At 65.4% G+C, this 57,671-nt stretch carries 48 protein-coding genes, 2 tRNA genes and 1 pseudogene (1 of these 51 running past the window's edge); 22 read left to right on the top strand and 29 right to left on the bottom strand.

Annotated features, from left to right (window positions below):
- The 3 genes from VGQ44_15930 to VGQ44_15920 all read left to right on the top strand — a co-directional run.
- On the top strand, positions 1-941 hold the end of the coding sequence (locus VGQ44_15930; protein ID HEV8448318.1) for an Ig-like domain-containing protein. It extends 2,839 nt beyond the left edge of the window; the window shows 941 of its 3,780 coding nt (coding positions 2,840-3,780); its start codon lies off the left edge, out of view; its stop codon occupies positions 939-941.
- Positions 942-1,348: 407 nt separating this feature from the next.
- On the top strand, positions 1,349-1,603 hold the full coding sequence (locus VGQ44_15925; protein ID HEV8448317.1) for a hypothetical protein: 255 nt from the start codon (positions 1,349-1,351) through the stop codon (positions 1,601-1,603).
- A gap of 32 nt (positions 1,604-1,635) precedes the next feature.
- Positions 1,636-7,149, top strand: coding sequence for an Ig-like domain-containing protein (locus VGQ44_15920; GenBank protein HEV8448316.1), 5,514 nt, complete (start codon positions 1,636-1,638; stop codon positions 7,147-7,149).
- Positions 7,150-7,273: 124 nt separating this feature from the next.
- Here the strand turns inward: VGQ44_15920 and VGQ44_15915 are convergent, their stop codons facing one another.
- Positions 7,274-7,837, bottom strand: a complete 564-nt coding sequence (locus VGQ44_15915; GenBank protein HEV8448315.1) for a hypothetical protein — start codon at positions 7,835-7,837, stop codon at positions 7,274-7,276.
- Positions 7,838-8,078: 241 nt separating this feature from the next.
- Here VGQ44_15915 and VGQ44_15910 point away from each other — a divergent pair, with 241 nt between their 5' ends.
- On the top strand, positions 8,079-10,706 hold the full coding sequence (locus tag VGQ44_15910; GenBank protein ID HEV8448314.1) for a protein kinase: 2,628 nt from the start codon (positions 8,079-8,081) through the stop codon (positions 10,704-10,706).
- Between the two features lie 174 nt (positions 10,707-10,880).
- Here the strand turns inward: VGQ44_15910 and cysK are convergent, their stop codons facing one another.
- Positions 10,881-11,948, bottom strand: coding sequence for a cysteine synthase A (gene cysK / locus VGQ44_15905; protein ID HEV8448313.1), 1,068 nt, complete (start codon positions 11,946-11,948; stop codon positions 10,881-10,883).
- 142 nt (positions 11,949-12,090) lie between these two features.
- Here cysK and VGQ44_15900 point away from each other — a divergent pair, with 142 nt between their 5' ends.
- Together VGQ44_15900 and VGQ44_15895 are read left to right on the top strand one after the other, a co-directional pair.
- Positions 12,091-12,807: an SGNH/GDSL hydrolase family protein gene (locus tag VGQ44_15900; GenBank protein HEV8448312.1), complete on the top strand. Its 717-nt coding sequence runs from the start codon at positions 12,091-12,093 to the stop codon at positions 12,805-12,807.
- A gap of 250 nt (positions 12,808-13,057) precedes the next feature.
- Positions 13,058-13,846 carry a class I SAM-dependent methyltransferase gene (locus VGQ44_15895; GenBank protein ID HEV8448311.1) on the top strand — a complete coding sequence of 263 codons (789 nt, stop codon included), beginning with the start codon at positions 13,058-13,060 and terminating at the stop codon, positions 13,844-13,846.
- A 1-nt stretch (position 13,847) separates the two neighbouring features.
- On the opposite strand, the gene VGQ44_15890 is transcribed toward VGQ44_15895, so the two are convergent.
- From VGQ44_15890 to VGQ44_15875, 4 genes are all read right to left on the bottom strand, one after another.
- Positions 13,848-14,060, bottom strand: a complete 213-nt coding sequence (locus VGQ44_15890; protein ID HEV8448310.1) for a cation transporter — start codon at positions 14,058-14,060, stop codon at positions 13,848-13,850.
- A 128-nt stretch (positions 14,061-14,188) separates the two neighbouring features.
- Positions 14,189-14,608: a DUF4383 domain-containing protein gene (locus VGQ44_15885; protein ID HEV8448309.1), complete on the bottom strand. Its 420-nt coding sequence runs from the start codon at positions 14,606-14,608 to the stop codon at positions 14,189-14,191.
- 136 nt (positions 14,609-14,744) lie between these two features.
- A complete protein-coding gene (gene mgtE / locus VGQ44_15880; GenBank protein HEV8448308.1) occupies positions 14,745-16,241 on the bottom strand; it encodes a magnesium transporter in 1,497 nt (498 codons plus the stop codon).
- Positions 16,242-16,485: 244 nt separating this feature from the next.
- A complete protein-coding gene (locus tag VGQ44_15875; GenBank protein HEV8448307.1) occupies positions 16,486-16,716 on the bottom strand; it encodes a heavy-metal-associated domain-containing protein in 231 nt (76 codons plus the stop codon).
- A gap of 34 nt (positions 16,717-16,750) precedes the next feature.
- Here VGQ44_15875 and VGQ44_15870 point away from each other — a divergent pair, with 34 nt between their 5' ends.
- Genes VGQ44_15870 through VGQ44_15860 form a run of 3 tightly spaced genes read left to right on the top strand, consistent with a single transcriptional unit; the run spans position 16,751 to position 20,602 of the window.
- Positions 16,751-17,638 carry an NAD(P)-dependent oxidoreductase gene (locus VGQ44_15870; GenBank protein HEV8448306.1) on the top strand — a complete coding sequence of 296 codons (888 nt, stop codon included), beginning with the start codon at positions 16,751-16,753 and terminating at the stop codon, positions 17,636-17,638.
- Positions 17,635-18,906, top strand: a complete 1,272-nt coding sequence (locus VGQ44_15865; protein ID HEV8448305.1) for a cysteine desulfurase-like protein — start codon at positions 17,635-17,637, stop codon at positions 18,904-18,906. Before VGQ44_15870 ends, VGQ44_15865 begins: the two co-directional genes overlap by 4 nt.
- Positions 18,899-20,602: a carboxypeptidase-like regulatory domain-containing protein gene (locus VGQ44_15860; GenBank protein ID HEV8448304.1), complete on the top strand. Its 1,704-nt coding sequence runs from the start codon at positions 18,899-18,901 to the stop codon at positions 20,600-20,602. Before VGQ44_15865 ends, VGQ44_15860 begins: the two co-directional genes overlap by 8 nt.
- 3 nt (positions 20,603-20,605) lie before the next feature.
- Here the strand turns inward: VGQ44_15860 and VGQ44_15855 are convergent, their stop codons facing one another.
- Together VGQ44_15855 and VGQ44_15850 are read right to left on the bottom strand one after the other, a co-directional pair.
- Positions 20,606-21,694 carry a putative glycoside hydrolase gene (locus VGQ44_15855; GenBank protein ID HEV8448303.1) on the bottom strand — a complete coding sequence of 363 codons (1,089 nt, stop codon included), beginning with the start codon at positions 21,692-21,694 and terminating at the stop codon, positions 20,606-20,608.
- A gap of 790 nt (positions 21,695-22,484) precedes the next feature.
- The gene (locus tag VGQ44_15850) at positions 22,485-22,712 is read right to left on the bottom strand and encodes a hypothetical protein (GenBank protein HEV8448302.1); all 228 of its coding nucleotides are present in this window, start codon (positions 22,710-22,712) and stop codon (positions 22,485-22,487) included.
- 16 nt (positions 22,713-22,728) lie between these two features.
- Between VGQ44_15850 and VGQ44_15845 the strand changes: the two are divergent.
- From VGQ44_15845 to VGQ44_15830, 4 genes and pseudogenes are all read left to right on the top strand, one after another.
- A pseudogene (locus VGQ44_15845) lies at positions 22,729-23,346 on the top strand (acyl-CoA thioesterase).
- A 24-nt stretch (positions 23,347-23,370) separates the two neighbouring features.
- Positions 23,371-23,616: a hypothetical protein gene (locus VGQ44_15840; GenBank protein ID HEV8448301.1), complete on the top strand. Its 246-nt coding sequence runs from the start codon at positions 23,371-23,373 to the stop codon at positions 23,614-23,616.
- 16 nt (positions 23,617-23,632) lie between these two features.
- On the top strand, positions 23,633-24,034 hold the full coding sequence (locus tag VGQ44_15835; GenBank protein ID HEV8448300.1) for a DUF2203 domain-containing protein: 402 nt from the start codon (positions 23,633-23,635) through the stop codon (positions 24,032-24,034).
- Between the two features lie 52 nt (positions 24,035-24,086).
- Complete coding sequence (locus VGQ44_15830; GenBank protein HEV8448299.1) at positions 24,087-24,383, top strand: hypothetical protein; 297 nt, start codon at positions 24,087-24,089, stop codon at positions 24,381-24,383.
- 233 nt (positions 24,384-24,616) lie between these two features.
- On the opposite strand, the gene rnz is transcribed toward VGQ44_15830, so the two are convergent.
- A complete protein-coding gene (gene rnz / locus VGQ44_15825; GenBank protein ID HEV8448298.1) occupies positions 24,617-25,537 on the bottom strand; it encodes a ribonuclease Z in 921 nt (306 codons plus the stop codon).
- 171 nt (positions 25,538-25,708) lie between these two features.
- Between rnz and VGQ44_15820 the strand changes: the two genes are divergently transcribed.
- Positions 25,709-26,215: a KGG domain-containing protein gene (locus VGQ44_15820; GenBank protein HEV8448297.1), complete on the top strand. Its 507-nt coding sequence runs from the start codon at positions 25,709-25,711 to the stop codon at positions 26,213-26,215.
- A 32-nt stretch (positions 26,216-26,247) separates the two neighbouring features.
- Here the strand turns inward: VGQ44_15820 and VGQ44_15815 are convergent, their stop codons facing one another.
- Positions 26,248-27,210 carry a pyridoxal-phosphate dependent enzyme gene (locus tag VGQ44_15815; protein HEV8448296.1) on the bottom strand — a complete coding sequence of 321 codons (963 nt, stop codon included), beginning with the start codon at positions 27,208-27,210 and terminating at the stop codon, positions 26,248-26,250.
- A 129-nt stretch (positions 27,211-27,339) separates the two neighbouring features.
- Between VGQ44_15815 and VGQ44_15810 the strand changes: the two genes are divergently transcribed.
- Positions 27,340-27,412: transfer RNA gene (locus tag VGQ44_15810), tRNA-Ala, on the top strand.
- A 453-nt stretch (positions 27,413-27,865) separates the two neighbouring features.
- Here VGQ44_15810 and VGQ44_15805 read toward each other — a convergent pair.
- On the bottom strand, positions 27,866-29,209 hold the full coding sequence (locus VGQ44_15805) for a hypothetical protein (protein HEV8448295.1): 1,344 nt from the start codon (positions 29,207-29,209) through the stop codon (positions 27,866-27,868).
- 155 nt (positions 29,210-29,364) lie between these two features.
- On the opposite strand from VGQ44_15805, the gene VGQ44_15800 reads away from it, so the two are divergent.
- A tRNA-Gln gene (locus VGQ44_15800) sits at positions 29,365-29,437 on the top strand.
- 107 nt (positions 29,438-29,544) lie between these two features.
- On the opposite strand, the gene VGQ44_15795 is transcribed toward VGQ44_15800, so the two are convergent.
- The 3 genes from VGQ44_15795 to VGQ44_15785 all read right to left on the bottom strand — a co-directional run bounded on the left by VGQ44_15795 (position 29,545) and on the right by VGQ44_15785 (position 30,876).
- Positions 29,545-29,856 carry a hypothetical protein gene (locus VGQ44_15795; protein HEV8448294.1) on the bottom strand — a complete coding sequence of 104 codons (312 nt, stop codon included), beginning with the start codon at positions 29,854-29,856 and terminating at the stop codon, positions 29,545-29,547.
- An 82-nt stretch (positions 29,857-29,938) separates the two neighbouring features.
- A complete protein-coding gene (locus VGQ44_15790; protein HEV8448293.1) occupies positions 29,939-30,442 on the bottom strand; it encodes a DinB family protein in 504 nt (167 codons plus the stop codon).
- Positions 30,443-30,681: 239 nt separating this feature from the next.
- Positions 30,682-30,876, bottom strand: a complete 195-nt coding sequence (locus tag VGQ44_15785; GenBank protein ID HEV8448292.1) for a hypothetical protein — start codon at positions 30,874-30,876, stop codon at positions 30,682-30,684.
- On the opposite strand from VGQ44_15785, the gene VGQ44_15780 reads away from it, so the two are divergent.
- Entirely contained in the window at positions 30,875-33,346 is a 2,472-nt protein-coding gene (locus VGQ44_15780; GenBank protein HEV8448291.1) for an ABC transporter permease, read from the top strand. The genes VGQ44_15785 and VGQ44_15780 overlap by 2 nt on opposite strands.
- A gap of 31 nt (positions 33,347-33,377) precedes the next feature.
- Here VGQ44_15780 and VGQ44_15775 read toward each other — a convergent pair whose 3' ends face one another.
- From VGQ44_15775 to VGQ44_15765, 3 genes are all read right to left on the bottom strand, one after another.
- Entirely contained in the window at positions 33,378-33,947 is a 570-nt protein-coding gene (locus VGQ44_15775) for a DUF2239 family protein (GenBank protein HEV8448290.1), read from the bottom strand.
- 118 nt (positions 33,948-34,065) lie between these two features.
- Entirely contained in the window at positions 34,066-34,731 is a 666-nt protein-coding gene (locus VGQ44_15770) for a hypothetical protein (GenBank protein HEV8448289.1), read from the bottom strand.
- A gap of 326 nt (positions 34,732-35,057) precedes the next feature.
- Entirely contained in the window at positions 35,058-37,511 is a 2,454-nt protein-coding gene (locus VGQ44_15765) for an ABC transporter permease (protein HEV8448288.1), read from the bottom strand.
- 258 nt (positions 37,512-37,769) lie between these two features.
- Between VGQ44_15765 and VGQ44_15760 the strand changes: the two genes are divergently transcribed.
- Positions 37,770-39,242, top strand: a complete 1,473-nt coding sequence (locus VGQ44_15760; protein HEV8448287.1) for an MATE family efflux transporter — start codon at positions 37,770-37,772, stop codon at positions 39,240-39,242.
- Between the two features lie 33 nt (positions 39,243-39,275).
- Here the strand turns inward: VGQ44_15760 and VGQ44_15755 are convergent, their stop codons facing one another.
- Positions 39,276-41,996 carry a protein kinase gene (locus VGQ44_15755; GenBank protein HEV8448286.1) on the bottom strand — a complete coding sequence of 907 codons (2,721 nt, stop codon included), beginning with the start codon at positions 41,994-41,996 and terminating at the stop codon, positions 39,276-39,278.
- A 141-nt stretch (positions 41,997-42,137) separates the two neighbouring features.
- Between VGQ44_15755 and VGQ44_15750 the strand changes: the two genes are divergently transcribed.
- From VGQ44_15750 to VGQ44_15740, 3 genes are all read left to right on the top strand, one after another.
- On the top strand, positions 42,138-45,386 hold the full coding sequence (locus VGQ44_15750) for a hypothetical protein (protein HEV8448285.1): 3,249 nt from the start codon (positions 42,138-42,140) through the stop codon (positions 45,384-45,386).
- A 228-nt stretch (positions 45,387-45,614) separates the two neighbouring features.
- Positions 45,615-46,127, top strand: a complete 513-nt coding sequence (locus VGQ44_15745; protein HEV8448284.1) for a hypothetical protein — start codon at positions 45,615-45,617, stop codon at positions 46,125-46,127.
- A gap of 284 nt (positions 46,128-46,411) precedes the next feature.
- Positions 46,412-46,849 (top strand): cupin domain-containing protein, encoded by a 438-nt coding sequence (locus VGQ44_15740; protein ID HEV8448283.1) that lies wholly within the window; start codon positions 46,412-46,414, stop codon positions 46,847-46,849.
- Here VGQ44_15740 and VGQ44_15735 read toward each other — a convergent pair.
- Together VGQ44_15735 and VGQ44_15730 are read right to left on the bottom strand one after the other, a co-directional pair.
- Entirely contained in the window at positions 46,846-46,968 is a 123-nt protein-coding gene (locus VGQ44_15735) for a hypothetical protein (GenBank protein HEV8448282.1), read from the bottom strand. The two genes, VGQ44_15740 and VGQ44_15735, sit on opposite strands and share 4 nt — an antisense overlap.
- Positions 46,965-47,810: a hypothetical protein gene (locus VGQ44_15730; GenBank protein ID HEV8448281.1), complete on the bottom strand. Its 846-nt coding sequence runs from the start codon at positions 47,808-47,810 to the stop codon at positions 46,965-46,967. Before VGQ44_15730 ends, VGQ44_15735 begins: the two co-directional genes overlap by 4 nt.
- A 219-nt stretch (positions 47,811-48,029) precedes the next feature.
- Here VGQ44_15730 and VGQ44_15725 point away from each other — a divergent pair, with 219 nt between their 5' ends.
- The gene (locus tag VGQ44_15725) at positions 48,030-48,350 is read left to right on the top strand and encodes a hypothetical protein (protein HEV8448280.1); all 321 of its coding nucleotides are present in this window, start codon (positions 48,030-48,032) and stop codon (positions 48,348-48,350) included.
- 79 nt (positions 48,351-48,429) lie between these two features.
- Here the strand turns inward: VGQ44_15725 and VGQ44_15720 are convergent, their stop codons facing one another.
- The 9 genes from VGQ44_15720 to VGQ44_15680 form a co-directional block, all read right to left on the bottom strand.
- Positions 48,430-49,548, bottom strand: a complete 1,119-nt coding sequence (locus VGQ44_15720) for an acyltransferase (GenBank protein ID HEV8448279.1) — start codon at positions 49,546-49,548, stop codon at positions 48,430-48,432.
- A 15-nt stretch (positions 49,549-49,563) separates the two neighbouring features.
- A complete protein-coding gene (locus VGQ44_15715) occupies positions 49,564-51,855 on the bottom strand; it encodes an MMPL family transporter (GenBank protein HEV8448278.1) in 2,292 nt (763 codons plus the stop codon).
- Complete coding sequence (locus VGQ44_15710; GenBank protein ID HEV8448277.1) at positions 51,842-52,858, bottom strand: radical SAM/SPASM domain-containing protein; 1,017 nt, start codon at positions 52,856-52,858, stop codon at positions 51,842-51,844. Before VGQ44_15710 ends, VGQ44_15715 begins: the two co-directional genes overlap by 14 nt.
- On the bottom strand, positions 52,855-53,994 hold the full coding sequence (locus tag VGQ44_15705) for a hypothetical protein (GenBank protein ID HEV8448276.1): 1,140 nt from the start codon (positions 53,992-53,994) through the stop codon (positions 52,855-52,857). Before VGQ44_15705 ends, VGQ44_15710 begins: the two co-directional genes overlap by 4 nt.
- Positions 53,991-55,187, bottom strand: coding sequence for a DUF3419 family protein (locus tag VGQ44_15700; protein HEV8448275.1), 1,197 nt, complete (start codon positions 55,185-55,187; stop codon positions 53,991-53,993). The genes VGQ44_15705 and VGQ44_15700 overlap by 4 nt, the downstream gene beginning before the upstream one ends.
- On the bottom strand, positions 55,175-55,723 hold the full coding sequence (locus tag VGQ44_15695; GenBank protein ID HEV8448274.1) for a ferritin-like domain-containing protein: 549 nt from the start codon (positions 55,721-55,723) through the stop codon (positions 55,175-55,177). The genes VGQ44_15700 and VGQ44_15695 overlap by 13 nt, the downstream gene beginning before the upstream one ends.
- 2 nt (positions 55,724-55,725) lie before the next feature.
- Entirely contained in the window at positions 55,726-56,484 is a 759-nt protein-coding gene (locus VGQ44_15690; GenBank protein ID HEV8448273.1) for a ferritin-like domain-containing protein, read from the bottom strand.
- A complete protein-coding gene (locus VGQ44_15685) occupies positions 56,477-57,400 on the bottom strand; it encodes a hypothetical protein (protein ID HEV8448272.1) in 924 nt (307 codons plus the stop codon). Before VGQ44_15685 ends, VGQ44_15690 begins: the two co-directional genes overlap by 8 nt.
- The coding region (locus tag VGQ44_15680; protein ID HEV8448271.1) for an acyl carrier protein at positions 57,387-57,671 on the bottom strand (285 nt) is incomplete at its 5' end. The genes VGQ44_15680 and VGQ44_15685, both read right to left, overlap by 14 nt.

The raw sequence follows: 57,671 nt of genomic DNA, 5'->3' as shown, positions 1-57,671 counted from the left end.
AAAAGCTCACGCTCACGGTCACGAACAACAACAACTCGCTGTTCACCGTTCAGCCGTCGATCGATCTGGCGACGGGACGACTGACGTACACGTCGGCTCCGAATGCGAATGGCACCGCGACCGTGACGGTCAAGCTGCAAGACGATGGCGGCACGGCCAACGGCGGCGTCGATCAGACCACGAAGACGTTCGTCATCACCGTGACGCCAGTGGACGACGCGCCGGTCATCACGAGCTTCTACGGCCCCGTTCAACCGATCGCGCTCGGCGCCTCGATTTCGGTGACCGGTGCGTTCAGCGACGTCGACCTCGGCGACACTCCGCCGGACTCTCACGTCGGCACGATCGACTGGGGTGACGGCACGACGAGCTCACTGTCGATCGCCGCGGGCTCGGGTGTGTCCCGCAGCTTCAGCGGATCGCACACGTACGCGGTAGCGGGCGTCTACACGATCACCGCGCACATCAGAGACGCCGGCGGGCTGGCCGGCGACGCCACCTGCAAGTACCCCGTCGTGGTTTTCGATTCGAATGGGGGATTCGTGACCGGCGGCGGCTGGATCAACACACCCACCGGCAAGGCGGCCTTCGGCCTCGTGTCGAAGTACACCAAGGGGCAGGCGACGCCGGGAGGCGACACCGAGTTCCAGGGCCCGGGCTTCAACTTCAAATCGACCTCCTGCGACTGGCTCGTGACCTCCGGGGGGGGCGCGAAGGCGATGTACCAGGGCTCGGGCACGATCAACGGGACGGGCAATTACGGCTTCATGGTCACCGTCATCGACGGCTCGCTCGCCGCGAAGCACTCGGACATGCTCCGCATCAGGATCTGGGACAAGTCGAGTGGAGCGGTCGTTTACGACAACCAACCAGGGGCCGCCGACGCCGCGGATCCCACGAATGCGACGGGGGGCGGAAGCATTCGGATCCACAACAATTAACGCCGGAATTTGGCGTCACGCCCGAGCGGAAGGCCCGGTTGATCGAGATGCGTTGAACGCGGATGACGCGGATCTGAACGACAATGCCGCGGTGAAGACTTCAGTTTTCACCTGCGGCATCGTCGTTTCTGCTTGTGTCATCTGCGTTTGAGCGGTGCCGGGACCAATTCGAAGCTGGCGCTCCGCGAAGAACCGGCAATGCCGGTTAGCCGTGTTGCGTCGCCGCGACGAGGTGGTAGAGAAATCTCTACATCCGCGCTGGATCTATCGTCTCCGATTGGAATTAAATGCTCAGAAAGGCTACCTGAGCATTATCTGATCGTGATTTCGGGCGGTATCCCGTTTGCCGGGGGCGTTTATGCTCGCTCCCTCCGTCGAACCGGATCCCAAACCCACCCGGAGTCGTAATGCGTGTCGCGATCGCCGGTCTAGCCACGATGCTGTGTCTCGCCGCCTGCCGAGATGACCATCGGCAGAACCCAATTCTCGCCACGGCGCCGCCGCAACCGGCGCTCACGATGCGGACGCTTCCCAAGACGGCGTCCACCATCTGCGTGGCGAACGTGCGGCAGCGCGACCAGCTGCTCACCAAGCCGCAGACCGCTGTGACGTCGCGAAAGATCATCGCGCTCGGCGCGGTGATCGACGACGTCTGCAACTAGCAGCGCCCCTCTCACCCCTACCCTCGAGAGCGATGCGCACCAACTTCGCGGCCGCCGCGTTTGCGGCGGCGCTGGCGCTGTCCATTGCAGCGCCGGCAGCCCAGGCCCAGAAAGCCCTCGTCTACTGCCCGGTCGGGATCGACGCGACCGGATGCGACCGAATCGTCACCGCGCTTGCGTCGAAGTTTCCCGACGGCGTGGATCGCGCCTACGACGGGTCGAACGGAACGCTCGACCTCAAGGCGATCGACTTGAACCACTATGCGGTCTTCATCGTGCCGTCGTTGGCCGACGACGACGACAAGCAGCCGTACGCGCTGCTGAGAGCCGCGGCGTCGCGCCTCCATCTGGCCATCAACGGCCGCGTCGCGGTGTACTCGGGCGCACCGGACCAGGGGAACGCGAATCGGGCGGACAAGGACGCGATCATCCAGAACCTCGCGACGTGGGCAGCGGCGGGACACACCCGCGCGACGAGCCTCGTCGGCATGGTGGCGCTGCTCGACCTGTCGACTGCGTCCTCCAGTCGCTACTCGTGGGTTCGTTCGGTCTCTCTGGCCGATGTGTCCGCCGATGCGGATCTGACGACGTTCGGCGACGTGACGCCCATCTCGAGCAAGAACGGGGGAGGCGATGCGCTGCTCGCGGGCGGCGCGGCGCGCCGATTCACGAACATGGCGTCGTACGGGCTTCACATCGGCGCTCGCGCCGCGGCGCGGACGGAGGTTGGCGCGATTGGTGGGGCGACGGCCGCGGAGTCCAATGGGCAGAGTGTGCTCGTGCTGTACTCGAATTCCGACGGTCGGTCGAGTGGAGGGAGGTCAGGTCCGGCGGCGTTGAACAAGGCGCCATCTTCGGGCGCCTCGCTCGACGCCACCAGCGATGGAGGAGCGTCGGGTCCGACGTTGACGACGGACAAGCCGGACTATCTCCCGGGTGATACGGTGCTGTTCTCCGGAACGGGATGGACGGCCGGCGACACCGTGACGATCACGGTGCATGAGGATCCCCAGTGGTCGAATCCGGATCGAACCGTGAGCGCGGTAGCGGACGCGAATGGCAATCTCGCGAGCCACGAGTTTGTCGTACAGCAGCGCGACTTCGGCGTCACGTTCACTGCGACCGCGGTAGGGAATCCGTCCGGGCTCGTAGCGCAAACGACCTTCACGGATGGAAACCTTCAGCTCGTTACGATCGCGGCGCCCACGAGTGTTACGGTCGTTGCGGGGGTAAACGCACAGTACACGGTGAACGTGACGATCAACGGGAACACCAACCAGTGCACGGTGACGCTGTCGGTGACCAGCAGCTTGCCAGCAGGATCGAGCGCCTCGTTTACGAATTCGCCGCACACCGGCAATTCGAGTTATAGCAGCACGCTGACGATCTCCACGACGGTGGCGACACCGGCTGGTACCTATCCCTTCACCGTCCAGGGGGCGCGCGGTAACGATTGTCAGGGCAACGGCGATCTGACGACGTCAGGGACGCTCGTCGTTACCGCCGCGAATACTCCACCGACGGCGCAGGGCGACACCTACAGCACCAACGAAGACAACGCGCTGAACGTCACGGCTCCTGGTGTCCTCTCGAACGACACCGACGCCGAAACGCCGAACGGTTTGACGACTGTTCTGGTGACCGGCTCCGGTCCGACGCATGGGACGTTGACGCTGAACGCAGACGGCTCGTTCACCTACACGCCGAACGCGAACTACAACGGTCCCGACAGCTTCAAGTACCACGCGAAAGATCCGTCGAACGCAGTAAGCAGCGACGTGACGGTCAACCTCACAGTCAACGCTGTCAACGACGCGCCGAGCTTCACCAAAGGCGCCGATCAAACGGTGCTCGAAGATGCGGGCGCACAGTCTGTGACTAACTGGGCCACGGCAATCAGCGCAGGGCCACCGGACGAGTCCGGCCAAACCCTGACGTTCTCGATTACCGACAATTCGAATCCGGGGCTCTTCTCAACCCCCCCGTCGGTCGCCGCGAATGGCACGCTGACCTACACGCCCGCGGCCGACGCCAACGGATCAGCGACGATCAAGCTCAAGCTCACGGACAACGGTGGCACCGCGAATGGCGGCGTCGACGCAAGCTTGGAACAGACGTTCGTCATCAACGTCACCGCCGTAAACGACGCCCCGAGCTTCACGAAAGGCGCCGATCAAACGGTGCTCGAGGATGCCGGAGCACAGACCGTCTCCGGATGGGCGACGGCGCTCAGCGCGGGGCCGCCGGACGAATCGGCACAGACGCTGACCTTCTCCATCACGAACAACTCGAACCCCGGTCTCTTCTCGGCCGGACCGACGGTGAGTGCCACCGGCGTTCTCACCTATACGCCCGCCGCCAACGCGAACGGATCCGCGACGATCAAGATTCAGCTCAGCGACAATGGCGGCACCGCGAACAACGGCGTTGACAAGAGCGCGGAGCAGACGTTCGTCATCAACGTCACGGCGGTAAACGACGCGCCGAGCTTCACCAAGGGCACCGATCCGACGGTGAACGAGGACGCGGGTGCGCAGACGGTAACTGGCTGGGCGACGGCGATCAGCGCCGGCCCGCCGGACGAATCGGGTCAGACGCTGACGTTCAACATCACGAACAACACCAACTCGGCGCTCTTCTCGGTGCAGCCGAGCGTCGCGGCGAACGGCACGCTGACCTACACGCCCGCCGCCAATGCGAACGGAACGGCGACGATCACGCTCACCCTCTCCGACAACGGCGGCACCGCGAACACCGGCGTCGATACGAGCGCGCCGCAGATGTTTACGATCACCATTAACCCGGTGAACGATCCGCCGAGCTTCACGAAGGGCGCCGATCAGACGGCTCTCGAGGACGCTGGGCCGCAATCCGTCTCCGGCTGGGCGACGGCGATCAACGCGGGGCCCGCGAACGAGAGCTCGCAGACCGTGTCGTTCCAGATCACCGGAAACACCAACCCCGGACTGTTCTCGTCGGCGCCGTCGATCGCATCGAACGGGACGCTCACGTTCACGAGCGCGCCGGACGCGAATGGCAGTGCGACGATCACAGTGGTGGCCAAGGACGACGGCGGAACGGCGAACGGCGGCGTCGACGCGAGCCCGTCGCAGACGTTCGTCATCAACGTCACGCCGGTCAACGACGCCCCGACCTTCGCCCTGATCGCCTCGACCACGGTTCTCGAAGACGCCGGGGCGCAGTCGGTACCGAACGCTCTCACGAATCCGAGCCCGGGTCCGGCGAACGAGAGCAGTCAGACGCTTTCGAGTAACGTAACGAACGACAACAACGCGCTGTTCCTCGTTCAGCCGTCGATCGATTTGGTCACTGGCGCTCTCACGTTCACGACCAACCCCAATGCGAACGGCAAGGCGACAGTCACGGTGACCGTGATGGACAACGGCGGCACTGCGAACAATGGCATCGATCACACGACGAAGAAGCTCTACATCAACGTCACGCCGGTGAACGACGCCCCGAGCTTCACGAAGGGCGCGAATCAGACGGCGTTGGAGGACGCGGGCGCTCAGAGTGTGAGCGGCTGGGCGACGTTGATCAGCGCCGGTCCGCCCGATGAATCCGGCCAGGCACTCAACTTCATCGTCACCAACGACAACAACGCGCTCTTCTCGTCGCAGCCGACTATCGACGCGAGCGGAAAGCTGAGCTACACGTCGGCGCCGAACGCTAACGGATCGGCGACGGTGACGGTGCAGCTCCACGACGACGGCGGCACGGCCAACGGCGGCGTGGACACAAGCCCGTCGCAGATGTTCACGATCACGATCACTGCCGTGAACGATGCGCCGACGTTCGATCTGATCGGCAACCAGAGCATACTCGAGGATGCGGGGCAGCAGTCGGTTCCGAACGCGGTCACGAACAAGAGCGCTGGCCCGCCGGACGAGCAGCTGTCGCAGACTCTCACGCTCACGATGACCAACGACAACAACGCACTCTTCAGCAGCCAGCCAGCGGTGGATGCCAGCGGTACGTTGACATATACGCCCGCGGCGAATGCGAACGGCACGACGACGGTGACCGTCAAGGTTCAGGACAACGGCGGCACGGCCAACGGCGGCGTCGATCAGACGACGAAGACGTTCCTCATTACCGTGACGGCCGTGAATGACGCGCCGAGCTTCACGAAGGGACCAAATCAGACGGTTCTCGAAGACGCCGGGGCCCAGAATGTCAGTTGGGCTACCGCGATCAGCGCCGGCCCGCCCGATGAATCCTCTCAGAAACTCAACTTCATCGTCACCAACGACAACAACGGGCTCTTCTCCTCGCAGCCGGCGATCGACCCGAGCGGCAAGCTGACCTACACGTCGGCCGCGAACGCGAACGGGTCGGCGACGGTGACGGTACAACTTCACGACGACGGCGGAACGGCCAACCTCGGGGTGGATACGAGTCCTTCGCAGACGTTCACCATCACCATCACTCCGGTGAACGATGCGCCGACATTCAATCTCATTGGAAATCAGACCGTGCTCGAGGATGCCGGTGCGCAGTCCGTGCCGAACGCGCTGACGAATCCGAGCCCGGGCCCGTCGAACGAGAGCAGTCAGGCAGTCACGGTCACAGTGACGAGCACAAATAGCGCACTGTTCAGCGTTCAGCCGTCGATCGACGCGAGCGGCACGCTCACGTTCACCTCCGCCCCGAACGCCAACGGCAACTCCACCGTGACGGTGAAGTTGCAGGACAACGGCGGCACGGCAAACGGCGGCGTCGACGCAACCACAAAGACGTTCACGATCTATGTGACGCCGGTGAACGATCCGCCGACGATCACGGCGTTCGCCGGACCGTTGCTGCCGACGGCGCTCGGTTCCCCGGTGACGGCCAACGGTACGTTCACCGACGTCGACCTCGGCGACAGTCCGGTGATCGACTCGCACACCGGCACGATCGACTGGGGCGACGGCAGCTCGAGCGCCATCAGCGTCGCGCCAGGATCGGGCACGTCACGCAACTTCAGCGGGTCGCACACGTACACGGCGACGGGCGTCTACACGATCGTCGCGCACGTCAAGGACTCGGGCAACCTCACGAGCGACGCGATGTACCAGTACGTCGTCGTCTATGATCCGACCGCAGGGTTCGTGACCGGCGGCGGCTGGATCAACTCGCCAAGTGGGGCGTACCCGGCCGATCCGACCCTGACCGGGAAGGCTACGTTCGGATTCGTGTCCAAGTACAAGAAGGGACAGACGACACCGGACGGCGACACCGAGTTCGACTTCCACGCCGCCGGACTCAACTTTCAGTCGACGTCCTACGAATGGCTGGTCATCTCCGGCACGAAGGCGCAGTACAAAGGCTCGGGCACGATCAACGGCAGTGGCGACTACTTCTTCATGCTCACCGCGATCGACGGAGACCTGAAATCGAAAGGCAGCCCCGACACCTTCCGCATCAGGATTTGGAACAAGACCACGTTGGCGGTCATCTACGACAACCAAATCACCTCGACTGACCTCACCGCTGACCCGACCACGACGCTTGGCGGAGGCAGCATCCAGATCCACAACTGACGACCTGAACCTCAAACCAGCGATGCCGCAGATGAAACTCTTTTCGTCTGCGGCATTGTTGTTCCCATCTGCGTCAGTCTGCGTTGAGTTGGTTTGCCCTACCGAGTTCGTGGCCAGATCGCGGCTAGTCGCCGTACTGCGTCGTCGCGAGCAACGCCCGCCGATCCTTGAACGTGATGACGTACACGCCGTCGTAGTTCTTGTCCTTCCACTTCGGCGGCATGGGGGTCACGCCGAGTGCGGCGGCGAGCTGCGGAAGCCACTCGTGGTTCCAGCAGATGATCACGGTCTTGCCCCCGAGCGCCGGGTCGGACATCACGCGCCTCGCGAGCTTGGCGTAGTCCTTGGCGTGGTACGGCGCCTGGACCTGCAGGCGGAGCACGTTCGCCAGCGGCGCGACGGTCTCCTGCGTGCGCTGACCGTTGCCGTCGTTCGTCGTCTCCGTCGCGAAGATCGCGGCGGGCGGCCCGAGCCGGATCATCGCCGGGTCGTGTGTCATGAACTCGACGAGCCTCTGCGCGCGAGCGACGCCGTCCTTGGACAGGTGGGGATTCGTCGCGTCGTGCGGCTCCTCGGCGTGGCGAATCAGGACGATCGTCGCCGGGCCGCTCGGCAGCAGCTGCGCCGAAACGGGCCAGGCGCTCGCGATAAGCAGGGCAAGGGCCCCACCCCCGAGGCGGATTTTCACGCGTCTCTCCACGCCATTCGAGAAAGCAAGCCAGGTGCCGCGCCGAGCCGGAGAGGGCGGCCGTCCGGGGTTTTGAATCCCAAACCGTGGGACCACGGGCTCCGCCCCTCGCGTCTCACATTGGAACGGTTTGGCCTTGAAACTGAGCGGTTTAACCCTAACTTCGCCCCAGGACCCCCAACCGCCCTCCAGGCCCGACCCCCTTAGCCCCGCCGAAGCCGGTGGGGGAATACCGAGACGAATGAGCGACTCGCTCGAACGGCTTCGTGAGGGACTCGCCGGCAAATACCGCATCGACCGAGAGCTCGGCCGCGGTGGAATGGCGACCGTCTATCTCGCCATCGACGAACAGCGCGATCGGTCGGTCGCTCTCAAGGTCCTCCATCCCGACCTCGCCGCGACGCTCGGCTCGGAGCGATTCCAGCGTGAGGTGAAGCTCGCGTCCAAGCTGCAGCATCCGCATATCCTGAGCGTCTACGACTCCGGCGACGCGGGCGGGCAGCTCTGGTATACGATGCCCTTCGTGCAGGGCGAGTCCCTCCGCGACCGCATGGACCGGGAGGGACAACTGCCGATCCGCGACGCGATGCGTATCGCGCGGGAGTCGGCGCTCGCGCTCGACTACGCGCATCGCAACGGCGTCGTCCACCGCGACATCAAGCCCGAGAACATCCTGCTGAGCGACGGACAAGCGATCGTCGCCGACTTCGGGATCGCGCGCGCCGTGGCCGACGAGCACGGGCTGACGCAGACGGGCATGGCTATCGGCACGCCGGGGTACATGAGCCCCGAGCAGGCGACCGGTGAGCGGACGCTCGACGCGCGCACGGACATCTACGCGCTCGGCTGCGTGCTCTACGAGATGATTGCCGGCGAGCAGCCGATCACCGGTCCGAACGCGCAAGCGATCATCGCCCGCAAGATGACGGAGACGCCGCGGTCGCTCACGACGGTCCGCAACACCGTCCCTCCGGCGCTCTCGCACCTCGTCGACACGATGGTCGCTCGCTCGGCGGCCGATCGCCCCGAATCGGCAAAGGCCGTCGCGACGACGCTCGAGGAGATCACGGCGAGCGGGGCGACGGGCGCCACCGGTGCGGTGACCGCGGCGCGACCGGCTGCCGGATCTCGCGCGCTCTGGATCGGGATCGCAGCAGTTCTCGTCCTCGCCGCGGGCGCGCTCGCTTGGCGACGCATGCACACGGCGCCGGACGGCGGCTATCGCATCGCCGTTCTGCCGTTCGAGAACGAGGGATCGGCCGATCAGGATTATTTCGCCGAGGGAATGACCGACGAGGTTCGCAGCCGGCTGTCGTCGGTGCCGGGGCTGCAGGTCACCGCCCGCGCGAGCACTCGGCAGTACAAGAAGACGACGAAGGATCCGCGCGACATCGGGCGTGAATTGTCGGTGGATTACTTGCTCACGGGCACGGTGCGGTGGAGCAAGGGGACCGGTCCCGATCGGGTGCGTGTCACGCCCGAGTTGGTGCAAGTGTCGAACCGTTCGACGAAATGGTCGGCACCGTTCGACACGGTGATGTCCGACGTCTTCGCGGTGCAGTCGGCGATTGCGTCGACCGTCGCCAGGAACTTGGACGTCGCGCTCGCGGCGCCGACGCAGCAGCGGCTGGCTTCGCGGCCCACCGAGAACCTCGAGGCGTACGACGAGTTCCTGAAAGGCGAGCAGATCACCGCCAGCATCGGCAGCGGTGACTCGAGGGTGCTCAACGCCGGCATTCCGCACTACCAGCGGGCCATCCAGCTCGATTCGAGTTTCTTGCAGGCGTGGGCGCAGTTGTCGCGCGCGTTGTCGTACATCAACAACGCGGGGCCGACGGTCGAGACGATGGAGCAAAATCGCGTCGCCACCGAGCGAGCGACGGTGCTCGGTCCGAACCGGGCCGAGGCGCACCTCGCGCAGGCGCAGTACCTACGCGATGTGAAGCTCGACTACGAAGGAGCGCGGACGCAATACGAGGCCGGGCTCAAGATCGATCCGAACAACACGGACTTGATCATCGGAGAGGCCGGCGTCGACGCGATCCTCGGCCGGTTCGACGACGCGTACGCGCGCGCACAACAGGCCGCAAAGCTCGACCCGCGGTCGATCGCGACGATGCGCCGGGTGCCCGCATTGCTGCACATGATGCGTCGCTTCCCCGAGGAGTTGCCGGCGTGGGACCGCGCGCTCGCGCTCGCGCCGGACAATCTCTCGATGATTCAGGGAAAGGCCTTCGGCTATCTCGCGCTCGGTGAGCTGGACAGCGTCCGCGCGCTCGTCGCGCAGAAGCTGAAGGCGGGCGTCGACACGACGGCGCTCCTCGTCCGCTTCTCGCTCTACCAGGAAACGATGTGGACGCTGCCGCCGGAGCTTCTGCCCAAGATCGTCAAGCTCACGCCAAAGGACTTCGACAACGACCGCGGGCACTGGGGGCTCAAGCTCGGGCACACCTATCGCTTGATGGGCGACACGATGCACGCGCGCATGTTCGGCGACACCGCGGTCATCGCGTTCGCGAAGCAGTTGCACGACTTCCCCGATCGCGCGCAGCTGCGCGAGCTGCTGGCTCGGGCGCTGGCGCTCGCGGGCCGCAAACAGGAGGCGGCAATCCAGGCCGACAGCGCGCTCAAGCTCCGCGAGACGACGAACGACGCGACCCTCAAAGGGTACGTGCTCTTTCAGGCGGCGCGCGTGTTCATTCAGTCCGGCGAGAACGAGCGAGCGCTCGACTTGTTGGAACGACTCATCACGATGCCCGCGAGCGACATCACGCCCGGCTACCTGAAGATCGATCCGAGCTTTGCCCCGCTCAAAGGCAACCCGCGGTTCGAGAAGCTCATCGCGGGCAAGCCGACGATCGCGCACTGACCGGGCCACTGACCAGGGCAAGAAAACTTGAACGCAGACGACGCAGACTTTGCAAACCGATCCCGCAGATAAAAACCAAAGCTCTAGGGTTTGATCTGCGGGATTGTTGTTTGTGTCTGCGTCATCTGCGTTGAATTTTTTTCGCCTTCGACCGTAGCCCGCGGGCCGGGAGCTCTACACTCCGACCGGCGTCGCTGCCGGTGGCTGTGCGAACGTTGGCGTCGACTGCAATATTGCCCGCTCTTCTTCAGTCATGTCCGCGGGGACGTCCGCGAAGAGCGGCGTGCTGAGATAGCGCTCGCCCGTGTCCGGCAGCATGCACAGCACCGTCGAACCTTTCTCGGCGTCGCGGCACACTTGCAGCGCGGCCGCGAACGTCGCGCCCGACGACGTCCCCACGAAGATCCCTTCTTTCTTCGCCAGCTCCTGGCTCGTGCGCATCGCTTCGGCGCCCGCGATCGTGATGATGCGATCGACGTTGCCCGCTTCGACGGCGTCGCCGGTCAGCTTCGGAATGAAATCCGGGCTCCATCCCTGGATCGGATGAGGCTTCCACGCCGGATGACGCGCCGCCGGCGATCCGTCCTCGCGGCGCGACTGCTTCGTTCCGCTCGAAACCATCGGCGCGTCCGCCGGCTCGGCGAGCACGATCTTCGTATCGGGCCGCTCTTTCGCCAGCACTCGCGCGACGCCCTTGAGCGTCCCGCCGGTGCCGAAGCCGGTGACCCAGTAGTCGAGCCGCTGACCCGCGAAGTCGGCGACGATCTCCTTCGCCGTCGTCCGCGAGTGGAAGTCGGCGTTTGCCTCGTTCTCGAATTGTCGGGTGAGGAACCAGCCGTTCGCTTCGGCGAGCTCGTTCGCCTTGTCGACCATGCCGGTCCCACCGGCCGGCGCCGGTGTGATGATCACTTTGGCGCCGAGGAAACGCATCAGCTTGCGGCGCTCGACGCTGAACGACTCGGCCATCGTGACGACCAACGGATATCCCTTCGCCGCGCAGACCATGGCGAGTCCGATTCCGGTGTTGCCGCTCGTCGCTTCGATCACCGTCTGGCCCGGCTTGAGCGCGCCGCGCTTCTCCGCGTCCTCGATCACGCCGAGCGCGAGACGATCCTTCACCGAGCCAAGTGGATTGAACGCCTCGATCTTCACGTAGAGATCGATTCCGTCGGGAGCGAGACGCCGAATCTTGACGACGGGCGTGTTGCCGACCGTTTCGAGAATACTCGCAAAGCGTGTCATCGGACGAACCTGGTTCTGAGAGAGAAGGAAATCTGTCGAGGGTGCCAAGCGCGGGCGACCTGAGCAACACGAGGCGAACGCGGCCGATTTGCGCCGCGGCCCGGCGGCGATCACCTTGGGCCCGGTCGACACTCAAACGCCCATGCCCACCAAGCGTCCTCCGCGTTTCTCAGAGGTCATCGCCGGGTTCGCCCTGCTATTTGCCGCGCTGTCGCCTACCGACGCGCAGCCCTCGCCAACCGATTGGGCCGCTCTAGCGCGATACCAGAGCGCGAACGCTCAACTTGGGCCCCCGAAGCCGGGCGAGCAGCGGGTCGTGTTCATGGGCAACTCGATCACCCAAGGGTGGGCACCGTTCTTCGATTCGCTGTTTCCCGGAAAGCCGTACGTCGGACGCGGGATCAGCGGACAGACGACGCCGCAGATGCTCGTACGCTTTCGCCAGGACGTGATCGCGCTCAAGCCAAAGGCCGTCGTAATTCTCGGCGGCACGAACGACATCGCGGGTAACACCGGCCCCTCGACACTCGAGATGATCGAAGACAATCTCACGTCGATGACTGAGCTCGCGAAAGCGAACGGAATTCGCGTCGTGCTTGTCTCAATCCTTCCCGCCGCCGACTATCCGTGGAAGAAAGGAATGGAGCCCGCGCCGAAGATCATCGCGTTGAACGCATGGCTGAAACAGTACGCCGCGTCGGCCGGAGCGGTGTACTTGGACCTGCACTCGGCGATGAACGATGGGCATGGGGGGATGAGGGTCGAGTTGAGCGGCGACGGAGTGCATCCGAACAACGCCGGCTACGCATTGATGGCCAGGCTAACTGCGCCGGCGATCGAGCAGGCGCTGAAGCGATAGGGCCAAAGCCGCCGCCTACAGCAAATCCTACGGCAACGGCCACAGCATCAAGCCGAGCGCTCCCGTAAGCCGCGACCGATCCATTGCCCCCGACACCATCGCAATTCAAATCCCAGATCATCCGCGCGCATCCGCGATTGTGCTTTTTTGTCCTCCATCCACAATCCTGCCGACGAGCCTGCGATTCGCAGTGACGGAAACGCGCCGAGATTGAGTTTGAAGAGGGCTTTACTCCACCGGAGCCGCCGCCGTGGATCATAGGGAAGTGGGCGAGTACTGGAACGGCAACGCCGATACCTGGACTCAGCTGGCGCGAGCCGGCTACGACATCTACCGCGACTTCGTCAACAGCCCGGCGTTCTTCGCGATGCTTCCGAACATCGCAGGGCTGAGAGTGCTCGACATCGGTTGCGGCGAAGGCTACAACACGCGCCTGCTCGCCGATCGCGGCGCGCGGGTCGTCGGGATCGACATCGCGGACCGGTTCATCGGCCACGCGATCGCGGCCGAGCGCGAGGAGCCGCGGGGAATCGAGTATCGGATCGCGAGCGCCGTCGAGCTGCCGTTCGAAGACTCGACCTTCGACGCGGCGACCGCGTTCATGTCGCTCATGGACATTCCGGAGACCGAGCGCGTGCTCGAAGAAGCGTTCCGGGTCATTCGTCACGGCGGATTCTTTCAGTTCTCGATCTCCCACCCCTGCTTCGACACGCCCTTTCGTCGCACGGTGCGCGACGAACATGGTGTGAAGATCGGCGTCGAGGTGGGCGACTACTGGGGAAAGGTGGACGGGCGGGTCGAGCAATGGCTCTTCAGCTCCGCGCCGCCGGAGGTGAAGGCGGGGCTCGAGCCGTTCAAGACGCCGCGGTTCACCCGCACGCTATCCGGCTGGCTGAATCTCGCGCTCGACACCGGGTTCTCGATCGAGCGGCTCTGCGAGCCGTACGCGAGCGACGACGCGATTCGCGCGCGGCCGCGTCTCGCGAGAGCGCGCGTCGTCGCCGACTTCCTTCAGGTGCGGCTGAGACGACCGGGCTGAATCACCCGGCGACGTACGCGGTGTAGCCCTCGTCCGCGATCGCCTCTTCGATGTCGTCGACGCTGGTCTTGCTCGGGTCGTAGTCGAGCACCGCCGAGCCGATTTGCACCGATTTCACTTGCACGCCCGGCGTCTTCTCGAGTCGTCCGCGCACGGCGTGCAGGCAGTGCGCGCACGACATGCCTTCGATGGTCAGGTGGAGGTGTTCCATCATCGGGTGGACAGGTGGACGGGTGGACGGGTGGACCGGAAACACAATAGCAGCGCGGCTTTCTCTCTTCGTAAAATGAAACAGGTGGACAAGGCAGTTGCCGTCCACCCGTCCACCCGTCCACCCAGCGTTCACGCCGTCGCGGCCGCGGTCTCGTCCTTCGAGACATAGCCGACCCACACGAGCAGCACGCCGAGCACGGTGTGCAGGAAAACGTCGTTGCCGCCGATCGGGATCAGGCCGAACGTCGTCGGAACGACGAGCCCGAGGAGCGCCAGACAGAGATAGATGAATCCGCCCAGCTTGCAGAAGGTCTGCGCCGAGGCGTACGCGCGCGCCGCCATGAGGCCCCAGATGCCGAACAGGATGTGAACCACGTTGTGGAGCAGGTTCACCGGGAAAATACCGAGAATCAATCCGGGGCTCGTCACGCCCATCGACATTCCACCGGGATACGCGAATCCGAGCAGCCCGACGAGAATGAAGACGACGCCGAAGATCATCGCGACACGCTTGACCATCTGGACCTCCATGAGGGCGTGGGTGACCATCTGAATCGAGATCTATCCGGGAGAGCCGACGGGCACCCGATTTCGGTGATGGGGCGCCACAAACACCATATGGTAGTACGGTGAGTGTGTCCAGATGGAAAAAAATTGACTGTCCGCCAGTTCTCCGCCAGTTCTCCTACAACAGCGTTCCATGAAGGACGATCAAGGCGACCAGGAAGTAGATACTGAGTCCCGTGACGTCCACGAGGGTCGCGACGAAGGGCGCTGAGGCACTGGCCGGGTCGAAGCCCAACCGTCTCAGAACGAACGGAAGCATCGAGCCCGCGAGGGAGCCGAACGTCACGATGCCGACGAGCGAGAGTCCGACGGTCAACGCGACGAGCATCCACGAATGAGGGATGATCTGCGCCGCGGGGCACGCACCTGACGTGGCGGGGATTCTGCAGAGGTTGTAGTCGTAGCCGACCGGGAACGATGGATAGTGCACCTTCATTTGCTGCCAGACCGAGATTCGAATTACCCCGATCACGCCGAGGATCGCGCCCAAGCTCAGCCCCGACGGCAGCTCGCGAGCCGCGACGCGCCACCAGTCCTTGAGCTCGATCTCTTGCAGGGCCATGGCGCGTGTCACGAGCGACGTCGCTTGCGAGCCGGAGTTGCCCCCCGAGCTCATGACCAGCGGGACGAAGAGCGCGAGCACCGCGACTTTTTGGAGCTCGATGTCGAAGTGCTGCATCGCGGTCGTGGTCAGCATCTCGCTGATGAGCAGGACGCTCAGCCATCCCGCCCGCTTCTTGATCATCGCCACGAGTCCGATCTGCATGTACGGCTCGTCGAGAGCCTCCATACCGCCGAACTTCTGGACGTCCTCCGTCTGCTCTTCCTGGATCGCGTCGATGACGTCGTCGACCGTGATCACGCCGAGCATGTGCCCGGATTCGCTGACGACCGGCACGGCGACGAGATCGTAGTCCGCGATCACCGTCGCGACTTCTTCTCGGTCGGCGCTCGAGCGGACGCTCTGGACTTCGCTCCAGGCCATGTCGCCGATCTTGGCGCCCGTCGGCGCGGCCAATAGCTCGCGCAGCGAGATCACGCCGACGACCCGTCCGTTTTCGTCGGTCGTGTAGATCGCGTACATCGCCTCTTTCCGGCCCGAGCGGGCGACCGCGCGCACCAGCTCGAGCGTCTTCTCGACCGTCGCATCGGCGGACACCGAGACAAACTCGGTCGTCATCAGGCCGCCGGCGGTGTCCGGCTCGTACGAGAGGAGCCGTTCCGTCTCCTGACGCGCTTCCTTCGGAATCTCGGAGAGGATTTCCTCGACGTGCTCTTCGTCGATCTCCTCGAGCGCGTCGGCGCGGTCGTCCGGCGTCATCTGCGTGACGAGCTCGGCGGCCTGGCGCGGAGTGATGCCCTCGAGGAACTCTGTCCTCACCTCCTCGTCCATGTACTCGAGCACGTCCGCGGCGCGCGACGCCCCAAGCGCGGCGAGGAATTTCTGCAACTGGTCGCGGTCGAGCGCGTCCGCGACGTCGGCGAGATCCGCGGGGTGGATCTCCTCCGTCTCCGCCGCGATGTCCGCCGGCGATTCGACGAGGAGCGCGACGATGTCGGGCGCGAGGAGCGCCGCGACCGGCCGGTCCTCTGGGTTTCTCTGCGGTGGCGTCATGGCCACTCTCCGCTTTGGGTCCTCACCGAGTTCGGCGGAGGCAACATAGGCAAAGCCCCCGGGCCTTTACAACCCTCTGGGCTTTGTTGACGCGCACTAAATGAGATCTTCGCGCATAACGAAATCGTGTTGGCGTCAGCGACAGTCGATAGCGACAGGGGACTGCGCACTCACCTGGCGCTGTCGCTGACGCTGACAACTAGAGTGCCACCCGCACAGTGATCCCCTTAGTGCACGCCCGCTCTCAAACGAGCGGCAGGACTCGGCGGTTCGTTCTCCCGTCTCTCACCACATATCCCGCGACCGCGATCGCATCGCGCAGCTGCTCGACTGTGACGGTGCCGTCGTGCTCGACGACGGCGGACCCGATGGAAACTTCGGCCCTATCGATTCCGGGAACCGCGGCCAGGGCGGTGAACACGGCCCGCACGCAGTGCTGGCACGTCATCCCATCGACGGTCACGGTCGTGATCATGCGGGAAAGATAGGCCGATGATAAGTTCTGGCGCATGCAAATCGCCTTTTTGGGACTCGGCGCCATCGGGCGGCCGATGGCCGCGAGGATCGCCGCCTCGGGACTCCCGTTGACCGTATGGAATCGCACGGCGTCGCGCGCCGCCGATTTCGCGAAGGAGTTCGGCGCTCGGCACGCAGCCACTCCCTCGGACGCGGCGCGTGACGCGGACGTCGTTGTCACCTGCATGCCGACCTCGCGAGACGTCGCCAGCTTGCTCGATGGCCCCGACGGCCTGATGGCCGGCCTCGGGGACGGAGCCACGCTGATCGATTGTACGTCCGGCGACCCCGCCACGTCGCGCGGGATTCGCGATCGCCTCGCGGAAAGGAATGTCGGCTACATCGACGCGCCCGTGAGCGGCGGCACGACCGGAGCGGAGAAGGGGACGCTCACGATCATGGTCGGCGGCGACGCCGCGGTCCTCGAGCGGGCCCGACCCGTGCTGGAAACGTTCGGCCAGAAAATCGTGCACTGCGGCGAGGTCGGGGCCGGCGACGCCGTCAAGGCCGTCAACAATGCCTTTCTCGCCACGCACATTCTGGCTGCCGCCGAGGGACTCGCCGCGCTGGTGAAGATGGGCGTCGACCCGAAGGTCGCGCTGGACGTGATCAACGCTTCGAGCGGCCGGTCCAACGCGTCGATGAACCTGATTCCCGAGCGCGTGATCACACGCAAGTTTCCCCGCACGTTCCGGCTGGCGCTCCTCGAGAAGGACGTCGGCATCGCCGCCGAGGTCGCACGCGAGACGCGCGTGCCGGCGCCTATTCTTCAATTGACAGCCGATCTGTTTCGGATCGCGCGCGGCGAATTCGGGGAAGTCGCCGACCACGTGGAGGCCGTGAAAATGGTCGAGCAGTGGGCCGGGGTGGAGATCGCATGACGATCGTTGCCGGGCTGGACCCGAATTGGACTGTCGGCGTCGACGAGATTCGTTCGCACTTTCCGGCGTTGGAGCGCACGCACGCCGGATACCCGGTTGCGTATTTCGACGGCCCGGGCGGCACCCAGGTCCCGCGCTCCGTCGTGGCGGCGATGGATGACTATCTCTTCCACCACAACGCCAATACGCACTGGCTCTACCCGTCGAGCCAGGAGACCGACGATCTGATCGCGCGCGCGCGGGCGGCGCTCGCGGATTTCGTCTTCGGCCGCCCCGACGAGATCGTGTTCGGTCAGAACATGACCACGCTCACCTTCCACCTTGCGCGTGCGATCGGTCGGGAGCTCGGCAAGGGTGACGAGATCGTTCTCACCGAGTTGGATCACCACGGCAACGTCGCCCCATGGCGAGCGCTCGAGAAGGAGCGCGGCGTCACCGTACGCATGGCGCAGATGCGCCTCGAGGACGGCACGCTCGACTGGAATCACTACCAAAGCTTGCTCAATCCGCGGACGAAAGTGGTGGCCATCTTCGCCGCCTCGAACGCGTTGGGCACGTTGAACGGCCTCAATCAGGCCTCGAAAATGGCGCGCGCCGCGGCGCCGAACGTGCGGATATTCGTCGACGCCGTTCACTACGCGCCGCACAAAGCGGTCGACGTGAAGCTTTTCGACTGTGATTTCGTCGGGATGTCGGCGTACAAATTCTATGGTCCGCACATCGGCGTGCTGTGGGGCAAGCGCGCGGCGATCGAGGCGCTCGACGCGCCGCGGCTCGATCCGGCGCCGCAGGAGTCGCCCGAGCGACTCGAGACGGGCACGCAGAACCACGAGGCCATCGTCGGCGCGGGGGCGGCGGTGGATTTCATCGCGTCGCTCGCGGTGCGCTCGGCGTCTCGTCGGGACGGGGTGGTGCAGGCGCTGCGCGGGCTCGAAGCGCGCAACTCCGTGCTGTTCGAGAAACTCTGGTATTCGCTCACGGACATCGACGGTGTCAGGCTGTACGGGCCGGAGCCGGGCCGCGGTCGCACGCCGACGCTGTCGTTCACGCTGCGCGGGCGTTCAACCGACCACGTCGCGACCAAGCTCGCGCAGCGAGGCGTGTTCGTGTCGAACGGCGACTTCTACGCCGCGACGATCGCCGACCGGTACGGTGTCGGTGGAAACGGCGGCGGCTTCGTGCGCGCGGGCTGCAGCTGCTACACCACCGAAGAGGAGATCGATCGTTTGATCGAAGGCGTCCACCAGATCGCCGCCGGTCGTGCGTAGCCTCCTTGTCGGTGCCGTCCTCTCGGCCGTTGCCGCGACTCCCGCCCTCGCCCAGCGAGTGCGAGGGACGCTCACCGACAGCTCGACGCACGAGCCGATCACCGGAGCGGTCGTCACGGTCTCCGATTCGTCAGGGCGCTTTCTCGCCCGCGGCATCGCCGGCGGCGACGGTCGCTTCGACATTCCGCGATTCCCAGGCTCGAAGCAGATCCGCATCGTGCGAATCGGCTATCGACCGATCGACGCGACCGTTCCGGCCGGAAACGAGCAGCTCGAGCTGGAAATGCGCGCGATCGCATCGCAACTCGCCGCCGTCACCACCTCCGGGCGGCGAGTGTGTCCCGGCGACGACGCCAACAGCCAGGCGCTTCAGCTCTGGGAGCAGGCGCGCAGCGGCTTTCTCGCCGCGGTCGTGGCCCGCGACGCCCACCCCCCGAACCTTCAGCTGCGGTACTTCAGGGTCGAGCGCGACCCGATGGTCAGGCGCGTCGTGGACGACAGCATCTGGTCCAAGACGCTGGTCGGCGATCAGCCGTTCGTCGCCGCCCGATCGGCGACGGTGTTCGCGACCGAAGGCTACATGCGCGAACGCGCCGGGGGAGACCGCGACTATTACGCGCCCGACGAAGCCGTGTTGCTCGACCAGGCGTTCGCCGGAGCGCACTGTCTACGCGTGTCGGCGGCCGATCAGGCGCACCCCGCCGAAATCGGCATCGGGTTCGAGCCGGTGACACCGGAGCGCGACAGCCTCGTCGAGATCCGTGGCACGGTGTGGCTCGACCAAAAAACGCTCGACCTTCGGACCGTCGATTTCGAGTACACGAATCTCGAACCGGTGAAGGGCGGCAGCGGCGGCAGCATCTCGTTTCAATCCATGCCGAATGGCGTGCCGATGATCGTCCGGTGGACGATCCATTCTCCAATCATCGCGACCGACGAAACCGAGATGTCGAGCGGCATTCGGCGAAGCTTGCCGCCGAGGCGGGACCGGCACCGCTATCGCGTACTCGGCTATCAAGTCCTGGGCGCGGAAGCGCGGCAAGTCATGTGGCCCGATGGAGCAATCTGGCGTCCGCGGCTCGCGTCGATCACCGGGGTCGTCGTGGATCTGCACGGCCGGCCCATGCCGGGAATGCGCGTCTGGCTCAATGGAATGTCGGACACCGTCGTCACGGACAGCGCCGGACTATTTCGTTTGCCGCGTCCGGTGATCGGCGGATTGTTCAGCGTCGTCGCGGCCGACAGCACGCTCGCGTCGGGCGGCATCAATCAAACGGTGCCGCATACCTTGGTGGTGTCTGACGAACGAAGCCCGGCCGCCGACATCAGTGTCGACGTGCTCAAGATGTATCCGCGCGGCGATGCGCTGAAGGTGCAGTGTCCGAACAACAATTACGTCGAGGGGCAGGGAGTCGCGATTCTTCGCGTCCTCGACACGGCCGGCGTCGTTGCGAGGCGCGCGCACGTGGACATGGAGACCCTCCAGACGGTCGTCCTCGGCGACACGCTGACGCGGGCGGTGCATCGCCAAGGCGAGATCGACTTCACGGGCGCCTTCATCGTGTGCGGCGCCTCGCTCCAACAGCCGATGGCGTTTCACGTGTCGCTGGGCGAGGAACACGGCGACGCCGCGATCAGCCGTTGGTCCGAGAACGTGATGGTGCTGACGCTTCGCCTACATACCGGCTCGCCCTGATCGCTACTTCTTGCGCGTCGTGAGCGTTTTCTCGAGCGCCGGTAGGTACACGTCGTACGCCGACCCGGGGTTCCACATCACCCAGCCGTCGTAGCCCGAGTCGTACACCGCTTTCTTCTCGTCGCGCAGCTGTTCGGCGCCGTATGCCGGTTTGCCGAGTGTGAACGCCTGCAGCCACGGGCGGACGTGCTCGGGTTCCTTGATACCTAGTTTCTGATCGCGTTCGCGCGCCTTTCCGATGGCGATCGTGATGACCTTGTATGGCTCGGCGTTCGGCGACTTGATGTCGAACGAACCGTGCGGATAGTGCGACGGATAGACCATCGGCAGCAGCACGTCCGCGTTTGGCGAGAGCTTCTCCCACTCCTGTCCGACCTCGAGCGCGCCGTTCACCGTCGTGACGAGACCGAAGATGTCCGCGGTCGAGCGCACACCAAGCTTGTTGAGGCGTGTCTTCGCTTCCTTGAGATACTCGGCGAGCGCGTTCGGCTTGGTCACGTCCTTCGAGTCGGGGAAGACCTGCTTCGGAAGACTCGGATACGGTTCGGGAAACCGGATGTAGTCGAACTGGATCTCGCCGAAACCGAGCTTCACCAACTCTTCGGCGACGCCGATGTTGTAGTCCCAGAGCTCGTGATGATAGGGGTTCACCCAGGCGAGTCCCTTCTTGTCGCGCCACACCGAGCCGTCGGTCTTTCGGATCGTCCACTCGGGATGCACGCGGGCCGTCACCGAATCCTTGAACACGACAATGCGCGCGATCGGGAAGATTTTGTGCGCCTTGAGCGTGTCGAGGAGCGCGACGACGTTGGCCTTTCCGGAATTGCCGGCGTTCTTCGCGAACTCCGGATTCTTCGTCGCGTAGTTGAGCCCGAACTCGTCCTTCATGTCGATGACGAGCGCGTTGATCTCCGTCGTGTCGGCGACGGCGACCAGCTTGGCCATCTTCCTCCGGCTCTGCGCGGCCCACCGGTTCACGTACAACGCGCGTACGACGGCCGGCCCCCGCTCCGCCGGCTGTTGCGCGCGTGCGGGGAAACCGCTGAGAGACGTCAGTGCGAGAAGGCCGGCGGCCAGACGCGCGGAAATCATTCGGGGCTCAGATTGTCGTTGGAGATACCGGAAACTAGTCGCGTCTCGCAGAGCATCGGTATCACGTCACGATCGGCTGGCCGCGATCGGCGGTGCAAAGTTTTGTTCTTTGATCCGCGGTATTGTCGCTAAGATCCGCGTTCATCCGCGTTCCAATTGCTCTGACCGGCGAGAGTAGCGCATGTCGCGGGGACGGTCCGCACTGCCAGTATATTCCCTTCTCAGGATGTTTAGAGCCTCCAGACGAGCAGCCCGCCACGCTTTGGCCGCGGTGCTCCTTTCGATTGTCGCGTGTGGACGTTCGGGAAGCCCGGTTGCCCGAAGAGATCCACCGCCGCGCGCCGAATTCCTCGTCGTCGGCAGCGACTCGACGTACTGGATCTCGACGATGGAAGGGCGTTCGGAGGTCCGCGGCGAGCCGCTCGTGCTCGCGCGCTACGGCGGACGATGGTACGAGGTTTACAGCGCCGATGACGACCGGTCGTACGACGACGCGCTCCTCGTCGGACAGTTTCTCTTTCGGCGCGACTTGCTCACCGGCGACAGCGCGCTCGTGTTCGCGGATACCGCCGTGCCTCGCATGGCCGCCGCATACGCCCGCGCGCATCCCGATGAAAAGCCGCTGGCGCCGGACGAAGACGGCGAGACTGATCCGAGCCAGCAAGCATCGGCCGAACTCGACATCCTCGATGTCTTCGGACCATTTCTATCATATGAATATCGTCTTGACGTCAGCACGCGCGGCGGAAGCTCGTGGCGCGCGACGCGGCGGGGCGTGGTCGACCTTCGCTCAGGGAAACCGAGCAGTGTGCGTGATTTGTTCGGTACCGCGACCGGCGATCGCGTGATCGCGGCCGGCCGCCGCCAGTTCGAGATCATGCGCGACTCGGTGACGCGGGTCGCATTCGCGCTGGGTCCGGACGAGCGTCGCGCCGCGGCAGCCCTCGCCCAGCAGAAGTTCGACGACCGCAGTTTCTCGATCACGACGCTCGGCGGGCGCGCGGCCATTGCCTTTCACGTTCCGGGGCGCGGCGATGGTCCGGAGGGAAACGGCCTCGAGCTCGATCCGCTGCCCGTCGATTCAGTCGCCTGGTCCCCGGACTCGGCGTCGGCCCGGGCGCACACGGATTCTACGGGAAGCGAGCACTGGGACGCTCCTCGCTATCGTGTTATCGCGCGGTATGATACGACCGGCGACGTCGCACATTTGTCGATCTCCGACAGCGCCCGGCGGGAGTGGCCGTTGGCGTCGGTCGGAGCGCCGGTGCATCGCGTGGACTGGCTCGATCGTCCTCCGATCAGCCCGGGCGACCGTCAGGCGCTCGTGCGTGCCTTTAACGCCGCGTCGATGTACGGCGAGCCGCCGCACGTCGCCACACTCGGCCACTGGAGCCTCCAGTTCGCTCGCCATGATACAGCCCCCCCCCAAGGCAGTCAGAGAAAGCCGCCACGAGTCTTCCGAGCTCATGCTGCCCCAGCACGCCAACAACATGGGCCACGTGTTCGGCGGCGTGATTCTTTCGATGATGGACAAGACGGCGGCGATCGCGGCGTTCAGGCACAGCCGAGCGGCGGTGGTCACGGCCTCGATCGACCGCGTCGACTTCCGCGAGCCAATTCACCTCGGCGACCTTCTGGTCATGAAAGCCAGCGTCAACTGGGTCGGACGCACCTCGATGGAAGTCGGCGTCCGGGTTGAGGCCGAGGACCTGCTGACCGGCCGGCGGCGGCACACTAACTCGTGCTACCTCACGTTCGTTGCCGTGGACCGGAACGGTCGTCCCATCGAAGTGCCGGGGCTCGTCCCGGAAACGCCGGACGAGAAACGCCGCTGGGCGGCCGCCAAGGAACGCAGGCGGCGGCGGTTAGAGGAACGGGAAGAAGAAGCACGCACCAACGAACACGTAGTACGCAACGGCTAGAGCGCGAACGAGAGACATGCAATTGTTCACGGTCGACCAGGCCAATAGAACCCTCCCGCTGGTTCGCAAGATCGTCGAAGACGTCGTGCGGCAGCACCGCAAATGGCGCGAGACGATCCTCGAGCTGGATCTCGTCGCGTCGACGAACCGCGCCGAGGATTCGCGCAATCGCGCCGAGCAGCTGGAGCGTCAGGCGCAGGCGTACGCGCGCGAGCTCGATGGATATCAGCGTGAGCTCGAGGAGCTCGGCATCCAGCTCAAGGATCCGCGTCTCGGCCTCGTGGACTATCCGAGCGAATACGACGGCCGCGTGGTGCTCTTGTGCTGGCACCTCGGCGAGCCCCAGGTTCAATTCTGGCACGAGCTCGACGCCGGGTACGCCGGACGTCAACCGCTCGCACCCGCCGTCGCCGTTTGAACCGCGGGCCCGCGCTGACCGCCGGGCCGAATCAAAAAACACGAATATCGAAATGCGTCCAAGAACGTGGCGTTCTCCCGACGGCATTCTCTGGGTCGTCGACGTGGATCTCCCGGGCTCCAGCAACGCGATGGTGCTGTTCTATCATCCCGGCGGAACGAGCGCGCGGACGGACCGCTACGCGTGGTACATCAGCGCGGGTCCCGAAGCGCGGAGCGTGACGTCGCGGCTGCCGAAAAAGAAGGTGCTCGAGTCGTTGACGGACGAAGATCTCGGCCGGCTGTACCGGCGGTCGATGAAGATCTCCCGGCCGAATGCGATTCGAGGTCAGAGCACACTCCTCGGGTAACGGCGCAGAACCGTCGGTCGGCACCTGCCACTACGCTGTTATCTCGAGGCTCGGCGCGAGCCAAGCTGCGAGCGTCAGCTGGCAGCAGGAGCCTTGAGCCGGAAACGACGCGCGCTGTCCGTCGCTAGCTCAAAGCTCTCGCTGACAGCTGTTACTCGAGGCTTGGCTCGCCTCCGCTTCCGAGACGCGCGTCAGGCCAAGCGTGGCCTGAGCCATCGCTGTGAGCTCGCAGCTCAGTCCTGAAAGGGAACCTCGATCTCCATCCCGTCCTTCCCGATCGTCGTACTGGGAAACACGGATCTCGCCTGCTCCTCCAGGTCCGACGCGTCGCGCGAGTATCGCGCTGAAAAGTGGGTGAGGACGAGTCGTCGTACGCCGGCTTCGCACGCGACCCGACCGGCTTCTCGCGCGGTCGAGTGTCCGGTCTCGATCGCCCGCTCGGCCTCTTCGTCACCGAACGTCGCTTCGTGAATCAGGAGATCCGCGCCGCGCGCGGCGTCGATGGTCGCGGAACAGGGACGCGTGTCTCCGGTAATGACCACTGTGCGTCCGGATCTTTTTGCGCCCACGAGCTCCGACGATTCGATCGTACGACCATCGTCCAATGTTACGGATAAGCCTCGATGCAATCTTCCCCACTGTGGTCCTTCGGGGATTTTTAACTCGCGTGCTTTGTCCGGATTGAATCGACCTTTGCGTTCTTCTTCGACGATCGCGAAGCCGATGGACATGGCGCCACGATGGTCGACGGCGAACGCGCGGACGGCGTAGCCCGTGCGGTCGATCGATTGACCATCGTGAACCTCGAGGATCTCGACAGGAAAAGTGGCGCGCTCGAAGCCGAGGCCCTCCACGCGTTTCAGGACTTTGGCGGTCCCTTTGGGTCCCCAGAGGCGGAGGACATCGGTTCGGCCCTGAAGGGCCATGGTTCGGATCAAACCGATCACACCGAGCAAGTGATCGGCGTGCATGTGAGTGAAGAAGATGTCTTGGAGAGAGAACGAAATCCCGTAACGCATCATCTGGCGCTGCGTGCCTTCTCCGCAGTCGAACATCAGCGTTTCACCTTCGCGGTGAACCGCGACCGAAGCGACGTTGCGCTCAATGGTCGGACGCGACGCAGATGTTCCGAGAAGGTGTACGGTCAGCGACATGGTCGGTGAATATAGCCGTGAGGTGGAACCGTTCTTGCTGGGCGTAGGCCTCCTACGCGAATTCCCTCAGGTCGGGGCCGCTAACGGCAAGCCATTTGCACTGAATCGGTCGACGGTGGCCGGAAAGTGAAGGGCGTTGTGACCAAAGCCACTCATTCAGGAGGAGTTGGAATGCCGAACAAGGGCAACGAGGATCGCACCACGGCCGCCGGAGGAACCGGCGCGAGTGGATCTGGAAGCGCGCGAGCGCGTAGCAATCGCGGTTTCGCGTCGATGGACCGGAGCAAGCAACGAGAGATCGCGAGCAAGGGCGGAAAGGCCGCTCATGCCAAGGGTACGGCGCACGAATTCGATTCGGGCGAGGCGCGCGAGGCGGGTCGGAAGGGTGGCGTCGCCGTCAGCCGCAACCGCGAACACATGGCGGCCATCGGCCGTCGGGGCGGCGAAGCGCGCGGACAGTCCCGCAACCGGAACACCGCGGGCGCTACATCGCACACGCACGGCACGTCGATCGAATCGCGGTACCAGAACCATCCAGGTGGGTTGGAGAGCGACCGCGAGGTCGCGATCGGCGGACACGCGGAAAACAACACCGCCGACGCTCACGGCTCGCGTGGCAGCTCCTCGCTCGGCAACGAACGCCGCGCGTCGAGCTTGATCACTCGCGATTTCCGATAGAGGACTCCGAAGCCGAGGCTGAGACGGCGCGCCTAGGCGTGCCGTCGCGCAGCTTCGAGCTTCGCGTCGTCAATGTTCCCGCCGCTGACCACGATCGCGGCGGGCGTCTTGATCGATTGAAGCTTGCGGAGCAAGACGGCTCCCGCGGCACAGGCGCCGGCGCCTTCGACGCGCTCGCCGTGCGTCGACCAGAGCCACGCGATCGTCTTCCCGATCTCCTCCTCCTCGAGCGTCACCATGTCGTCGATGGCGTGGCGGCCGATGTCGAGCGCGTCCTCGTCGATCTGACCCGCCAGGCCGTCGGCGAGCGTCGGCAGATTCTCGATCTCGACGACGCGCCCGGCGGCCAATGACCGTGACATCGCGGCCGTGTTCACGCTCTGCGCGGCCGCAATCCTGACATGCGGCGCGACCGCTCTCACGAGCGTCCCGCATCCACCGAGCAGACCGCCCCCGCCCACGTTCACGATCAACGTTTGCAGTCCAGGGAGGTCGCCGAGAATCTCGAGCGCCACGGTTCCTTGACCGGCGAGCAGCATGTCCCCGAGGCACGGGTTGATGAACGTCGCTCCGTGATGCGCGGCGAAGCTCTTCGCTGCATCCATCGCCGCGTCGTAGTGCGGCTGCGACGTGTCCATCGCCGCGCCGAGTGCCGAAATGCCGTCGCGTTTGACCTGCGGCGCGGTGGTCGGAACGAAGATCGTCGCGTGTGTGCCGAAGTGCTTGGCCGCGTGCGCGACGCCAAGCCCGTGGTTGCCGGCCGACGACGCGACAACGCCTCGCGCCCGTGCGTCGAGCGGCAGTGTCGCGAGCACATTGAGCGCGCCACGAAGCTTGAACGAACCGGTGATCTGTCGGTTTTCGAGCTTGAGATAGACGTCGCCCCCGGCCATGCCGCTCAGCGCGTCGCTCCGCACGAGCGGGGTGCGACGGATGAGGGGTCGGATGCGATCCGCGGCCGCGATGACGTCGGCGGCGTTCAGGTCTCGAAACATTCTACCGTTTGTTACCTCCGGCGCGCTCGCAAGTCAACTTGACGCAAGCGCAGTCGCCTTCTAGTTTTACGTCGTGTGGGAGGCGGCCCCGCGACCTGCGGGGCCTTTTCCATGGGGCTGAAGTCGGAAGGGGCTGTAGCTCAGCTGGGAGAGCGCTGCAATCGCACTGCAGAGGTCACCGGTTCGATCCCGGTCAGCTCCATGAAGACGCGGCGCGTTGACACTTCCGCCGCGGTTGTACGTAGGGAAAGACTATAAGGCACGGTTCTAGCTAGAATCGGCCTCCGGAAATATGCCCGCCGCCGCTCGGTAGGACGCAGAGTTCCAATGACGGCGCGCGAGGCAACACCGGAGAGACTGCCTAAGAGGCGCGGCGCCACCTTCGGTGGCGCCTTTTTTTTCGGCCAGTTCGGTTTCGAGGCGCACCGCGACGTATGGCCCGCGCTAGAAGTCGGACGTCCGATTTCGGACATCTGACGTCAGACCCTGCGTTGCACGTAGAGGCTCCGCGACAGGTCGGAGCTCCTGCTGTTCACGCCGGGTCTGACGTCGGACCTCAAATGTCAGACGTCCGATGTCCCCAAAGCCGTACTCGCCGTTCCAAAACAGTCGTCAGATTGGCCGCGATCCCACCGCCGTGTGTGGTCTCGCGCCGTTACGGCTTGGCGATGTCCGACCCTCCCTCCTCGCGCGGATGCCACGCGCGGGCAACAGTTTTCAAGTCGGCCTGCATCGCGACGAAGCCGTCGTGGAGGAACTTGTCCTCCTCGGCCTCGACCGTCGCATCCAGATCGCTCATCATGCGCCCTGCGAGCGAGCCGAGGAATCGCGCGATCGTACTCTCCTGGACGTCGAACCGCGCGCGCCGCGCGAACACTGTTTGAGCCCCGGCGGTGTCGCGGACCGAAAGCTGGAACAGGGCGCCCTGGCCCAGGAACGGGCGATGCAACGGCGTCCGGATCAGCCGCTCGGTGACGAGCGGAAGTTCCCATTCGGGCTCGCGCTGCGCGATGATCGAGATTGCCCGCTCGTGGCCGACGTTCGAGATCACGAAGTCGGTCACGAGCTGCCGGAATCCCACGTGGAACAGCTTCACCTTCATCTTGATGTCGGACGTCAGGCGCAGTGTGTCGGACCAGGGCTTGAGGGGGCCGGTGAGGGGCGCCAGTCGTCCTTCGGCGATGCGATAGCGGAACGTGACGAAACGATCGCGTCCCGTCGCGTCGAGCAGCGTCGTGCCGTTCTTGTCCGCCAGCACGAAGTGGTACTTCGCCGGACCGAGATACTTCTCGAGGTACTTCGCCAGCGCCGGATACGCACCTTGCATCGCCTCCGGGTGGAACCCCGCGGTGATCGATACGCTCGTCCCGCCGCCGGCCGCGGCCGCGAGATGCAACGAGTCGATCGCGAATCCGCGACCGAACGCCGCCGACGTGCGCGGAAAGGCGGCGCGGTAGTCCTCGCGAAGCTGCGCCTCGGTCCGGCCTTCCGCGACGCGAAAGAGGGCGACGAACAGGTTGCTTACTTCGGCCGCCGAAATCGAACCGACGCCCATTTCGACGTCCGTATCCCAGCGATAGACGTCAGGCTCCAACGACCGAAGCTGAATCGTATGCCGCGTGTCGGCCCCCCGCACGATCGGCATCGGGGACGGTCGAGTCTCGATTCGATAGCGGGCCGTCTTGTCGTCGGTCTCGCCCCGCGCGAACAGCGTCCGGGTGGTCGAATTCGGCATGATCGACCACACGGAGCTGTCGCTGAACACGCGCGACGGGACTAGTGCTGCCTGCGCGAGCCGGAGACGAGCCTGCTCGAACTTGGGTTCGAGCTCGACGCGATCGAATCTCGCCGCGATGGACTCGAAGAGCTCATTGGCGCGCGCCTCGGCGACGGGCGGCGTGGGGCCCAGTCCGCGGAAGGTGTCGGCGCACGCGCCGAGCAAGGGGCAAGCGAGGATGGCTGCGGCTGCGACGCCAGCGGTCGGATTGCGAAGTGGCAAGCGGCGGCCGAAGTTGAGTTTACGGACCGTGCGACGAGCGCCGATCCAGACTCTGCTGGTGGGTGGGACAGGCCGCCATCAGGGTTGAACGGGTGCGTTATGTCAAGTATAATCAAGATGTTCGCCGCTCCGCTGTCAGGGGGACGGCGATTTTTTGCCCCTTGGTGTAACTGGCAACACGCCTGACTCTGGATCAGGAGAGTCCTGGTTCGATCCCAGGAGGGGCAACTTGCAGCGACTCAACCGGTTCGGTTGGGTCGCTTTTTTATGTGAATCAGGCCGCTCCCCCTGTTTCTTCCTGAGATTGATCCGGGCTCGCACGTTGCTCGGCAAGCTCAAGCGAAGCGATTCGTACCCACGCTGAGTATCCTCGAGTGGGCGCCTCGTCGCTCCGATTTCAAGGAGCCTTTGCAAAGACAACTCCCACCATTCGACTGGCACCAAGCCAGGCCGGTCGCGTCGGAGTCGCTCAACAGCGTCATGTGGATGAAGCAGCAAGACGTAGCCAAAACGGCGTGCATCATGGCGAACAGCGTCGCGAGCGCGATCATCGACAGGAGCATACCAAGCATGCCGATCGGCATCACGCTCTTCATCGAGTCTTGCGTGCGGTACACGGTCGCAACGCGAGCGAATTCGGCGCGCATCGCCGAGCCGCTGAAGAAGGCGCCCCCAGGAGGAAGTACGTCGCGAAGGACGCCACGGCGGCCGTGCAGATACGTACGACAGTCATGGGTGTCGTTCGCTTTCCGCGAGATAAATGAGAAAATCGAAATTTCCCGGCGCCACGCCCTGCTCACGCAGGAGCAACGCAACTTGACCGCGATGATGTACCGCGTGCAGCGCCGCGTGCTCGAGCAAATCGCGGACACGCATCTCGTGCGTCGGCCCTCCGCCAAACGCGAAGCGCACCGTGCGCGACACGTCGGCGTCCGACAACCCGACGAGGAACGCCCGCACGTGCTCTTCGACCTCGGCCCACGTCTGACGAAGCGCATCCAGCGTCGGGAAGTTCTCGGGCTTGAGTGCATCGCCGCGCGACGGCCCGCCACAGCGATCCAACCAGCCCCACTCCGCGCTCAAGACATGCACGAGCGTGTTCCGTATCGACCCGTAGCTTCCGGCGACCGGCGCCGCGAATTGCTCGGCGCTCAACGGCTCGATCGCCGCAAAGAGTCTTGCGTTCGCCCAATAGCTGTAGTCGAATATGCGCTGAAGATCAGATGGTTGCACGCGGCCCCCTCAAACCAGTAGTGTAAAAAAAGCGGAATCCGGCCATTTCCGCGGCCAGGGATTCCGCCTACTCTCGCGCCGAACGCATGCACCCGAAGGGCCCCTATGGTCGGCGCGTTTCAGTTCGATTGTCGCCGCATCCTATTGCGCAGAGAACAGAGCGTCAAGCGGTGCTGTCAACTACAAGGTTGGTCATGCAGGGGACCGTCCTCAAGATCAGCGACGTGTCGAATCGCGTTCTACACGCGGACTGGATCTGTGAAATGATCCACGTCGCCCACCCGCGGATGCATCACCGATGCCCGTTTGATATGCACGACGGCTGTCTTCGGGGCAACGGCGGAGACGATTTCGCTGTCCCACTCCGGTGCGGTGTGCAACAGATCGCCATCGCGGTACGTTCGTTGGAAGGTGACCTGGCGTGGAGCGAGCATGACCGATTTTCTGCAAGACATCCGATACGCCCTTAGGACCTTCAGGCGAACGGCCGGCCTGACTGCCGTAATCGTCGCGTCGCTGGCGATCGGCATCGGCGCGAACAGCGCGGTTTTCAGCGTCGTCGACGCGCTCCTGCTCAAGCCGCTCCCATATCCGGAGCCCGAGCGACTGACGGTGCTGTGGCTCCGGTCGCCGGGCATCAACATCCCGCAGGACTGGCCGTCACCCGGCCAATACACGGACATCAAAAACGAGAATCGGTCGTTCTCCGAGCTCTCGATCTCGCAGGGTCGCGCGGGAACGCTGATTGGCCGCGGTGGCGAAGCGCCGTTTCCCGAGCCGCAGCGTGTCGAGGCGCTGCTCACCTCCTCGAGCCTTTTTCATATGCTCGGGGCGAAAGCTCGCTACGGCCGGCTCCTGCAGCCAGACGAAGACGTGCCGGGCAAGGCGCCCGTCGTCGTGCTGAGCAACGCGTTCTGGAAGCGCACATTCAACGGCGATCCAACCATCGTCGGCAAGACGATCGTGCTGAACGGTCTCAGTCCACGGGATTCGATCCATCAATTTCAAGTCGTCGGCGTGCTTGACGCGAATTTTCTCTTGAACGCCGAGATCATGCCGACCGTGTCGAGCACGCAGCAGATGGATCTCTTTCTGCCGCTCCCACTCGGCGCCGATGCCGTGAATCGCCGCGGGGACGAGAACTACAATCTCATGGCGCGGCTCAAGCCAAACGTGACGATGACGCAGGCGCACGCCGACGTCGCCGCGATCGCGGCGCGGATTCGGGACAAGGACAAGCGCGATCGCACCTTCACGATCGACGTCGTGCCGCTCGTCGAATCCGTGGTCGGCAACGTGCGGCTCGCGGTGCTGGTCCTGATGGGCTCCGTGACGCTCGTCCTGCTCATTGCGTGCGCGAACGTCGCGAACCTGTTGCTCACGCGCGCGAGCTCACGGCAAAAGGAGATCGCCGTTCGCGTTGCGCTCGGGGCAAATTGGCGGCGTCTCGTGCGGCAACTCCTCACCGAGACCACGCTGCTCGGTCTCATGGGTGGCGTGGCCGGTCTCTTGGTCGCCGCGCTCGCCCTCGGCGCGATTCGCGCCATCAATCCGGGCAACATTCCGCGCATCGACGCGATCGGTCTCGACGGACGCGTCCTCGCATTCACGTTTGGCGTGTCGATTCTCACGGGCATTCTGTTCGGTCTGGCGCCGGCGCTCAAAGCGGCGCGCGTCGATCTCAACTCGACGCTCAAGGCCGGTGGCAGGAACACTCATGGTGACGGAGGCTTGAGCGGTTCACGCCGGCGGCTCCGTAACCTGCTCGTGGTCGCGGAAGTAGCGATCTCCATCGTGTTGCTCGTTGGCGCGGGGCTACTCATTCGGAGCTTCGTTCAGCTGCAGCGCGTCTCGCCAGGCTTCCAACCCGACGGTGTCGTGTCGATGCGGCTCGGCGTATCCGGGCGTCATTTCGACGATCGCAACGCCGCGCTGGCGTACTGGACCACCTTCGGAGACCAGCTGGCGAGCGTCCCTGGCGTGAAAGAGCGCGGAGCGGTTTCCGCGCTTCCGTTCACGTCATCGGTCGGGTGGGGCCAGATCAATGTCGAAGGATGGACGCCCGAGCCGGGGCACGAGCTGCAAGTCGACCAACGGGGCGCGACGACGAACTACTTCAGCACGATGCGGATCCCGCTCATCGCCGGACGAGTCTTCACCGATGCGGATCTGGCGGAGAATGCGGAACCCGTTGTCCTCATCGACAACAAGTTCGCGCAACGCTTCTGGCCGAAGGGCGAGGCGATCGGCAAGCACGTGTGGTTCAATCCCGCACGAAAGTTCAGGATCGCCGGCGTCGTCGGCACGGTGAAGCAGTATGGCCTCGACGTCGATGGGCGCATTGTCGTTTACATGCCGTCCCCGAATGCGGGCTATCAAGTGGCGAGAACGACCGGCGATCCAATCACCATCGCCCGGGCGATGATCCGCAAGATGCACGACCTCGATCCGACGCTCACGGTGTACGACGTTCAAACGATGTCCGACCGAATGAGCGGCTCGATGGCGCGCCAGCGATTCGCGACGACGATGCTCGGCGCGTTTGCCGCGTTCGCGCTGTTGCTCGCCGTCATTGGTGTCTATGGCGTGATGTCGCGCCTCGTCGCGCAAGGCTCGCACGACATCGGCGTCCGCATGGCGCTCGGGGCCGATCGCGGAGGCATTCTGTTGATGATATTGCGACGCGGTACGGAGCTCACCGCGCTCGGCGTCGTCGCCGGACTGGTCGGCGCCGCGGCGCTGACGCGCGTGATGGCGAGTCTCCTGTTCGGCATCAGCACGACCGACGCGATCACGTTTGCGGTCGTGCCGATCATCTTGATCGCGACGGCCATGCTCGCGACGTACATCCCCGCGCTGCGCGCGACGCGCGTCGACCCGACCGTCGCGCTACGCGAGGAGTGAGCGCGCAGCGGTACGCACCCCGGTTGGCGGACTAACCGCCGAGCGCACTCTCCTCGCGCCACGCCTCGGCGACGAGCCGCAGCACGTGCTCGCGGACGTCGGCCGGCCAGTTTTCCATCAGTCGTTCCAGGCGGGCGTCCTCTTTGGCGTAGAGGGCGCGGATCGCCTCTTCAGCATTCTCGAAATTGCCCGCGACCGCCCAAATGAATCGATAGGCCGCGTCGCGGAGCCGCCGGGAACGTGGTGTCGCTTTGCGGGCCGCGTCGACGAGACGCCTCAGCGTTGCCGACGCTCCGTTCGGCTGCTCGGCGAGCCACTCCCAGTGACGCGGCAGCAACGAGACCTCCTTGCTGACCACGCCGAGCTTCGGCCGTCCGGGGCCAACGCGAGGCGCGTCGGCGGCTCCGGCTCGAGACAGTACCTCGTCCAGTGTGCCGCGAAAGTCGACGTCGACCTGCTTGCCGGTCTCGTCGCCGAAGATCAGCACGGGCTCGCCGCCGGCGTCGAGGTATCGTTTCGTCGCCGTCAGAAGCTGTGGCCACGGGCCGCTGGCGACCTGACGATGGCCGGCGAACGCGGTGAAACTGCCTCTCTCTTCCATAGCCAAAACCCCGGTCTCCAAGACGATTTATCAGGAATGAATACGAAATGGAAGAATATTACCAGGGTATAATTCGCGCAACCGGCACTCGTCGGACAGCCCCATCAGGACATCGGCTTCAACAGGCCTGTACCGTGAAGAAGCGAAGCGGAACCGCCGCGGGGGCGGGGGGACCGAGCACCACGGTCGAGTTCTGACCGAGAGGGAACGCCATTACGCCGGCGTCGAGAACGACGGACAGCTTGTCGCTGAAGGTGATCGTCCCCGCGTCGATCGGCACGCTCACGAAGCTGCTCGCCGACCCGAGGCCGACGAACGACGTGAAGGTGAGATCGTTGCGGTGCATGAGGAGCGGCGCCGTGCTCGACGTGCCGTTGAAGAAGCGCAAGCCCGCCGAGTTTGCCGCCGGCACGAAGTGATTGTCCAGCGTCGTGAGCTGTATGTTGCCGACCGAATCGCCGAACGCGACGATGATGACATTGTCGCCGGACTTCAGGCTTGCCGCGAGCGGAATGGTCGCGCCGGTCCCGCCGTTCGTGATCGCGATTCCATCGATCAGCGCGTGGCTCAGGGTGACAAAGACGCAGCTGGAGGACTGACCGAACACGAGCCGCGCGTTGCCTGAGTCGAGGACTCCCGCGTTGGCGAGCGACACGGGCGTATCCGTCGCATTGACGAGGCGAACGGTGGCGAAGCTGCCGACTTGATTGAAGTTGCTGTGGTCGTAGCATGCGGCGGCCATCAGCGACAGCGCGCCGACGACGCAGTGGAACGGACGGAACATCTGAGCTCCCTGCCGAACGCTGGCGCCGCTCGGCAACGGGCCGAAGCGCGGCGGGTGGGCCATGCCTACCGAAGTTGCAGCGAAGGCAATTCCCGGTCCGAGACCAAACGATCGAGGCGACCCGCCGCGACTAGAGTTCTCGCATAAGCGTCCGCGAACGGAATGCGTCCCAAGGCCAAGCTCGCCTTGGGGGGGCGCGGGGGAGCCGTCAAGGCCGCCGTTGCACACGCACATGCTCTGGTTGGACGGGTGGACAGTAGGGACTGTTACTGTCGATCCGTTGAAGCGTCGACGCGTCACCGTCCACCGCTCGCGCGGTGCCGGTGTTACACGTCGCGTCTCAGCGCGATCGCCGGATCGATGCGCATCGCTCGCCGCGCCGGGAGATACGCGCCGGCGATCGCCGCGGATGCGAGCACCGCGACCGCGGCGACGAACGACACCGGGTCGCTCGGCGAACGCTGCGTCAGCAGGTGCGCGAGTGTGCGGGTCATCAGCATCGCGCCAACCACGCCGACGCCGGCGCCGACTACGATGAATCCCATCGCCGGACCGACCACGCCTCGCACGACGTCGGCACCTTGCGCGCCGAGTGCCGTGCGGATCCCGATGTCGTGCGTTCGCTGCGCCACCGTGTACGAAATCACGCCGTGGATGCCGACCGCCGCCAAGAGCAACGCGACGACAGCGAACGCCGCCATCATCTCGCTCGTGATGCGTTGCGGCGAAAGAGCGCTGCGCTGCACGTGATCGAGCGTCAGCACGCTGCCCGGCGCCACCGTCGGCGCGACACCCGCGATCGCGCGCTCGATCCGGCGCGTCATCGACGCGGGATCGCCCTTCGTGCGAACGACCAACGACTTCGTGCGCCATGGATGCGCCTGCGCGGCGCTCACGTAGTAGGTGGGCGCGTCGGCAGGACCGACGTTGGGGTTGAAGTGAACGTCGCCGACTACGCCGACGACGGTCATCATCGTCGTGTCGTCGCACGCGCACCCGATGCGTTTGCCGACGGGGCTTTCATTCGGCCAATACGCGCGCGCCATCGACTCGCTCACCACGATCGCGCTCGCCGACGTCGAATCGTCGTGGTCGGTGAAGGCGCGGCCGCGGACGAGCGGGATGTCCATCGTCGCGAAATAGCCGGGCGTCACCATCTGCCAGCGAGGCGTACGAGCCGGATCGCTGCGCGTCGGACGCGGCTCGCCCTCGAGAAAAATCCGGCTGTCGTACTTGGCCCAGTCGGGGGGCAGCATCGTCGACAATGCCGCGCCGGTCACGCCGGGCTCCGCCCGAACGGCATCGAGCACACGCGTGTACATCGCCTCGGCGTCGGCCGTCGTCCTGTAGCGCGCGATGGGCGCGGTGAGCTGCATCGTGAGCGCGTGATCGACGCGATAGCCCGGCGCTTCGTTGGCGACCGCTACGAAGCCGCGCACGGTGACCATCGTGCCGACGAGCATCGTGAGGGCGAGGGCCATCTCGCCGGCGATGAGCAATCCGCGCAGCCGGTGCTTCGAGGGACCATGCGACGCACTGCGTCCGCCTTCGTTGAGCGCCTGCCTCGGATCCGCGCCGCTCGCGACGAACGCGGGAGCCAGGCTCACGAGCAGCGCCGAGACGACGGAGACCGCGGCGGTGAAGGCGAGCACACCCGCGCTCAGCTCCATGCGCGTCCATCCGGGATTCAATCTCGCCTGTTCGGCGGGGAGCATGGCGCGCACCGCCTCGATTCCCCAGACGGAGAACAGAGTGCCGAGCAGTCCGCCGGCGAACGCGAGCAGCAGGGACTCGGCGAGCTGTTGGCGCACGACGCGTCCGCGCGACGCGCCCAGCGCGACGCGGACGGCGATTTCGCGAGTGCGGGTCGTAGCGCGAGCGAGCAGCAGGTTGGCGACGTTCGCGCACGCGATGAGCAGCACGAGCACGACGGCGGCGAGCTGGGCGAGCATGAACGGCCGGGGATGTTGTCCATAGAAGGCGTTGGCATCCTCGACGCGCATGTCCCACTTACCGTCGTCCTCAGGATACTCGCGTTGCAGCTGCTGCATGATGCCGTGCACGTCGGCGCGCGCCCGCGCGAGCGAAATTTCGGGGCGAAGCCTGGCGAGCACACCTCGCAGGAATCGCCCGTCGCGCTCGCGGCCGTAGTCTCCGGCGAGCGAGAGCGGCGTCCACAGCTCGGCGCCCGGTGGAAAGACGAAGCCGGCGGGCAACACGCCGACGATCGTGCGCGGCACGTCGTTGATCTGCACCTTTCGGCCGACGACGCCAAGGTCCCTGCCGAACCTCCGGTGCCAGAGTCCGTCGCTGATGATGACGACGTCCGGCGAAGTGGTGTAGCGCGCGTCTTCATCGGTGAACAAGCGGCCCAGCGCGGGCAGGACACCAAGCAGATGGAAGTAGCTCGGAGTCACTCGAAAGCCGGCGATGCGCTCCGGTTCGTCGATTCCGGTCAGGTTGGCGTCGAGGTTGGTGAACGCCGCGAGCTCGCTGAAGCTGCGATTCCGTCGAGCGAGGTCCCCGTAGTTCGCGGGCGCCATCTCGGCGTCGTCCGGGCCCGGTTTCGCCGGCGGCACCTCGGCGACCATCACGAGGCCGGAGGGATCCGTCGCCGGAACGGGGTGGAGCACGAGTGCGGATGTGACGCTGTACACGATCGTCGTGCCACCGATGCCGAGGGCGAGGCAGAGCACCGCGGCGGTGGCGAGGCCTCGGTCGCGGTACATCGCGCGGGCGGCAAGTCGCAGATCTTCGAACATCGTAGGGTGCTCTCTCATGGTCGGCGCGTTGGGTGCAGATGGTAAGAAGCGTGCCTGTCGCGATCGTGCGTCAACCGGGGGTGCGACAACGCGTTGGCGACCGCGAAGCGTCGTCGGAGCCATGCCCCTTGTCCGCTCGTGGGATTTCCACTCCAGAATCGGACAGCCCGGGGGCGGGATCGCGTCAACCCGGGTTCCGCGCTCTAGATTGCGTGAGGAACGCCGCTGCTCGAGTACAGACGAGAGTCCACGATGGGCGAACGGTCCCGCCGGGCTATGAGCGAGCTGAATGACGTAGCAACATCTGGGTCGCCCGACGCGCTGAGCGAGCCCGCCGCCTCAGCTCCCGCGTCGGCGCCGGCGCGGGCTGACCGCCGGCGGTTCGATCGCTCGATCGTCGATGGGCCGCTGGCCCCGGCCGTAACCAAGCTGGCGTGGCCCACCGTCCTGACGAACACGATCGGCGGGTTGCAGGGGATGATCGACCACGCGCTCGTCGGCAACCTGGTGGGGTTCGCGGCGAACGCGGCGATCGGTGTGAGCTGGCAGATCATTCTCGTGGTGATCGTGTTCGTGTCGTCGATGTTCACGGGGATGAGCGTTCTGGTATCGCGATATGTCGGTGCCGGCGACGGGGACATGGCGGACCGTACGATCTACCAGGCCTTCCTGACCGTGATCGTCCTGTCGTTCGGTGTCCTTGCCCCGATCGGCTACGTGTCGGCGCCGTCTCTCTTGTCGCTGGTGAACGCGGCGCCCGCGGTGCGGCACGAAGCGCTGCCGTTCCTGCGGATCATGTTCGTGTTCAGCGGCGGGATGCTGACCTTCTTCATGGTCGGCGGCGCGCTCCGCGCCGCGGGCGACGCACGAACGCCGATGATCCTCGGCATCACGATGACGGCGCTCAACGTCGCGCTGAACGTGGTGCTCATTCGCGGACTCGGACCGATCCCCGCGTTCGGGACGCGAGGGGCGGCCATGGGCACGGCGACCGCCTCGGGGATCGTCGCCATCTATTCACTGTGGAAGCTCGTGCGTGGCGGATGGGTGGTGTCGTTCGCGCATCGCGGCGGGTGGGGACCCGACTGGCCGATCATTCGTGCGCTCTTCCGCTTCGGTCTCCCGGCGGGAATTCAGGGCATCGCCATGAACGTCGGCGGCGTCCTGCTCCTCGCGTTCATCGGTTCGCTACCGCAGAGCGCGGCCGCGCAGGCGGCGTATGCCGTGTCGTACACCGAGCTCTTTTCGCTCGTGACGTGGACGTCGCAAGGACTTTTGGCGGCCACTTCGACGGTCGCCGGACAGAACCTCGGCGCGGGATTCCCGGATCGCACCGTAAAGGGCGTGCACGTCGCGGCGAGGCTTGGACTGATGGGCGCGGCGTTCATCGGTCTCATGTTCTGGCTCGTTCCGCGACAGTTGCTCGCCATCTTCGGGATGCACGATCCCGTGGTGGTGGGGATTGGCGTCCAACTGCTTCACGTCCTGAGCGTGAGCGGCCTGTTCATCTCCGTCGCGCTCACGTACACCGGCGGATTGCAGGGAACGGGCGACACGAAGAGCCCGCTCTACATCTCGCTCGTGTCGCAGCTCGTCATTCCGCTTGGCATCGTGTTCGTGTTTTCGCGGCTGGGAATGCTGCAACCGATCACGATCTGGCTCGCGATCCTCACGGGGCACGCGACGAGGTGCGCGTTGAGCGTGGCGAGGTTCAATCAGGGAAAATGGCGGAGCATCAAGGTGGTCTGACGAGATCTCATGACGAGGGGCCCGTCAGACGCTTCAGGGCTTTTTGTCGTCGCTGGCTTTCTCGAGAGCCGACGCCCAATTGAGCCGGACGACCAACGGCGGGCGCGTCTTCAGGGTCTCGCCCGCGAGCGCGAGCATCAAGAAGTCGCCATTCGGAAAGACGTCGTACGACGCTCGCCCTCCGGGTATCGAGTAGCCGTCGAGCGCGAACAGCTTTCGCTCGTTCGAGACAGCGAGCTTCGGCGAGGTCGTGACCTGGACCGCCATCATGGTCGGGTGTGGACTCGGAGTTCGATAGAACAGCTCGCGCCCATCGCGCGACCACACCGGATCGTCGCCACCTTCGTTCGACACCTTCACCTCTTCGTTCGCTCCGACGATCCTGCGGATGTAGATCTCGGGCTGTCCTGTGCGCGACGACCGATACGCGACGAAGCGGCCATCCGTCGAGATTCGCGGATTTGACTCGGCGTAGGGCTCGGCGGCGAACACGCGCGCCTTGTCGAGCGAATCGATCGGGGCGATCCATACGTCGGGACTGATCGGCCCAGTGAGGGCCCACACCGCGTACCCGCCGGCGGGACCAACGTCGCCGGACAATATCGCTCCGGTTGCATGAATGAACGCTCTTGGGCGCGCATTCGCTGAAAGGTCAATGACGTATTCGGTGGAATCGCCCGGGAACGTCTGGAAGAACAACTCCTTCCCGTCGCGGCTCCAAATTGGCCGATCGCTCGTTCGTGTCATGGTGACGCGAATCGATTTGCCGGTCGCCACATCCATCCGCCAAATGTCCGGATTTCTCATTTGGCTTCCGGCCGTGAACCCATCGCCAAGGGACAAAGCCACTTCCCGGCCGTCGGGAGAGACACGTGGTGTGGAGTAGACGCCCGGGGTTGCGCCGATCGAACGCGGCGTACCGACGCGACTGGCTATGACGGGCTGGACTTGTCCCGCAACCGCGCGCCCTTGAATGAAGGCCAGCGTCCCGTTGCCGGCCACGGCGACCGGATAAGCGCCACCTGTGCCCCCGCTCACGTCTTCCGCCACGAGGACCGGTTCTCCCGTGAGGCGCAACGCGCGCGCATCGAACGGAACGGCGTACAGGCCCGAGCCGGGTGTCGCAAAGACGATTCGTCCCATCGAATAGCGCGGAAACAGGCCGCGCACGCCGAGCTCAGTGATCTTGCCGCCCGGAATGGACACGACGCCGATGAAGGTGGAATCGAGATAGTTCCGCCTTTTGAAAATCGTGATCAGCGCCGCGTTGCCGCCGGGAAGGACGTCGGGAAATCCGAGCAGCACTCCGCGCGCAGTATCCGCGGTTGCCAGTACGGTTCGGTTTCCGCTCTGCGGGTTGACGCGCAACAGTGTGCGCCCGCCGGACGCGACCATGATGATCTCGTCGCGATTTCTCCACGAGACTTGGCCATTACGAGGTCCGGAGTCGGAAACAGTCCGCACCTGGCCGCCGGCGATGTCGATCCGCTTGATCACCCCGCTTCCGGCGTCGGTGCGCGGCAGCGAGAACAGAACCTCGGCGCCGTCAGGCGAAAAGACGGGCGAACGAGCATCCTCGGTGCCGCGCAGCTCTTGCACGACGCGATCCCCGAGCCGCCGCGCGTAGAGCATGGGAACCGAGTGGGGTTTCGCAGCCATGAACACCAACGTTCGTCCATCGGGCGATAAGGCGATCGACGATGCCGCTCCGCCCGTCGGGAGGTCGAGGCTGTCGGGCAGCACGACCTCGAACTCCGCCGGAACAGGCGGTGGCTCCGCGCGAGGCGCGCGCGCTGAGGCCAGGGCTAGCGCGGCGGCAGCGGCTGCGAAGAGCGACCAGGCGACGATTTCACGAGAACGGCTCGCGCGAGAAACGGCCGTCGACCGCGCGCTCGGCAACATCCCGGTGCTGCGCGTGACGTGTCGCACGCCGTTCAACGCATCGGCGAAATCGCGCGCGGTCGCCCAACGGTCCGCCGGTAGCTTTTCCAACGCGCAATCAACCGACGCTTCAACCTGCTCGGGGACACTCGGCCGCGTCGCGCGAATGCTGCGCGGTCGTTCGGTCAACACGCGCGCGATGATCGCCTGCGACGTCGAACCGACGTGCGGCGGCTCACCGGTCAGCATCTCATACGTGAGCGCGCCGAGCGAGTAAATGTCGGTGCGCGCGTCGATGGCGCGGTCGCCGGTGGCCTGCTCGGGGCTCATGTACTGGGGTGTGCCGAGCGAGAGTCCTGTCTGCGTGATGCGCGAGCCACCGGCGTTGGAGATCGCCAGCGCGATGCCGAAGTCAGCGACGAGCGGTTGGCCTTCCTGCAGCAGGATGTTCTCGGGTTTGAGGTCGCGATGGACGACGCCTTGGCGATGCGCGTAGTCGAGCGCGCCGGCGATGGCGGTCGAGATCCGGATGGCTTCGTCGACCGGGAGTTGTTTCTCGCGCTCGATCCGCGCGCGAAGGCTTTCGCCCTCGACGTACGGCATGACGTAGAACAGCATCTCCCCCGCGACGCCGGAATCGAACAGCGGCAGGAGGTTGGGATGCTGGAGGTTGGCGGTGACTTGGATTTCCGCCTGGAATCGGTCGACGCCGACCACGGCGCCCAGGTCGGGGCGCAGCACCTTGAGCGCGACGCGGCGATGATGCCGAAGGTCGCGCGCGAGGTATACCTTGGCCATCCCGCCTTCGCCGATGAGCCGCTCCACTGCGTAGCGGTCGGCGAGGGCGGTGGAGAACGCGTCGGTCATTTGCATGGCGGCGTCAGGCGGGGGGAGCCGCAAAGGTCGGACAAACGTGGAGACCACCGGCGGTGCGCGCCAGAGATGATCGGTCGAAGCGCTGGCTTGGGCGCGCGCGGTGCTTCAAATTCCGCCGTCCTCCACTCGGGTTCCGTGATGCGCCGACTCCTTCCGCTTCTTCTCGCCGCGACCTCGCTCGCCGCACAGCAACCGGAACAGCTCAAAGGGCTGCGCTGGCGATCGGTCGGCCCGGCGAACAACGCCGGCCGCGTCTCCGTCGTGGCGGGGGTGCCGGGGAATCGAGACGTGTACTACGTCGCCGGCGCCAACGGCGGCATCGTCAAGACGACGAACGGCGGCATCACGTTCAGGCCGATCTTTGACAAGCAGTCGGCGATGTCGATCGGGGCGATCGCGATCGCACCGAGTGATCCGAACATCGTATATGTCGGCACCGGCGAGGAGAATCCGCGCAACAACGCGTCAATCGGCGATGGGATATACAAGTCGGTCGACGCCGGCGAGCACTGGACGCATATCGGGCTCGCGCAGAGCGACAAGATCGCGCGCATTGTGATCGACGCGAAGAACCCGGACTTGGTCTACGCGTGCGGACTGGGCCGCGAGTGGGGACCGAATGAGGAGCGCGGGGTCTTCAAGACGACCGACGGCGGCAAGACCTGGAAGAAGATCCTGTACGTCGATCCACAGACGTCATGCTCGGACATCGCGGCCGATCCGGGCAACTCGAACATTCTGTACGCGGGGATGTACACGTATCGCCGCTGGGCGTGGCATTTGGAATCGGGCGGCGGCAACACGGCGGTGTATCGCTCGGTCAATGGCGGCGAGACATGGGAGCGCCTCTCCGGCAAGGATCGCGAGCGCGGACTGCCGAAGACCGACATGGATCGCATCGGCATCGCCGTCGCGGCGAGCGATCCCTCGATCGTGTACGTCGTGAGCGAGACGCGCGACGAGGGGGAGATGTGGCGCTCGGACGACGGCGGCGACCATTGGCGTGTCGTGAACCGCGACCCGAACATCAATTTTCGACCCTTCTACTACGCCGACATCCGCGTCGATCCGCAGAATCCGAATCGGGTCTTCTCGCTCTCCGGGTCGCTCTACATGTCGGAAGACGGCGGCCAGAACTTCCGCACGATCGCGCGTGACGTGCACGGCGACCACCAGGCGCTGTGGATCGACCCGACGAACCCCAAATACATCCTGAGCGGGTCGGACGGCGGGTGGCAGGTGAGCTACGACGGCGGAAAAAACTTCGAAGTCGTGAACAACTTCCCGTTCACCCAGTTCTACCACATCAACTACGACATGCAGAAGCCGTACATGGTGTGCGGCGGCTTGCAGGACAACGGCAACTGGTGTGGCCCGAGCCAGACGCTCTCGGGGCAGGGCATCCGAAAGAACGACTGGTACACCGTGAGTGGCGGCGACGGATTCTTCACCGTGCCGGTGATGGACAAGCCGTGGCTCGTCTACTCCGACGCGCAGGGCGGCATGATCAACATCACCGATACGCGCACCGGCACGCAAAAGACGATCTATCCGTACCCGAACCGCGTCGGGTCGGTCGGCGACGCGATGATCAGCCACAAGTATCGCTTCAACTGGAATTCGCCGATCGCGCTCTCGCCGATCAACCCGAAGGTGGTGTACTTCGGCGGTAACGTGTTGTTCAAGTCGACCGACTACGGGAACTCGTGGCAGGTGATCTCACCCGATCTCACGACGAACGATCCCAAGAAGCAGGAGAGCTCCGGCGGTCCGATCGTCGTCGACAACACGGCGGCCGAGTTCCATTGCACGATCATCACGATCGCGCCGTCGCCGTTGGACTCGAACGTGATTTGGGTCGGCACGGACGACGGCAACGTCCAAGTCACGCGCGACGGCGGCAAGACGTGGAGCAATGTCTTCACGAACGTGCCTGGATTGAAGCCGAACGCGTGGATTCCGACCGTCGATGCATCGCATTCCGACGCGGGGACAGCGTACGTCGCGGCCGATCATCATCAAGACGACGACTACGCGCCGCACGCGTACATGACGACCGATTACGGCAAGAGCTGGAAGCCGGTCGTCGGCGACCTGCCGGTGTCCGCGGCGTGGGTGCACGTCGTGCGCGAGGATCCGAGGAACCGCAACCTGCTGTACATCGGGACGGAGATGGGCGTGTGGGCGTCGTGGGACAAGGGCGCGCACTGGGTGTCGATCCGCGGCGACCTGCCGATCGTTCAGGTGCGCGACATTCAGGTGCACCCGCGCGACAACGATCTGATTCTCGCGACGCACGGCCGCGGCCTCTTTATCATGGACGACGTCACGGGACTCCAGAACCTGGCCACGACGCAGGCGGCCGACGCGACGTTGTTCGACATCCGTCCCGCGACGCGCTGGGTGCTGTGGAGCCGCGATGGCAACCTTGGTCAGAAGAAATGGACGGGTGAGAACCCGCAGCCGGGTGCGCTCATTACGTATTTCCTGAAGACGCAGCCGCCCGGTGAAGTGAACATCTCGATCTCCGACAAGGACGGCCGCACCGTGCGCCGCATGCGACGCGTGGCGGACGACGCGGGCGTCAACCGTGTCGCGTGGGATCTTCGCACCGACGCTCCCGCGGGCGGTGGGGGTGGTCGAGGTGGACGTGGCGGTGGTGGGGCCGCCGCACAACCGGCTGACGCGGACACGTCGCTCGCCGCGTTTCGCGCGCGCCGCGCGGCCGCGCAGAGTGACGCCGAGCAGGGCGGCGGCGACGAAGCCGGTGGCGGTGGCGGTGGTCGCGGCGGCGGAGGCGGACTCGACGTGTTGCCCGGCGTGTACACGGTCGCGCTGTCGGTCAATGGAAAAACGCTCACGAAGACGGTGCAGGTGCAGGCCGATCCGCGCTCCGACATGACCGCGGCGCAACTCGTGGCCCAGAATCAGACGGCGACGCAGCTCAACGATCTGGTGGCGCGGGTGAATCGCGTCGTGGCCGGCACGGATGATTTGCTCGCTCAATTGACGTCGCTGCAAACGCAGCTGCGGCGTGCGCAGGGGGCCGGCATTCAGCAGCAGGGCCAGGTGATGCCGGACATCGACGCGGCGATCAAGGATCTCCGTCACTTCAAGGATTCGGTGCTCGCGCGCCCGCTGCCGGGGCTAGGCTACCGGCAGTACCCGCGGCTGCGCGAAGAAACGCAATCGGTGGCGGGCATGGTGAGCCGTCCGATGATGCCGCCGACGGCGGGCGAGCTACTTCGCATGGGGGAGTTGAAGACGGAGGCGGATCAGGCGCAGGCGCGATTGGACGCGATCATCAACGGACGGGTGGCGAAGATCAATCAGGCGTTGGCAGGGTCGCAGCATATCATCACGCCGGCGAGGCCGGTCATACCATAGAGAAGAGGATCCCCAGAAAAGAGATCCCGGCCAGTCTGCGTCATGGCTCGCTTGGTCGAGCCACGTGGTTAGGGACGACGGACGACGGATGTCGGAAGTCTGACGTCAGGCCAGCGCTTGGACTGCCGTCGACGGCTTTGCATCTGGACTGAGATAACTTCAATTCTGTGTTCATAGGAGCGCGCGAAGCGGCGCCTGCATAGGAACCGGGTCGGACCTGGAGGCCTTATGTGGCGAAAAGTGAAGTGGGTTCTCGGGACAATGCTCGTCGCGGTCGTCAGCGGCTCGACGAAACCGGCGGCGACGAGGGTGATGTCGCACGAGTTCATCGTCGTCTACGTCGGTGTCGAAGGCGTCGATCATGCGATGAAGGGGCTCGCTGACACCGTGCGGCTCGCCGCAGCGCGTCGGCTCGTCGGGCCTGGCCAGCAACTCGTCCTTCGCGGAGTCTCGCTCGACCCTGACGTCGCTACGGGAATGCGCGACCTAGCCCTGGTCGGCTCGTTCAACGAGGTCAGCCTCGGCGGCAACTGGACCAACTCGTCGGTCGTTCACTACCTCGGCGGCGACTTCGGACGCGCGTATGAGAGGGCGAGCGTTCCGCAGGTGATCGTGCTCGAGCGAGATGTCGACAACCAGATCACGGCTCTTTACGTGGGGCCGGAGCACGAGATCGCCCGCTACATCGGCACGAAGGACATCTGGGATTGGGCCAAGGGCGGCGCGCCGTTCTCCAAGTAGCACTGAGGAGTCGTTAGAACTTTCCGATCTCGCACACCACCCGAAGACCGGTCCCGAATTCGAGCTCGTCGCGTTCGGGATCGCTCTTCCGGCAGTCTGCCGGTAGCCGCCATACGCGGCCGTGTGAAACCAACCCCAGATGTCGGCCTCGAGGCCTGCGTTGAGCGACGCGAACCTACGGTACTGGTCGAGTCCCAGGACGGTTGTCCCGAATGTGATGCCAGAGCCGCGCGCCCGGCTTGATAGCGATCTTTGATAGATTCCGTCACATCCAGGAGGTCCGGGTGTCAGGACGAACCATGCTCGCCGTTGCGTTGCTCATGACCGCGGTGTCGGCGCCGCTCACGGCGCAGGGCCGAGCGAACGACACGCCGCCTGCCGCGACCACCTATCGGTCGCCGGGCGGAACGACGCTTCGGCTGTTCCTCGACAGCGCCAACGTTGGACCGGACGTGTCGCTTGGCGAAATGACGTTTCCGCCGAACTCGGACTCGGGCGACCACAAGCACGGCGCCATCGAGATGTTCTACGTGATCTCGGGAGACCTCGAGCACGTCGTCAACGGCAAGAGCCAGCATCTCACGGCCGGGATGGTCGGCTACGTAAAGCCGCCGGACACGATCCGCCACAAGACCGGACCGGCCGGCGCGAAGGTCGTCGTCGTGTGGGTACCGGGGGTCGAGGCGCAGAAGATCGCGGTGCGCTGGACCAGAGAACCTTAGGGCTTCGCGTACGGCCCGTAGACTGCGTCGCGGAAGCTCTTGTGCAGGTGCACGCGATCGAAGCCAAAGGCGACGCAAATCGCGCCGGTCGCGACCGGGATCGCGCGACGCGCGGTCACGGCTGCTTGCACTGATTCGTGATGTCGTGGTCGTCGGTGTAATACGTCGCGTCGCCGCAGGTGAGCGCGGGATTCGCGTGCGCGAATACGCCCAAGGGGTTCGAGTAGCCCGGCACCGTCCACACGTGCAGCAAATACTGTGTGGTCGCGACCCAGAAACCACTCCTCGCCTTGCATCCCTCCTGCGTGATGCTGCCGTCGAAGCCGAGCGCCTCCTGCGCTCCGTTCGCGCCGCGCACGAGACAGATGCCGACGTGATAGTGCCAGTGGTCGTTCGGCCCGGCGAAGCCTTCGGGCTCCGGCGCGCCCGCCATCGCGCTCGAGATGTACATGAACCCGGCGATCGGCGACGTCGGCTTGTTGCCGTCGTAGATGATCGTCGAGGGATGCAGGATGTCGTCGTCGGTCAGCGCGGAGCCTCTCCCGCTACGTCCGCCGACATAGTGTGTGCCGAGTCCGGGAATGAACGGCCCGGCGCGGCGATAGCCGGCGGCCTCGGCGTCTTTCACGGTCGGATACTTCTTGACGACGTCGATCGTGAGCGCGAGCTGTCGAAGCAGCTCGCCGCGCGTGGCCGCGGGAAGCTTCGCGAGCGGCACCTCGGGGGCCATGTTGTGCTGCGTGCCGTTCTCGATCTTCGACCAGCCCCGGTCGTCGCCGTCGGGAAAGAGAAACGCCATCTCGGCGCCGGCGTGCGAACCCATTGCCGCCATGTCGTGTCCGGCCATCGACGCCATGTCGTGCGATCCGGCTTGAACGGGCGCCGGCGACGACGCGCCGCGAGTAGTGCACGCCGCGGCGAGCGCGGTGAGTACAACGATCAGTGCGACGCGGCGAGCCATGAGTTCCCCCGGGGATGGATAGGAAGGCTTCGCTGGAAGTACGACGGATCGGCGGATTTGCGCCAGTCGGCGCCGTTTCACGCGCAACCGCCCGGATCCGCACATTCGCGTGTGACATGAGTCACGCGTGCCACAAAACGTGCCGCTAAGAGTCGCCCACAGGGCCTAACGATTGCCCTAAGACATTCGTCGAACAGGCAAGAACCTTAGGAGAGAATGATGAAAAGAACCTTTGTTCTGCGTCTCGCTGCCGGTCTCGTGTTCACGAGTGCACTCGGCGCATGCTATGTGAATCCGCGGCCGAGAGTCGGGGTCGCATACGTCGTACGTCAGCCGCCCGGCGAGCGCGTGGAAGTGATTCCGGCGTCGCCTGGCGTCGAGTACGTGTGGGTGAAAGGCCATTGGGGTTGGCGTCGCGACAACTACGAGTGGGTCGCGGGCCGATGGGTGGTTCCGGAGCGCGGTTTCCACGAGTGGGTGCCGGGCCGCTGGGAGCGAGATCGCGGCGGCTGGTTCTACGTCGAAGGTCACTGGCGCTAACAACAAAGAAACCGGCGGTCCCGCGCATCGGGGCCGCCGGTTTCGCGTCCCTCCCCATGTCCGCGGCGCTCGGCGCGCCTCAACCAGCCACGGCTTGTACTTCCACGGTCTCGGGGTGCGCACGGGCCGACCAGTTCTTGTAGCGTTTGCGAATCGCCGCCATCGCGGGGCGTTCGACAAACACGCTTACGGCGGTGGCAAGGGAGAGCGCGAACGCGATCGCGACGAGGACGTTGAAAACGCTCGGCACTCCTAGCCGATCGAGTGCGAAGAGGAGCGTGTAACCGAGGTTGCGGTGCAGCAGGTAGAGTGGGTACGAGATCGCGCCCAGCCAGAGCGTGACCCGCCCGACGGCCAGGCTCAAAGCGCCAAGCACCGCGAGTCCAACGATCACGCACACGCCAGCCGCGATGAGGCCGGCGGCGATGCCGCTCGCCACGAAGACGGTCGCGACCGCGGCGACGACGACCAGCACCGGTACGCGTGAGACGCCGTCGGTATGGATGCGGAACCACATCATGCCGATGATGAAAAGCGGCGCGTGCGGAAGGATGAGGAACCGCGTCGTGTAGACGGAAATCCACGCCGGAACCTGTGGACCCGCCAACCCGACGGCGGCGCCGAGGGCGAGCCACGCGAGCGCGATCGGCACGATGCGGCGCGTCAAGCCGAGAGCGAACAGCGTTCCCATGATGACGTAGAACACCAACTCGACCGCGAGCGTCCAAAACACGAGATCGAAATCGCCGACGCCGACGAAGCTCTGCAACATGGTCACGTTGACCGCGAGCCCGGTCAGCCAAACTTTTTCGTGGGCTAGGAGAGTCGCGACGGCCAGGATCACGAGCGTGATCCAATACGCCGGATACAGCCGGCTGAAGCGCGAGACGACGAAATCGCGGAGCTTTTTCGTGTTCTCCAGCGTCATGAAAATCACGAAGCCGGAAATGCCGAAGAACAGTTGCACGCCGTGCTCACCGAGCTTGAAATGGAAGGGGAAGCCGGTGAAATAGCGCGTGGCGTGCCCGGAGTAGTGAAAGACCACGACCGCCAGCGCGGCGACGCCGCGCAACACATCGAGCTCCTCGAAGCGGCGTCGCGGTCGGCCCGGGACTGAAGTGGCGCCGGCGATCGGCGGGACCAGGGGACCTGGGGTGGTGGAGACCGCTTGCTCGATTGATTCGCCGCCGGTCTGCATTGACACCAATCTGCGCTAGTCGCCGCGATGCGTGAAGTCGGCGAGGCGATTTCGTCCTACCTCGATACTCCCAGGACCGCCGAGCGCTCGTCGCGCGAAGTCTCCCGGCCACCAGTTCAACCGGCCGGCCAACGTGAGCAATGCAGGGCTTACGGCGAGGCGCATGACGGTCGCGTCCAACAACACCGCGACGGCCAGCGCGAACCCGAGCATCTTGATCAAAAGGAAGTCGCCGAGCACGAACGCGCCGAAGACGACTATCATGATGGCGGCCGCGCTCGTGATCAGGCCGCTCGTCTGCGACAGCCCATGCGCGATCGCCTCGCGTTCCTTCAAGCCGCCGGCGCGCGCCTCGCGGATGCGCGCGACGAGGAACACCTCGTAGTCCATGCTCAATCCGAACACGATGCAGAAGACCAGCACCGGCACCGCGGGAAAAATCGCGTCGAGTGCTCCGTCGAGCCCGAGGGCCGCGCCGCCGACGCCGTCCTGAAACACCAGCTTCACCGCGCCGAATGCCGCCGCGACCGCGAGCAGATTGAGCACGATCGCCTTGAGCGGAACGAGCACCGATCTGAATCCGACGGCCAGCACGATGAACGTCGCGCCGACGACCAGCGCGATGACCTGCACCAATCGTCCGGCGACCGCGCGCTCGTAGTCATAGTTGAACGCCGGAAGCCCGCCGACCAACAGCGTCGCCCGTCCGCGACTCGTCGCGAGCACCGTGTCCGCCGATCGAAGCCGATGGACGAGCGCCGAAAGGTCGCGTGGCGTCGCACTCTCCCGCGGAACGACCTCGAGGAGAGCCATCCCCCCGTCCTCGCTGACGAATGACCGTCGCACGGAGGCCGGGAGGAGCGACACGAGTGTGTCGCGTGGGATGAACGTGCCCATCGGCGCGACGAATCCGGGCAACGACCGCACGCGTTGAATCGCCGAATCGGCGACCAGCCATCGCGCGACGCGAGTCGTCGCCGCCCAGCCACTGTCGTCCAACGCCGACATGCCACGCGGAAATTCCAGCGTCAAACGGATCGTGTTGACGACGGAGCCTCGTCCCATCGTCTGCAGCGAGCGAAGCGCGACGGCGGACTCCATTTGCTTCGGGAGCCAGTCGCCTCGCGGAAGATCGATGTTCAGCTTTCGGGACTGCCACGCGAGCGCGCAGACCGGCAGGCCGCAGATCGCGAGAACGCGCAGCGGATGGCGGGTCACCGCGTCGGCCCAATGGTTCCAGCGCGGCCGCGCCCGCCGCACGAGGTTTACGCGTCCGAGATCGACCCGCTCGCCCACCTCCGCGAGCAGCCCGGGAAGGAGTGTGGTCGAGATCAGAATCGACACGCCGGTCACGAGCAGACCGCCGATCGCGACGGAGCGAAGCTCGTTCACCGGCGCGGTCACGAGCGCGCCGAACCCGATCGCCACGGCGAGTCCAGACAGCGCGATCGTCGGTCCGGCGTGGCGCAACGCTTCTACAGCGGCGACTTCGGCTCGCCGGCCCGACCGCAGCTCATCGCGGAATCGACCGACCATCAACAGCGAGTAGTCGATTCCCAGACCGAGGCCGATCATCGTCACGACGTTCTGCGCGAGGATGGACAGCGACCATACATGCGCGACGAGGCTGGCCAAGCCGAGCGAGACGCCAATCGCCAGCATGCCTCCGGCGATGGGCAGGAGCGCGGCGGCGAGCGCGCCGAACGCCACCAACAGCAGAAGGAGCGTCAGCGGCAGCGCTCGCAGCTCGGCGCTTTGCGCATCCGCGGCGCTGGCACGACGCAGGTCGGCGTTCAGAGCCGTCTCGCCGGTCCAACGCAACTCGAGGTGCGGGTAGTCATCGTGCATCTCGCGCTCGATGCGGCGCGTGTCGTCGCGCAGCAACGCGAGCCGCGTGTCCGGGCGCGGACCATCGAGGCCGACCATCAGGAAAGTCGCGTTCTGGCCGGAGTCGGCGACCATGAGAGATTCGCGACCATCCAAGTACGAGACGACGCCCGTCACGCCCGGCTCGGACTTGACCGCCGTCGCGAGCCTCCCGAGCGCTGACTCACCGTCGCGCGTCGTCGGCGACGGCAGACCGGCGGCGACGAGTACGACCGAATGGGCGAACGGCGAACGGAAACGCCGTGCCAACTGATCGTCCACCGCCGCGGACTCGCTGCCGTCGATACGCGCCGCGACGCTCAACACGGACTCGATGCTTCGCGCCGCGGGGACGAGCGCGGCGCACAGGACGATCCACGCCGCGAGGATCGTCCTCCTGCGTCGTACGATGCCTCGCGCCGCCGCTTCAGAACCAGCCATCGCGCCAGAGGGAGCAGTGGCGGCACGCGGGGATCGCCTCGTAGCGTCGCTCGCTGATGAGCCGCCGAATCTCGCGCATGCGATCGCCGTTCCACAGCTCGGCGATGCCGAGGTCGCGCACGTTGCCGATGACTTCCTCGCGCGCCCAGTCGTGGGTGCACATCAACACGTCGCCGTTGTGCAGGATGCTCGCGGACGCGAACGGAATGGGACAGTGGCCGAGCCAGGCCCGCGAGGCCCACCGCTTCGTGCCGTCGACCAGGGACCCAGCCGCCGACGGCCGGGGCGCGCGAATCGACTGGTCGAACTGCGGAAGCGCGCCAGTCCGGTTGGTGACATCATATATGAAGACCGGAACGCCGCGTCGTCGCCAACGGCCGGCGAAGGCACGCACTTCCTGGGCGTTGTCGCGCTGGCGTACGAGTCGCACGAAGACGCTCGTTCCGGGAAGATCCGCGGCGATCACACGCTCGACGCCGGCCAGCACCGTGTCGTAATCGAGACCGATGCGGATCTTCTCATACACGTCCCGGCTCAGCGCATCGAGACTGATGTCGAGGACGTCGAGCTCGGCGTCGCGCAAACGCGAAATGTGCTCGTCGGTGAGAAGCGCGCCGTTCGTCACCAGCTCGACGCTGATGCGGCCGGCGGTGCGACGCTTGAAGCGGGCGATCTTCTCGAAGATGTGCTTGTCGAGAAACGGTTCGTTCTGGAGCATCGGGACGAACGTTTCGACTTCAGGATGCAGTGCGATCTCGTCGGTGATCTTGTCGAAGAGCGCGTCGTCCATGCGCCCGCGCGCAAACACGCCCTTGAACGCGGGATAGGGGCACATCTTGCACGCCGCCTGGCAGGCGTTGATCGTCTGAAGCTGGATTACCCTCGGGAATGGCGCGCGCTCCATGTCGGTCTCGCGCGAATACGAGCGATTCGCCCGTCGCAGCGTGCCGTAAAGCCTCGACCAATATCCGACGCGTCCCAGCTTCTTTCGCCGAGTCGTCATACGAGCGCGATCTCGTAGTGAAGAGGACGATCGTCGAGCGATGGGCCGGCGTACGGACCCGAGGGTGTGAATACGTACGCGTTCACGTCGGTTGGCTGCGCCGCGAAGCCGGGCATCGCCGCGCAGAGCGGGTCGCGCACGTCGAGCCCGATCGTCGCGAAGGCATATCGCTGGCCGTGCAACTCGGCACAACTCGCGCGAAGCAGGGCGCGAAGCACGTCGGGCCGACCGGACGGCACACAGACGTGCAGCGCGGTTCGGTAGCTCAACGGCTCGCCGACGCTCGGCAGCCGAATCCCACTCATGAGGGTCGCCATCCCGTTGATCGCGACACGCGCGGCGGCGAGGCGCGGCGAATACCGCAGCACATGCGATTGCTTGAAAACGGTCTGATCCCACCACGCGAGAAATCCGACGATCCGACCGTCGCGCGTTCGCGCGACGCGATAGTCGTGGATGCCGAGTCCCGGTGCGTCGGCGATCCACGCGCTCAACGAATCGGCGTCGAAGGCGGGCGCGAACTGCCTCCCCGGCGCGACTCGCTTCCAGAGGGCCGCCATCTCGTCGAGATCGGAGCTCGTCGCTGGTGAGACGCGAATGGCTCCGATGTCGCGCTGGGAGCGCGGCCAGAGCAGGGGAATCGAGAAGGCGCGAATCGTCGAGAAACGTGTGAACGCCGGAGCGCCGCCGCGGCCGAATGCACGCCGCTCCATCGCACGATTACCGGAGAGCACAGTGACGAGAACGGGGGCGTCGTCGCCGCCCAGATCGCCGAGTACGCCGACCGCCCACTCGGTGAGCGAGTCGGCGATGCCGGCGCCACGCACCGACGGATGAACTTTGAGGTCGCCGGCGTAGAGCGTCTCGCGAGGCTGTCCTCGGAGATAGCTCGTCCGCGCCGCGGCCATGACGCACCCCGCGACGCCGCTGCGAGGCAGCGCGTCCGACTCGGCGACGCCCACCCGCCACCGCGATCCCTCGAGGCGGTTGAGCGCAAAGAAGTCCGGCTCGCGCGAGACGGCGAGAGCGATGTCGCCCTCCATGGGGCACGCCTTGGCCAGCGCGACGAGTGAGGCGTTGTCGCCGCCGCGCGCGTCGCGCACAAGAACGTCCGGTCGAACGATCGTGGCGGTCATCGGTCCGCTCCCGCGTTCACCCGACAAACGGCGATGCGCCGCTGAACGACCGCGCGATCTCGCGCGATGAGTCGCTCACCGAGCGCCCGGTCCTCGACGACGAATTCACGCCAACGCTCCGGGACTTCCGTCCATCCCACGAAGTTGCGGAAGCAGAGGCGCGCCTGTGGGCGAGCCGTGCGCACGACTTCGCCGAATAGCTCGTCGACCGCCGCGGGCGTGAGCCACTCGCAGATGTTCGACAGGGCGAAGCCCGAGACACTCCCGTCGGGCACCGTCCTGAGGTAGTCGGTAAAGGAGCCGTCGACGAGCGTCAGCGCGTCGCTCGCGTTCGAGACAGCGCGGCTGCCGTCCTCGCGCAGATAGGGCGGAACGCCGTGCGGTTCATGCGCCGGATATTCGCCGGTGAGCATCTGGTGCAGGAAGTAGTTGTCGCGTACGCTGAGCCGAGTCAGCGTGTGCTCGGCGCGCGCGCGAAAGTGCGCCGCGAAGCTGGGCTGCTCGAGATGCGCGAAGAACGCCGAATCGTATGCGCGGCGAAAGACGACGCGATTCAGCAGGACCCTGAAGAACGCACGCCACCGGAACGTGTCCCACTCTTGCTCGAACAACGCTCGCTGCCCGTCGATCGAGCCACACGCGAACAGCCGCTCGACTCGCGAGCCCGGGTGGACGAACAGCTGGAGCGCGACCACGACGGCGCGCACGAACCGTTCGGTGACGCCGGCGTCGAGCACACCGCGCTCGATCATCGATGGACGGGCGTCCCAATACGCGCGCGCCGCGGGCGAGATGCGGCCGCGGAGCTCGGCGTAGTTGGCGGCTCGAGCAGCACGGGTCCACTTCGCGCCACCGAGCATGCCGAGCAGTGCGTCGTGCGGCAGCGAAGTCACCGCCGCGAGCTTGAGCTCGGCGAGGTGATTCTGCGTCCGATTGAGATCCACCGACGCGACGTGACCAGTGCCCGCGGCGAGCAGCGACAGCGCCGTGCATCCGCCGGATCCCACGACGACGAGTGAATCGTCCGCCGTCGGGGCGAGCGCCTCGATCTCGAGGAGCGGGTCCTCGCGGACCTGCGCGAAGTACAGGCGATCGTCGATCGCGCCGCGGAGCGAGACGCGACGCACGAGGCCCGCCGCACGCGTCGGTGTTGCGGCGGATCCTGTCTCGCGCGGCTCCGTCAGGACGCGCATGCGAGGTCGTCCCATTCGTAGTCGCGCAACAGCTGCGCGTGAATCCGCGCGTCGACAGCCGTGTATCGCCGCATGAGCGACGGAATCGCCAGGCGGCGAGCGCCGGTCTGTCCGGCGAGCCATTCTTGTACCCACGAGAGGTGCCCGCGCTCGTCGTCGAGCATGCGGCGCAGCGTCGCCTGCACGAGCGGATGCGTCCCCGGCCGACGCAGGTGGCGGACGAAGTGCCGGTACACGCCACGCTCGAAGACCTGGGTCAGCGCGAGCACCTCGACGAGCGAGCTCGGCGTGCCGATCGCCGCGGCATAACGCGACTGATACGTATCCGATGTTGGCCGAGGACGTCCGCCCACCGCAATGATGGTCTTTGTCCACAGCTGCGCGTGCATGATTTCCTCCGAGCTATGTTCGGTGAGTCGGAGGATGAGATCGGGGTCGCGCACGTGCTCGACGAGCCGGCCGAGGATCAATCCGCCCTGCAGCTCGGAGGCACGATAGAAGTTGAGAAGCGTGAGCTCGCGTTCGTTGATTTCCATGGTTACAGCTCCATCTCGGTTTTCAGGTGATCGACGAGGCGCGTGCCGCAGAGCCGTTCAATGCGCCCAGCGAACGTCCGGATCGCGATCTCGTCGCCTTCCATGGCGACGGGAACGTCACCCCCGCCCACCGCCTCGGTGCCGTAGTGCTTGAAGCGGGTCGCCGCGCGGAGCACGCCGGGTTTGAGCTCGGGATTGACGGCGAGCCGCTTGGCGATCAGGTCGGACGCGGACTGCGCGTGACGAACCTCGTCGGCCGCGATCAGCTCGAGCATCGCGGCCAGCTGCGGTTCGCGCGCTTGCTCGCTCAGCCGGCGGAAGAAGTACGCGGCGAGGTGCTCGCTGAGCATGAACTCGACGAGCGGCGTCATGGCGTCGGCCGGATCGAGATCGCCGCGCTCGGCGCGTTCGCGGATCGCGCGAAGATCGTCGTTCGTAATGGCCGGCCCGTAACCGACGGCGTCGAGGTACGTGCGCAGCGCGTGAAAGTGCTTGAACCCCTCGAACATCTCGAGCGAGAACACGACGCCGGCGTCGATGTCGTCCCAGGTGAGCCGGATGAGGCGCGACAAGTTCACCGGATGAAACGACTCGATGAGCGCGGCGTCGCGGAGCTTGGCGAGAATGTCGGGCTGCGAGAGCGCGACTCGCGCATCGATCGCCTTCCAGTCGACGTCGCGCTCGACGGACCAAGCGCCGCGGTCTGCCGCGCGCGCGTGACGAACGTAGAGCGCGCCGGTCGTGACGATCGTTTCAGACATGGCTAACCTCCACTGTCTCGCCGAGCGGCTGGAGCGCGCGGGGGGGCCAATGGCGCGCGTCGGGGCCGTGCGCCGCGAGGAATGCGAGCGTCCACCGTTCGATGCCGAACGCCATGCACGCGGTGGTGGCGGGGCGCCCGTCCGACAATCGAATCCGGAACGCCTCGCCGAAGAACGTGTCGTGCAGGTTGAACGACGCGGCGGCGGTCGTTTGATCGTCGCCGATCGGGAGCAGCAGCTCGTGCTTGAGCTCCTTGATGCGCTGCAGGACTTGTTTTGCGCGCGCCGTCGGCGCGAAGAACGGGTCGGTTGCCGGGGCGATCGTCGTGTCGAGGCCAAGCGAGTGGGCCAACGACGTCGCCCGCTCCGTTGCGCGCCGCAGAAACTCCGTTGCACGCACGTCGTCGCCGACGAAAACGACTTCGCGCATCGTGAACGCCCATCCGCGCTCGAGCGATCGATGCCGCGTCGCTTCGTGGCGCCAGCAGCCGGCTTGGGCCGTCACCAATCGAGGAGCATCCAACGTTTGTCCGGCGAGTCCGGCGTACACGTGATAGCAGACGGCGGGATTGAGCGCGACGATCGGCGGTGTTGCCGCTTCACGGACGGCCAATGCCGGCTCCGGATCCTCCGCCACCCGCCGCAGCACATCCTCTCGGCCGCTCAAATGAGAAACCAGCGTCAGCCACTGCGGCAGCGACGCGAAGTAGTCGGCGCGCGCCAGTGTGGCGAAGCCGATGGCGGGCGGAACGCGCCATTCGTCGGGTGTTTCTCCAAGGCACACGTCGCCGATGTGACGCTCGAGCGCGGCGAACAGGTTTGCCGTGGCGCCGCGAAAGCCGGTGATGCCGGGGGCGACGTCCCAGACATCGCCGCGCGACCTCAGAATGCGAAGCACCTCGCTATGCCGCCACATCGGAACCTCCCGTGTCTTCCGTCGCGCAGAAGACGTCGGCGATGCGTCGCACCGTGCGGAAATTGTCCATCCGGATTGCCGCGTCGGGAATGCGCCGGCCGGTTGCGCGCTCGGTCCAGGCGATGATCTCGAGAATGCGAATGGAGTTGATCAGCCCATTCGCGAACAGCGGTGTGTCGGCATCTACCGTGACACCCTCGGGAACGAGCGTGCGATTGATCCAATCCACCGTACGCGCGACGAACGCGTTGCGATCCGGAGCGGGCATCAT

It is taken from the genome of Gemmatimonadaceae bacterium (assembly GCA_036003045.1).
GTDB lineage: Bacteria > Gemmatimonadota > Gemmatimonadetes > Gemmatimonadales > Gemmatimonadaceae > JAQBQB01.
This window is presented reverse-complemented; position numbering and strand designations above follow the sequence as displayed.

Bases quoted from the DNA above. Each gene is read 5' to 3' on its own strand.
- VGQ44_15710 (HEV8448277.1), bottom strand. From the start codon at position 52,858: ATGACGACTCGGCGAAAGAAGCTGGGACGCGTCGGATATTGGTCGAGG.
- VGQ44_15865 (HEV8448305.1), top strand. From the start codon at position 17,635: ATGACGATCGTTGCCGGGCTGGACCCGAATTGGACTGTCGGCGTCGAC.
- VGQ44_15925 (HEV8448317.1), top strand. From the start codon at position 1,349: ATGCGTGTCGCGATCGCCGGTCTAGCCACGATGCTGTGTCTCGCCGCC.
- VGQ44_15920 (HEV8448316.1), top strand. From the start codon at position 1,636: ATGCGCACCAACTTCGCGGCCGCCGCGTTTGCGGCGGCGCTGGCGCTG.
- rnz (HEV8448298.1), bottom strand. From the start codon at position 25,537: ATGTCGCTGACCGTACACCTTCTCGGAACATCTGCGTCGCGTCCGACC.
- VGQ44_15765 (HEV8448288.1), bottom strand. From the start codon at position 37,511: ATGAGAGAGCACCCTACGATGTTCGAAGATCTGCGACTTGCCGCCCGC.
- VGQ44_15890 (HEV8448310.1), bottom strand. From the start codon at position 14,060: ATGATGGAACACCTCCACCTGACCATCGAAGGCATGTCGTGCGCGCAC.
- mgtE (HEV8448308.1), bottom strand. From the start codon at position 16,241: ATGACGCCACCGCAGAGAAACCCAGAGGACCGGCCGGTCGCGGCGCTC.
- VGQ44_15725 (HEV8448280.1), top strand. From the start codon at position 48,030: ATGAAAAGAACCTTTGTTCTGCGTCTCGCTGCCGGTCTCGTGTTCACG.
- VGQ44_15690 (HEV8448273.1), bottom strand. From the start codon at position 56,484: ATGTCTGAAACGATCGTCACGACCGGCGCGCTCTACGTTCGTCACGCG.
- VGQ44_15870 (HEV8448306.1), top strand. From the start codon at position 16,751: ATGCAAATCGCCTTTTTGGGACTCGGCGCCATCGGGCGGCCGATGGCC.
- cysK (HEV8448313.1), bottom strand. From the start codon at position 11,948: ATGACACGCTTTGCGAGTATTCTCGAAACGGTCGGCAACACGCCCGTC.
- VGQ44_15750 (HEV8448285.1), top strand. From the start codon at position 42,138: ATGCGCCGACTCCTTCCGCTTCTTCTCGCCGCGACCTCGCTCGCCGCA.
- VGQ44_15715 (HEV8448278.1), bottom strand. From the start codon at position 51,855: ATGGCTGGTTCTGAAGCGGCGGCGCGAGGCATCGTACGACGCAGGAGG.
- VGQ44_15815 (HEV8448296.1), bottom strand. From the start codon at position 27,210: ATGTTTCGAGACCTGAACGCCGCCGACGTCATCGCGGCCGCGGATCGC.
- VGQ44_15705 (HEV8448276.1), bottom strand. From the start codon at position 53,994: ATGACCGCCACGATCGTTCGACCGGACGTTCTTGTGCGCGACGCGCGC.
- VGQ44_15695 (HEV8448274.1), bottom strand. From the start codon at position 55,723: ATGGAAATCAACGAACGCGAGCTCACGCTTCTCAACTTCTATCGTGCC.
- VGQ44_15700 (HEV8448275.1), bottom strand. From the start codon at position 55,187: ATGCGCGTCCTGACGGAGCCGCGCGAGACAGGATCCGCCGCAACACCG.
- VGQ44_15755 (HEV8448286.1), bottom strand. From the start codon at position 41,996: ATGCAAATGACCGACGCGTTCTCCACCGCCCTCGCCGACCGCTACGCA.
- VGQ44_15775 (HEV8448290.1), bottom strand. From the start codon at position 33,947: ATGGAAGAGAGAGGCAGTTTCACCGCGTTCGCCGGCCATCGTCAGGTC.
- VGQ44_15785 (HEV8448292.1), bottom strand. From the start codon at position 30,876: ATGCTCGCTCCACGCCAGGTCACCTTCCAACGAACGTACCGCGATGGC.
- VGQ44_15685 (HEV8448272.1), bottom strand. From the start codon at position 57,400: ATGTGGCGGCATAGCGAGGTGCTTCGCATTCTGAGGTCGCGCGGCGAT.
- VGQ44_15840 (HEV8448301.1), top strand. From the start codon at position 23,371: ATGGAAGTCGGCGTCCGGGTTGAGGCCGAGGACCTGCTGACCGGCCGG.
- VGQ44_15745 (HEV8448284.1), top strand. From the start codon at position 45,615: ATGTGGCGAAAAGTGAAGTGGGTTCTCGGGACAATGCTCGTCGCGGTC.
- VGQ44_15820 (HEV8448297.1), top strand. From the start codon at position 25,709: ATGCCGAACAAGGGCAACGAGGATCGCACCACGGCCGCCGGAGGAACC.
- VGQ44_15910 (HEV8448314.1), top strand. From the start codon at position 8,079: ATGAGCGACTCGCTCGAACGGCTTCGTGAGGGACTCGCCGGCAAATAC.
- VGQ44_15760 (HEV8448287.1), top strand. From the start codon at position 37,770: ATGAGCGAGCTGAATGACGTAGCAACATCTGGGTCGCCCGACGCGCTG.
- VGQ44_15900 (HEV8448312.1), top strand. From the start codon at position 12,091: ATGCCCACCAAGCGTCCTCCGCGTTTCTCAGAGGTCATCGCCGGGTTC.
- VGQ44_15720 (HEV8448279.1), bottom strand. From the start codon at position 49,548: ATGCAGACCGGCGGCGAATCAATCGAGCAAGCGGTCTCCACCACCCCA.
- VGQ44_15835 (HEV8448300.1), top strand. From the start codon at position 23,633: ATGCAATTGTTCACGGTCGACCAGGCCAATAGAACCCTCCCGCTGGTT.
- VGQ44_15875 (HEV8448307.1), bottom strand. From the start codon at position 16,716: ATGATCACGACCGTGACCGTCGATGGGATGACGTGCCAGCACTGCGTG.
- VGQ44_15885 (HEV8448309.1), bottom strand. From the start codon at position 14,608: ATGGTCACCCACGCCCTCATGGAGGTCCAGATGGTCAAGCGTGTCGCG.
- VGQ44_15795 (HEV8448294.1), bottom strand. From the start codon at position 29,856: ATGCGCGCCGAATTCGCTCGCGTTGCGACCGTGTACCGCACGCAAGAC.
- VGQ44_15830 (HEV8448299.1), top strand. From the start codon at position 24,087: ATGCGTCCAAGAACGTGGCGTTCTCCCGACGGCATTCTCTGGGTCGTC.
- VGQ44_15780 (HEV8448291.1), top strand. From the start codon at position 30,875: ATGACCGATTTTCTGCAAGACATCCGATACGCCCTTAGGACCTTCAGG.
- VGQ44_15770 (HEV8448289.1), bottom strand. From the start codon at position 34,731: ATGTTCCGTCCGTTCCACTGCGTCGTCGGCGCGCTGTCGCTGATGGCC.
- VGQ44_15855 (HEV8448303.1), bottom strand. From the start codon at position 21,694: ATGATTTCCGCGCGTCTGGCCGCCGGCCTTCTCGCACTGACGTCTCTC.
- VGQ44_15730 (HEV8448281.1), bottom strand. From the start codon at position 47,810: ATGGCTCGCCGCGTCGCACTGATCGTTGTACTCACCGCGCTCGCCGCG.